The organism is Thermaurantimonas aggregans (assembly GCF_003851885.1).
GTDB classification, from domain to species: Bacteria; Bacteroidota; Bacteroidia; order Flavobacteriales; family Schleiferiaceae; genus Thermaurantimonas; species Thermaurantimonas aggregans.
In genome coordinates this window covers 1-57,671 of sequence record NZ_BHZE01000013.1, presented here as the reverse complement: position 1 = coordinate 57,671, position 57,671 = coordinate 1, and the positions used below count along the sequence as shown (strand labels likewise).

General features: G+C 43.3%; 53 protein-coding genes, 3 tRNA genes and 1 riboswitch (1 of these 57 running past the window's edge). Of the genes, 32 read left to right on the top strand and 24 right to left on the bottom strand.

Going from position 1 to position 57,671, the window contains the following annotated elements; all coding sequences use genetic code 11:
• The 5 genes from EIP89_RS07370 to yidD all read left to right on the top strand — a co-directional run.
• A protein-coding gene (locus tag EIP89_RS07370; protein ID WP_124398029.1) for a carotenoid biosynthesis protein crosses the window boundary here: on the top strand, nucleotides 1-572 show its 3' portion. The gene continues 82 nt to the left of window position 1, outside the view; the window shows 572 of its 654 coding nt (coding positions 83-654); its start codon lies beyond the left edge, outside the window; the stop codon is at nucleotides 570-572.
• Nucleotides 569-1,045: a sterol desaturase family protein gene (locus EIP89_RS07365; RefSeq protein WP_124398028.1), complete on the top strand. Its 477-nt coding sequence runs from the start codon at nucleotides 569-571 to the stop codon at nucleotides 1,043-1,045. The genes EIP89_RS07370 and EIP89_RS07365 overlap by 4 nt, the downstream gene beginning before the upstream one ends.
• 51 nt (nucleotides 1,046-1,096) lie before the next feature.
• Nucleotides 1,097-1,178 (top strand) — tRNA-Leu (locus EIP89_RS07360).
• A 320-nt stretch (nucleotides 1,179-1,498) separates the two neighbouring features.
• Nucleotides 1,499-2,980, top strand: a complete 1,482-nt coding sequence (gene cysS, locus EIP89_RS07355) for a cysteine--tRNA ligase (RefSeq protein WP_124398027.1) — start codon at nucleotides 1,499-1,501, stop codon at nucleotides 2,978-2,980.
• Nucleotides 2,980-3,279 carry a membrane protein insertion efficiency factor YidD gene (gene yidD, locus EIP89_RS07350; protein WP_124398026.1) on the top strand — a complete coding sequence of 100 codons (300 nt, stop codon included), beginning with the start codon at nucleotides 2,980-2,982 and terminating at the stop codon, nucleotides 3,277-3,279. The genes cysS and yidD overlap by 1 nt, the downstream gene beginning before the upstream one ends.
• Here the strand turns inward: yidD and EIP89_RS07345 are convergent.
• From EIP89_RS07345 to EIP89_RS07330, 4 genes are all read right to left on the bottom strand, one after another.
• The gene (locus tag EIP89_RS07345; protein ID WP_124398025.1) at nucleotides 3,241-4,065 is read right to left on the bottom strand and encodes a nucleoside phosphorylase; all 825 of its coding nucleotides are present in this window, start codon (nucleotides 4,063-4,065) and stop codon (nucleotides 3,241-3,243) included. The genes yidD and EIP89_RS07345 overlap by 39 nt on opposite strands.
• Before the next feature lie 86 nt (nucleotides 4,066-4,151).
• On the bottom strand, nucleotides 4,152-5,135 hold the full coding sequence (locus EIP89_RS07340; protein WP_218019345.1) for an alpha/beta fold hydrolase: 984 nt from the start codon (nucleotides 5,133-5,135) through the stop codon (nucleotides 4,152-4,154).
• 27 nt (nucleotides 5,136-5,162) lie between these two features.
• Nucleotides 5,163-6,728 (bottom strand): hypothetical protein, encoded by a 1,566-nt coding sequence (locus EIP89_RS07335; RefSeq protein ID WP_124398024.1) that lies wholly within the window; start codon nucleotides 6,726-6,728, stop codon nucleotides 5,163-5,165.
• A gap of 79 nt (nucleotides 6,729-6,807) precedes the next feature.
• Nucleotides 6,808-7,317 (bottom strand): hypothetical protein, encoded by a 510-nt coding sequence (locus EIP89_RS07330; protein ID WP_124398023.1) that lies wholly within the window; start codon nucleotides 7,315-7,317, stop codon nucleotides 6,808-6,810.
• A 599-nt stretch (nucleotides 7,318-7,916) separates the two neighbouring features.
• Between EIP89_RS07330 and rplM the strand changes: the two genes are divergently transcribed.
• The 4 genes from rplM to tsf all read left to right on the top strand — a co-directional run bounded on the left by rplM (nucleotide 7,917) and on the right by tsf (nucleotide 10,567).
• Nucleotides 7,917-8,372: a 50S ribosomal protein L13 gene (rplM, locus tag EIP89_RS07325; RefSeq protein WP_124398022.1), complete on the top strand. Its 456-nt coding sequence runs from the start codon at nucleotides 7,917-7,919 to the stop codon at nucleotides 8,370-8,372.
• A 1-nt stretch (nucleotide 8,373) separates the two neighbouring features.
• On the top strand, nucleotides 8,374-8,760 hold the full coding sequence (rpsI, locus tag EIP89_RS07320; RefSeq protein WP_124398021.1) for a 30S ribosomal protein S9: 387 nt from the start codon (nucleotides 8,374-8,376) through the stop codon (nucleotides 8,758-8,760).
• Nucleotides 8,761-8,872: 112 nt separating this feature from the next.
• Complete coding sequence (rpsB, locus tag EIP89_RS07315) at nucleotides 8,873-9,643, top strand: 30S ribosomal protein S2 (protein WP_124398020.1); 771 nt, start codon at nucleotides 8,873-8,875, stop codon at nucleotides 9,641-9,643.
• Between the two features lie 99 nt (nucleotides 9,644-9,742).
• The gene (tsf, locus tag EIP89_RS07310; RefSeq protein ID WP_124398019.1) at nucleotides 9,743-10,567 is read left to right on the top strand and encodes a translation elongation factor Ts; all 825 of its coding nucleotides are present in this window, start codon (nucleotides 9,743-9,745) and stop codon (nucleotides 10,565-10,567) included.
• Nucleotides 10,568-10,804: 237 nt separating this feature from the next.
• Here tsf and EIP89_RS07305 read toward each other — a convergent pair whose 3' ends face one another.
• The 8 genes from EIP89_RS07305 to EIP89_RS07270 all read right to left on the bottom strand — a co-directional run bounded on the left by EIP89_RS07305 (nucleotide 10,805) and on the right by EIP89_RS07270 (nucleotide 15,549).
• Complete coding sequence (locus tag EIP89_RS07305; protein WP_124398018.1) at nucleotides 10,805-11,284, bottom strand: ExbD/TolR family protein; 480 nt, start codon at nucleotides 11,282-11,284, stop codon at nucleotides 10,805-10,807.
• 1 nt (nucleotide 11,285) lies between these two features.
• Nucleotides 11,286-11,819 (bottom strand): ExbD/TolR family protein, encoded by a 534-nt coding sequence (locus EIP89_RS07300; protein WP_124398017.1) that lies wholly within the window; start codon nucleotides 11,817-11,819, stop codon nucleotides 11,286-11,288.
• 1 nt (nucleotide 11,820) lies between these two features.
• Nucleotides 11,821-12,141, bottom strand: coding sequence for a hypothetical protein (locus EIP89_RS07295; protein WP_124398016.1), 321 nt, complete (start codon nucleotides 12,139-12,141; stop codon nucleotides 11,821-11,823).
• Nucleotides 12,142-12,158: 17 nt separating this feature from the next.
• Entirely contained in the window at nucleotides 12,159-12,980 is an 822-nt protein-coding gene (locus EIP89_RS07290) for a MotA/TolQ/ExbB proton channel family protein (protein WP_124398015.1), read from the bottom strand.
• 39 nt (nucleotides 12,981-13,019) lie between these two features.
• Nucleotides 13,020-13,107, bottom strand: a tRNA-Ser gene (locus tag EIP89_RS07285).
• Nucleotides 13,108-13,176: 69 nt separating this feature from the next.
• On the bottom strand, nucleotides 13,177-14,205 hold the full coding sequence (locus EIP89_RS07280; RefSeq protein ID WP_124398014.1) for an asparaginase: 1,029 nt from the start codon (nucleotides 14,203-14,205) through the stop codon (nucleotides 13,177-13,179).
• Nucleotides 14,202-14,984 carry a TatD family hydrolase gene (locus EIP89_RS07275; protein ID WP_124398013.1) on the bottom strand — a complete coding sequence of 261 codons (783 nt, stop codon included), beginning with the start codon at nucleotides 14,982-14,984 and terminating at the stop codon, nucleotides 14,202-14,204. The genes EIP89_RS07280 and EIP89_RS07275 overlap by 4 nt, the downstream gene beginning before the upstream one ends.
• Before the next feature lie 31 nt (nucleotides 14,985-15,015).
• Nucleotides 15,016-15,549, bottom strand: coding sequence for a hypothetical protein (locus EIP89_RS07270; RefSeq protein ID WP_124398012.1), 534 nt, complete (start codon nucleotides 15,547-15,549; stop codon nucleotides 15,016-15,018).
• On the opposite strand from EIP89_RS07270, the gene EIP89_RS07265 reads away from it, so the two are divergent.
• From EIP89_RS07265 to EIP89_RS07230, 8 genes are all read left to right on the top strand, one after another.
• Nucleotides 15,549-16,544 (top strand): LuxE/PaaK family acyltransferase, encoded by a 996-nt coding sequence (locus tag EIP89_RS07265; RefSeq protein WP_245966121.1) that lies wholly within the window; start codon nucleotides 15,549-15,551, stop codon nucleotides 16,542-16,544. The genes EIP89_RS07270 and EIP89_RS07265 overlap by 1 nt on opposite strands.
• A gap of 57 nt (nucleotides 16,545-16,601) precedes the next feature.
• Nucleotides 16,602-16,706: riboswitch (TPP riboswitch) on the top strand.
• A gap of 57 nt (nucleotides 16,707-16,763) precedes the next feature.
• The gene (locus EIP89_RS07260; RefSeq protein WP_124398011.1) at nucleotides 16,764-19,178 is read left to right on the top strand and encodes a TonB-dependent receptor; all 2,415 of its coding nucleotides are present in this window, start codon (nucleotides 16,764-16,766) and stop codon (nucleotides 19,176-19,178) included.
• A 161-nt stretch (nucleotides 19,179-19,339) separates the two neighbouring features.
• Nucleotides 19,340-19,753: a 6-pyruvoyl trahydropterin synthase family protein gene (locus EIP89_RS07255; protein ID WP_124398010.1), complete on the top strand. Its 414-nt coding sequence runs from the start codon at nucleotides 19,340-19,342 to the stop codon at nucleotides 19,751-19,753.
• A gap of 34 nt (nucleotides 19,754-19,787) precedes the next feature.
• On the top strand, nucleotides 19,788-20,666 hold the full coding sequence (fabD, locus tag EIP89_RS07250; protein WP_124398009.1) for an ACP S-malonyltransferase: 879 nt from the start codon (nucleotides 19,788-19,790) through the stop codon (nucleotides 20,664-20,666).
• Nucleotides 20,667-20,686: 20 nt separating this feature from the next.
• Entirely contained in the window at nucleotides 20,687-21,466 is a 780-nt protein-coding gene (locus EIP89_RS07245) for an enoyl-CoA hydratase-related protein (RefSeq protein ID WP_124398008.1), read from the top strand.
• Between the two features lie 7 nt (nucleotides 21,467-21,473).
• Nucleotides 21,474-22,481, top strand: coding sequence for an isochorismate synthase (locus tag EIP89_RS07240; protein WP_124398007.1), 1,008 nt, complete (start codon nucleotides 21,474-21,476; stop codon nucleotides 22,479-22,481).
• Nucleotides 22,478-24,034: a 2-succinyl-5-enolpyruvyl-6-hydroxy-3-cyclohexene-1-carboxylic-acid synthase gene (gene menD / locus EIP89_RS07235; RefSeq protein WP_160160556.1), complete on the top strand. Its 1,557-nt coding sequence runs from the start codon at nucleotides 22,478-22,480 to the stop codon at nucleotides 24,032-24,034. Before EIP89_RS07240 ends, menD begins: the two co-directional genes overlap by 4 nt.
• 10 nt (nucleotides 24,035-24,044) lie before the next feature.
• On the top strand, nucleotides 24,045-25,037 hold the full coding sequence (locus EIP89_RS07230; RefSeq protein WP_148086794.1) for a hypothetical protein: 993 nt from the start codon (nucleotides 24,045-24,047) through the stop codon (nucleotides 25,035-25,037).
• On the opposite strand, the gene EIP89_RS07225 is transcribed toward EIP89_RS07230, so the two are convergent.
• From EIP89_RS07225 to uvrC, 5 genes are all read right to left on the bottom strand, one after another.
• A complete protein-coding gene (locus tag EIP89_RS07225) occupies nucleotides 25,034-26,116 on the bottom strand; it encodes an ABC transporter permease (protein ID WP_124398004.1) in 1,083 nt (360 codons plus the stop codon). The two genes, EIP89_RS07230 and EIP89_RS07225, sit on opposite strands and share 4 nt — an antisense overlap.
• Before the next feature lie 4 nt (nucleotides 26,117-26,120).
• Nucleotides 26,121-27,269, bottom strand: a complete 1,149-nt coding sequence (locus EIP89_RS07220) for a BT_3928 family protein (protein WP_124398003.1) — start codon at nucleotides 27,267-27,269, stop codon at nucleotides 26,121-26,123.
• Nucleotides 27,266-27,826, bottom strand: coding sequence for a DUF1599 domain-containing protein (locus EIP89_RS07215; protein WP_124398002.1), 561 nt, complete (start codon nucleotides 27,824-27,826; stop codon nucleotides 27,266-27,268). The genes EIP89_RS07220 and EIP89_RS07215 overlap by 4 nt, the downstream gene beginning before the upstream one ends.
• 626 nt (nucleotides 27,827-28,452) lie before the next feature.
• The gene (locus tag EIP89_RS07210) at nucleotides 28,453-30,612 is read right to left on the bottom strand and encodes a patatin-like phospholipase family protein (RefSeq protein WP_124398001.1); all 2,160 of its coding nucleotides are present in this window, start codon (nucleotides 30,610-30,612) and stop codon (nucleotides 28,453-28,455) included.
• On the bottom strand, nucleotides 30,609-32,423 hold the full coding sequence (uvrC, locus tag EIP89_RS07205; protein ID WP_124398000.1) for an excinuclease ABC subunit UvrC: 1,815 nt from the start codon (nucleotides 32,421-32,423) through the stop codon (nucleotides 30,609-30,611). The genes EIP89_RS07210 and uvrC overlap by 4 nt, the downstream gene beginning before the upstream one ends.
• A gap of 516 nt (nucleotides 32,424-32,939) precedes the next feature.
• On the opposite strand from uvrC, the gene EIP89_RS07200 reads away from it, so the two are divergent.
• The 14 genes from EIP89_RS07200 to trxB all read left to right on the top strand — a co-directional run bounded on the left by EIP89_RS07200 (nucleotide 32,940) and on the right by trxB (nucleotide 49,543).
• On the top strand, nucleotides 32,940-33,404 hold the full coding sequence (locus EIP89_RS07200; protein ID WP_124397999.1) for a division/cell wall cluster transcriptional repressor MraZ: 465 nt from the start codon (nucleotides 32,940-32,942) through the stop codon (nucleotides 33,402-33,404).
• A gap of 11 nt (nucleotides 33,405-33,415) precedes the next feature.
• Nucleotides 33,416-34,324, top strand: a complete 909-nt coding sequence (rsmH, locus tag EIP89_RS07195; RefSeq protein ID WP_124397998.1) for a 16S rRNA (cytosine(1402)-N(4))-methyltransferase RsmH — start codon at nucleotides 33,416-33,418, stop codon at nucleotides 34,322-34,324.
• Nucleotides 34,325-34,329: 5 nt separating this feature from the next.
• Nucleotides 34,330-34,680 (top strand): FtsL-like putative cell division protein, encoded by a 351-nt coding sequence (locus tag EIP89_RS07190; RefSeq protein ID WP_124397997.1) that lies wholly within the window; start codon nucleotides 34,330-34,332, stop codon nucleotides 34,678-34,680.
• Nucleotides 34,677-36,698, top strand: a complete 2,022-nt coding sequence (locus tag EIP89_RS07185) for a penicillin-binding transpeptidase domain-containing protein (protein ID WP_245966120.1) — start codon at nucleotides 34,677-34,679, stop codon at nucleotides 36,696-36,698. Before EIP89_RS07190 ends, EIP89_RS07185 begins: the two co-directional genes overlap by 4 nt.
• Nucleotides 36,695-38,158: a UDP-N-acetylmuramoyl-L-alanyl-D-glutamate--2,6-diaminopimelate ligase gene (locus tag EIP89_RS07180; RefSeq protein ID WP_124397996.1), complete on the top strand. Its 1,464-nt coding sequence runs from the start codon at nucleotides 36,695-36,697 to the stop codon at nucleotides 38,156-38,158. Before EIP89_RS07185 ends, EIP89_RS07180 begins: the two co-directional genes overlap by 4 nt.
• 4 nt (nucleotides 38,159-38,162) lie before the next feature.
• The gene (mraY, locus tag EIP89_RS07175; protein ID WP_124397995.1) at nucleotides 38,163-39,401 is read left to right on the top strand and encodes a phospho-N-acetylmuramoyl-pentapeptide-transferase; all 1,239 of its coding nucleotides are present in this window, start codon (nucleotides 38,163-38,165) and stop codon (nucleotides 39,399-39,401) included.
• Nucleotides 39,401-40,753, top strand: a complete 1,353-nt coding sequence (murD, locus tag EIP89_RS07170; protein WP_124397994.1) for a UDP-N-acetylmuramoyl-L-alanine--D-glutamate ligase — start codon at nucleotides 39,401-39,403, stop codon at nucleotides 40,751-40,753. Before mraY ends, murD begins: the two co-directional genes overlap by 1 nt.
• Nucleotides 40,754-40,757: 4 nt before the next feature.
• The gene (locus tag EIP89_RS07165) at nucleotides 40,758-41,990 is read left to right on the top strand and encodes an FtsW/RodA/SpoVE family cell cycle protein (RefSeq protein WP_124397993.1); all 1,233 of its coding nucleotides are present in this window, start codon (nucleotides 40,758-40,760) and stop codon (nucleotides 41,988-41,990) included.
• The gene (gene murG, locus EIP89_RS07160) at nucleotides 41,959-43,059 is read left to right on the top strand and encodes an undecaprenyldiphospho-muramoylpentapeptide beta-N-acetylglucosaminyltransferase (protein WP_124397992.1); all 1,101 of its coding nucleotides are present in this window, start codon (nucleotides 41,959-41,961) and stop codon (nucleotides 43,057-43,059) included. Before EIP89_RS07165 ends, murG begins: the two co-directional genes overlap by 32 nt.
• Entirely contained in the window at nucleotides 43,056-44,429 is a 1,374-nt protein-coding gene (murC, locus tag EIP89_RS07155) for a UDP-N-acetylmuramate--L-alanine ligase (RefSeq protein WP_124397991.1), read from the top strand. Before murG ends, murC begins: the two co-directional genes overlap by 4 nt.
• Complete coding sequence (locus tag EIP89_RS07150) at nucleotides 44,413-45,150, top strand: cell division protein FtsQ/DivIB (protein WP_124397990.1); 738 nt, start codon at nucleotides 44,413-44,415, stop codon at nucleotides 45,148-45,150. The genes murC and EIP89_RS07150 overlap by 17 nt, the downstream gene beginning before the upstream one ends.
• Nucleotides 45,140-46,525 carry a cell division protein FtsA gene (ftsA, locus tag EIP89_RS07145; protein WP_124397989.1) on the top strand — a complete coding sequence of 462 codons (1,386 nt, stop codon included), beginning with the start codon at nucleotides 45,140-45,142 and terminating at the stop codon, nucleotides 46,523-46,525. The genes EIP89_RS07150 and ftsA overlap by 11 nt, the downstream gene beginning before the upstream one ends.
• Nucleotides 46,526-46,538: 13 nt before the next feature.
• On the top strand, nucleotides 46,539-48,416 hold the full coding sequence (gene ftsZ / locus EIP89_RS07140) for a cell division protein FtsZ (protein ID WP_124397988.1): 1,878 nt from the start codon (nucleotides 46,539-46,541) through the stop codon (nucleotides 48,414-48,416).
• 185 nt (nucleotides 48,417-48,601) lie between these two features.
• Complete coding sequence (trxB, locus tag EIP89_RS07135) at nucleotides 48,602-49,543, top strand: thioredoxin-disulfide reductase (protein WP_124397987.1); 942 nt, start codon at nucleotides 48,602-48,604, stop codon at nucleotides 49,541-49,543.
• A gap of 61 nt (nucleotides 49,544-49,604) precedes the next feature.
• On the opposite strand, the gene EIP89_RS07130 is transcribed toward trxB, so the two are convergent.
• The 7 genes from EIP89_RS07130 to EIP89_RS07100 all read right to left on the bottom strand — a co-directional run bounded on the left by EIP89_RS07130 (nucleotide 49,605) and on the right by EIP89_RS07100 (nucleotide 57,411).
• Complete coding sequence (locus tag EIP89_RS07130; protein ID WP_124397986.1) at nucleotides 49,605-51,788, bottom strand: peptidylprolyl isomerase; 2,184 nt, start codon at nucleotides 51,786-51,788, stop codon at nucleotides 49,605-49,607.
• Nucleotides 51,789-51,871: 83 nt separating this feature from the next.
• Entirely contained in the window at nucleotides 51,872-53,137 is a 1,266-nt protein-coding gene (locus EIP89_RS07125; protein WP_124397985.1) for a hemolysin family protein, read from the bottom strand.
• On the bottom strand, nucleotides 53,134-53,352 hold the full coding sequence (locus EIP89_RS07120; protein WP_124397984.1) for a hypothetical protein: 219 nt from the start codon (nucleotides 53,350-53,352) through the stop codon (nucleotides 53,134-53,136). The genes EIP89_RS07125 and EIP89_RS07120 overlap by 4 nt, the downstream gene beginning before the upstream one ends.
• Entirely contained in the window at nucleotides 53,339-53,902 is a 564-nt protein-coding gene (gene lptC / locus EIP89_RS07115; RefSeq protein ID WP_124397983.1) for an LPS export ABC transporter periplasmic protein LptC, read from the bottom strand. The genes EIP89_RS07120 and lptC overlap by 14 nt, the downstream gene beginning before the upstream one ends.
• Nucleotides 53,902-55,335 (bottom strand): tetratricopeptide repeat protein, encoded by a 1,434-nt coding sequence (locus tag EIP89_RS07110; protein ID WP_148086793.1) that lies wholly within the window; start codon nucleotides 55,333-55,335, stop codon nucleotides 53,902-53,904. Before EIP89_RS07110 ends, lptC begins: the two co-directional genes overlap by 1 nt.
• Nucleotides 55,335-56,654: a BamG family beta-barrel-assembly machinery protein gene (bamG, locus tag EIP89_RS07105; protein WP_124397981.1), complete on the bottom strand. Its 1,320-nt coding sequence runs from the start codon at nucleotides 56,652-56,654 to the stop codon at nucleotides 55,335-55,337. The genes EIP89_RS07110 and bamG overlap by 1 nt, the downstream gene beginning before the upstream one ends.
• Entirely contained in the window at nucleotides 56,647-57,411 is a 765-nt protein-coding gene (locus EIP89_RS07100; RefSeq protein ID WP_124397980.1) for a type III pantothenate kinase, read from the bottom strand. The genes bamG and EIP89_RS07100 overlap by 8 nt, the downstream gene beginning before the upstream one ends.
• 57 nt (nucleotides 57,412-57,468) lie before the next feature.
• Here EIP89_RS07100 and EIP89_RS07095 point away from each other — a divergent pair.
• Nucleotides 57,469-57,541: transfer RNA gene (locus EIP89_RS07095), tRNA-Phe, on the top strand.
• Nucleotides 57,542-57,671 lie beyond the last annotated feature (130 nt).

Below are 57,671 nucleotides of genomic sequence, written 5' to 3'. Positions count from 1 at the left end.
TAGCCTTTAACCAACCTACCCTCCGGAGTATATTCCTTCCTCTAACGCCATTGAATCTGCTCCTAAGCGGTTTTGTGGTTTTTAAAAGTTATCGAGGACATACTCTGTCTGTCTTCGCACTTGCATTTGCCATCTATTTATTGGGATTTTTCATCGAAGCTATTGGAGTTAATACAGGTTTTCCCTTTGGAGAATATGAGTACGGCAGCGTTCTCGGTCCTAAAGTCTGGGAAACCCCCATCATCATTGGCGTCAATTGGTTTATCATGTTTTCAGGTATCTTAAATGCCGTTGAACTTATTCGACTACCAATTATTATTAAAGCACTTTTAGGTGCCACACTTATGACGGCAGCTGATTATTTGATAGAGCCAGTGGCTATTTCTCTTGAGTTTTGGACTTGGGACAAAGGTTTACCACCTGTTGAAAATTACATGGGCTGGTTTGGCGTATCCCTTGGCATGTATCTTATGTATTACAAGTTTTTTAAATCAGTGGTTGTGACCAAAAATGCCCTTTGGGTTGTTTCTATCTTTGTATTGTTTTTTATGTTTCAAAACTTGTGGATATGATTTGGGCTTACATCCTTGTAGCGTTAGTCACTTTTGTAGCGATGGAATATGTAGCATGGGCCGCACATAAGTATCTGATGCACGGGCCTCTATGGGTATTACATCGCGATCATCATGTTAAAAAACCCGGATTTTTTGAGAAAAACGATGCTTTCTTTCTGATTTTCGCCATACCTTCTTGGCTGTGCATCATGCTTGGCCTGATGTATTCAAACAATTGGTCAGTGAGCGTAGGTGCAGGTATTGCTTTGTACGGCATTGCTTACTTCATCGTTCATGAAGTGTATATCCACCAGCGCTTTAAATGGCTAAAGCCTTCTAAAAACCTGTACTTCGCTGCCATCTTGCGCGCGCACAAGATGCATCATAAACATTTGGTAAAAAATCCGGGGGAGAGCTATGGAATGCTCTTTATTCATCCCAAATACATTCGCGAAGAAATCGAATTTCGCAAGCGCAAAGCATCTGCGTAAATTTTATACTTTATTTATTTTCTCAGATATCTATTTTTGCAGCCCTGAAATGCCGAAGTGGTGGAATTGGTAGACACGCACGTTTCAGGGGCGTGTGGAGTAATCCGTGTGGGTTCGAGTCCCACCTTCGGTACAAAGTGAAAAAGCTGTTCGACGTTGGGCAGCTTTTTTATTTTAAAAATCGCTTTTTCTCGCTGCTTTACATCTATTTTCTCAAGATAAAATATTCGTGGTTTTTGCCCCTCTTCTCAAAAAAGTTCATTTATATGATGTGATAACTTTTTCTGACTGATGGTTTTGGTACATTTTTATTTTGAGCGATTTAATTATTTTTTTAAGTAGCAACATTGTCTTCTTGGTTTGTCAAATATCGAATTTTGAAAAACCTTTTTGATTTTATTGAAAAAATAGTACATTAATTCTGCCGAAATTTGGAGCGTCAACCACTAATAGATGAAACCCGGCGAAACAAAAGAGATTTACATATACAATACTCTTTCAGGTGAAAAAGAAAAATTTGAGCCTTTAAATCCCCCCTTCGTAGGTATGTATGTGTGCGGACCCACTGTATACAATGACGTACACCTGGGCAACTGCCGCACCTTTATATCTTTTGATGTGGTGTTCAGGTATTTGCAACACATCGGCTACAAAGTGCGCTATGTGCGAAACATTACAGATGCCGGCCATTTGGAAAACGATGCCGACGAAGGTGAAGACAAAATTGCCAAAAAAGCACGTCTGGAACAGCTCGAGCCCATGGAAGTGGTGCAGCGCTATACTGTGGGCTTTCATCGCATCATGGAGCGCTTTAACGTACTACCTCCTTCCATCGAGCCTACGGCCACAGGACACATTGTGGAACAGATTCAAATGATCAAAAAAATTCTCGACGAAGGGCTTGCATATGAAGTAAATGGCTCGATTTACTTCGATGTTAAAAAATACATGGAGAAAGAACCTTATGGCGAACTGAGCGGCCGGAATGTGGATGAATTGATCGCAGGTTCACGCGAGCTCGAAGGTCAGAGCGAGAAGCGCAATCCTCTGGACTTTGCTCTTTGGAAGAAAGCCTCACCCACGCACATCATGCGCTGGGAATCGCCCTGGGGCGAGGGCTTTCCGGGTTGGCATCTCGAATGTTCTGTGATGAGCACCAAGTATTTAGGCGAAGTATTCGACATACACGGCGGTGGGATGGATTTGAAATTTCCGCACCACGAGTGCGAAATAGCCCAGTGCACTGCCGCCCACCATAAGAAACCCGTGCGCTATTGGATGCATGCCAATATGCTTACGCTCAACGGCAAGCGAATGAGTAAGAGCACGGGAAACACCCTGCTGCCGCAAGAAATCTTTAGCGGGCAAAATCCTTTCCTCTCAAAGCCCTACAGCCCGGCAGTGGTGCGCTTCTTTATGCTTCAAGCCCATTACCGCAGCACACTCGACATCAGCGACGAAGCATTGGCCGCGGCTGAAAAGGGATTCCGGCGCCTGATGGATGCTGTTGCGCTCTTGCCAGAGCTGAAGGCTGCTGAAAAATCTACCTTCGATGTACGTGCTGCCGTACAAAAGGTGTACGATGCTCTGAACGACGACTTTAATACCCCCATAGCCATAGCTGAGCTTTTTGAAATCGTACGCATTATCAATCTGATGAACACTGGCCAGGAGTCTTTGACTGCCTCTGATTTGCTATACTTATCAGAGCGTGTAAAAGCCCTGGTGCACGATGTACTTGGCCTTGAAGACGACACTCGTGCAACTACTGATACCAGCAAGCTGGATGCAGTCATTCAAATATTAATCGAAATGCGACAGAAGGCGCGTGCCGATCGGAATTTTGCTCTTTCCGATCAAATTCGCGATCAATTGTTGAAGGCTGGAATTCAGCTAAAAGACACCAAAGAAGGCACCACCTACACCCTCTTGTAATGGGACTTTTAAAAGCTTTAAAAAGACTGACGGGCTACCTAATCATCTTGCCCGTCAGAGCATATCAATACATTATATCCCCATTCTTCCCAAAAGTCTGCAGGCACACACCCTCTTGCTCAGAATACATGATTGAAGCGGTTCAAGTGTGGGGGCTTTTTAAGGGCACCTGGTTAGGACTGAAGCGATTGTCGCGCTGTCACCCCTGGGGCACCTATGGTTACGATCCTGTGCCCAGACCTGATTCTGCTGCACAAAAATCACAATCTGCTGAGCACATCCAATCCCCTGAGGATTAGTTCCTCCATTACTGCATCCGGATGGGGAGAAAATTCGCCCGTGATACGATTGGCTAAGATGGCGTTGAGCGAAATAGCCCGATGACCCAGAAGTGCACTCAGCGCGTAGATACCGGCTGTTTCCATTTCGAGGTTTGTAAGGCCCTTTTCAGCTACAAAACCACTTTCTGATCTCAACCAGCTAAGTGCCGAAGGTATCCGTATGCTTCTGCCTTGTGGGCCATAAAATCCGGAAGTAGTAAGTGTAATTCCCTTTGTAAATCCGGCTTTCTGAAACTCGGAAATCAAACCTGCATCGCCCCGAGTGTGATACGCATAAATGCCAGGCTGAATCTCGGTTAAAGGTCCGAAGTCATAGCCGGCATGCAAGCCATCGATGCCCCAGGCTTCTTCACTTACCAGTAATGTTCCTACTTTGATATCAGGCCTTATGGCACCTGATGTACCCATTCGGCAGATGATCAAACTCTTAGGAAAGGGATGTGCCACGCGCTCCGGTAAAAGCACATTGGCTAACATGTCTAATTCGTTGAGCACAATATCGACATTATCCGTTCCAATGCCTGTGGACACTACAGTGATCGGTCGTCCTCGATAAGTACCGGTTATTGTGCGAAACTCTCTGTGTTGACGTGTTAGTTTTACTGATTCAAAGAATCCGGCCACTTTGTCTACCCTGTCAGGATCGCCCACGGTGATGACGATCTCAGTTATCTCTTCTGGTTTTAAGTGAAGATGATAGATAGAACCATCGTCATTTAAAATTATTTCGGCCAGATTTTGCATAATGGCATCATTTACTTTTATTGCACACAAAAGTACAGGCCATAACAACCGATTCAGGCTATCCTGTTGATCAGAGTTTTTTATCGCTATTTCTTTTCTGTTATAAAACCCGAATCAATAAATTTTTTGACTTCGTTGTTAAAAGTTTCGGCACCTTCCCATTGCACAAAATGTCCGCACTTTGGAATCAATATCAGGGATGCTTTGGGTATTTTGTTATATCCGGCCATGGCAACATCGCTGGTGCGTCCAGGATTTAGAAAACGGTTGGGAATCAAATTGTCGTTCTTGCCAAATAAGATCAATGTGGGCTGAGTCAACTTGTCGAGCAGGTTAAAGACTGGCTGATTAACCATGCCTTGTACACTTTTCGGAATGATATAGCAATACCCGTCAAAATCAGCAGCAAATCGCATGGCCAATCGATCGCGTATCATAAAGTCAGCATCTTTGGGAAATTTGTAGAAGTTAAAACCAAAATTGGTCTGTACGGTTTGGGCTGGGGTTAGTGCCGTACTTCGTGCAGTTACCACCTCTCGGAACCACTGTTTCTGACCCTCGTTGAAAGTTTCAAATCCGGCAGGTGCTGCCAGTATTAAAGCTTTTATACGCTGAGGGTACCTCAAGGCTGTGACAATCGAAATTTGCCCGCCCATCGAATGACCTGCTAGAACAAATTGTTTGAGCCCTAATTTATCAGCAAACTGAATGACCACATCGGAAAAGAATTCCATCGAGCCCTCATAATCGCCTTTCGAAGATTTACCGTAGCCCGGTAAATCAATGGCAATGCATCGGTAATACTGGCGAAGTACTTCTACATTTTTTTTCCACGCTGGCAGGTAACTTCCTAATCCGTGGATGAAAATAATGGTTTCGCTGCCTTTGCCTTCATCGGCATAGGCCACAGTTATTTCGTTAGAAAGCTGTATTTTCTTGGTTTCAAATGGATATTGCAGCTCGTCGAAGGTCGAAATACGCGGGTAATCATCCATAGGAGTCATCAGTATTTGTGCTTTTATAATCGACATCCACGAGAAAAGCATCAGAATCAACCCGATTTTTTTCATTGTTTAAAAGCTTTTTAATCGTGATTTTTAAAACAATAGCCATCTGTACACCAGAAATACCGTCCAAGGATTTACAGGACGGGTATTGACGCCTCCATTTACAAGTGAGCTGTTGTAAAAGTCACCAAGCCACAGATAAGCTCCGTGCAGTTCAATGTTCATAAAAACCTGAGGTGTATACTGTATCCTGAAGTTCAATTCATTGCCTATTAGAAATCCGCCCCCTGAAGGTGCAACATTGCTGATGGCCGAGGCTGCACCGATCTTTCCATTAAATTTATGAGGTATAAAATCTCTATGAACATTCAGCACCAAACCTGTAACCCCGAAACCCAAATTCGATGGATCGGTCACCGCGGCAACAAATCGGTTTACTACATTGCCGTGTGGAAAGAGGATATAGGCACCGTGGCTTATGTATAAGCTTACAGGCGAGCCCCAGGTATTTCCCGTAAGGACGCCGGAATATTTACTATCTGCCAGCGAATTAGCATCGCCACTGGTGTAAACGGCATCTAAGTGAATTATGTCTCCAAGGGTTTGTCCATATTTATAAGCAAGGCGAATATTGGAGCCAAAGCCACCGATAGAGGTACGCTTGTGAAAACTTTGAGCAGGAGAAAGCGTATCGACTCGACCAAAATTGTAGTTGAAAAAGCCGTTGAACGTCCAAGGCCCCATAGCGTGATCGGCATTGTAATTCACAATTGTACCCACCCAGCCGATATCTGCTCTATAAGCACTACCCAAAGGAAAGCGATAGGTACCGTTGTATTCGTTTAAAACCGAATTCAAACCTTGACCCAAAATAGACGGCCCCCCTTCGCCATTTCCGCGGTCGCGTACATAGTCAGCACTTAGCCCTACGCGCCACAGTCGGGCCACTTCACGCTCATACATCCACTCAAAACGCTGCACATCGTCATCTTCCTGTGGGTTGTTTTCGTAAAACTGCCAAAAACCCACTTTCATACGTTCGAAGTCGCCATCGTAGCGCACATTGATACCCGAAGCATCCGTCCCCCAGTAAAAAAGCCTGTAACCTGTATTGGTCAATTGGTCGAAAAGGGTGCGGTATGCGTTGCCCGGATGGTCAAACATGCGCTGTAGTCCTAAAAGTACAGACCATCTTTTAAACGGAAGAAGTTCCAATTGAATGTTTTGAGTCTGAATATTGACCTGATCAGCTGAGAGCCCTCCACCGAAATTTCCGCCCACTCCATAGGCCACATCTCCCCAGGTATAATCTATTTCAAACGAAGTACGCAGAATGGCTTTGCCGTTCAATAACTTAGGAGTATAGATCAAAAATGGCAGAAGCCTTTGCTCAAAATATGTGGCGGTCAGCTCATTCGAAGTATTCGTAGTATTTTGACCGAAGAGGCGACCGAAGATTTGTCCTCTCAAAAAGTCGTTTGTGGGAAAGTAATTGCCCGTAACGTATTGGTTGTAAAACAGGGCGAAGACCTGTAACTCACGGTCTGCTTTTTTGGGAATGGCCCTGTCAAGTTCGCGCAAAGTGGGTGCCTGCACTTGCGACATTGCATGTAAAACAGCAAGCAGGCAAGTGGCAAGTAATATCCCTTTTTTCATACATCCAGGTAAATTTTGGGCATAAAAAAAGCTGATAAGCTGCCTTACAGGGCATCTTATCAGCTCCGATGCACTTCAATTAAGGTACTCTAACGTAGGTCTGCACGTTAGCCTGACCAAGTGCCCCACCATTTGTGCTTCCGAATCCACCTTGTGGTGTGGGTGGTACGGCCTGAATATCGGGCTGAGTTTGTACGATTTCGTATTTCATCGTATTGCCCGTGATTTCAAAAATTCCCTCGCTGATTAATGCTGATGGCGCTGTTTGCTCTACGCGTATTGTCCAGATATTGCCCACATTGCTTTTGGTCTGAGTATATGTTCCGGTCAATGTTGGCAATTGTACACCATCGCGGTTCCATTGTCTTACTTCATAAGTGTTATTGGTATTAAATTCTGCATAGATCGAGTCTATTTGAAAGAGTGTTACCAAAAGTGGTGCAACGTTTGACTTCGAAGATTGCCACTTTCCCTGAATGCCAACGAGTTGATTGGTGTTGTCGTCGTTGTTATCGTCTTGTTTTTGACAGCCCACAAGGGCAGAAGCTGTAAACAAAGCTAATAAGACAAAATTTTTGTACTTTTTCATTTTTAGGAGGTTTAAAATTTCACGTAAAGTTAAAAAGATGTTTCTACAGTGTGAAAGACGCACAAAATTCAGAATGCCCCTGACTTATGATTTTCGAAAAATTGAAAATTTGTTTTAAATCTTGATTTTCAACATTTTTTACTTTAAAAACACTTAACGACAATCCATCAGTGAAACACTCAATTTTCTTCCCAAAATCCCTTATCTACCTAAATACTTGTGCTCTCTAGCTGCTAAAAAGTAAGATCTACAAGTTTTAAACACATTGGCCCAACTCTGCATGCAAATGCATTGGAAAAGACTTTTCCGTGTTCTTCTGATTTTGTATGTATTACTCATCATACATTTAGTCAAAATCTCAGAATACTTACATTTTAAATGAACACAAAAGTCAACACACAATTAATCATTCACAGTGCGCATCCAATAGAGTAAAATTAATAAACCAGCTGGATAACTATTTAAAAGTTCTTAAAAGAGTAATCTTTGAATAAAAAATGCTGTTCAGATTGAAGAATTGAAAATTTAATGTACTTTTGCAGCCCAATTTTCGGCCATTGTAAAACAATATTGTTCAAACAATTATAATTACGACAACTGTGGATACAATAAGTTATAAGACCATTTCAGCCACTCCCGCAATGGTGGAGAAGAAGTGGTACGTAGTAGATGCAACAGGCGTGACGCTCGGAAGACTTGCATCTGTAGTGGCTAAGATCGCCCGTGGAAAACACAAGCCCTATTTTAGCCCAAACATCAACTGTGGTGATCACGTGATTGTGATCAATGCGGAAAAAGTAGCTTTGAGTGGTAACAAGCTGACCGATAAGCAATACGTATTTCACACCGGTTATCCCGGTGGTCAATACCACAGGACTCCACGCGAGATCATGGCAAAAAGACCAGAAAGAGTGGTAGAATTAGCTATTAAAGGTATGCTGCCAAAAAACAAATTGGGAAGAGACCTCTTCCGTAATGTGCGCGTATATGCAGGCCCCACTCATGAGCACGAAGCACAAAAGCCAGAAGTGTTGAACATAAATGAATGGATATAATATGTCAATAACACACGCCATAGGCCGCAGAAAGACCGCTGTAGCCCGAGTTTTCTTTAAAGAAGGAAGTGGCAACATCACCATTAATGGCCGCGACTTCAAATCGTACTTCTCTACAGGCATTCTTCAGTCAAAAGTGCTTCAACCACTGAAACTCACTGGAACCGAAGGCGCTTTCGATATCAAAGTAAATGTTCAAGGCGGTGGTATCACTGGTCAAGCAGAGGCTATTCGCCATGCTTTTAGCCGCGCATTGTGTTTAGTGAATGCTGAATATCGCCCGACTCTTAAGGCCGAAGGTCTCCTGACCCGCGACCCACGTATGGTAGAGCGCAAAAAGTACGGTCGTAAAAAAGCTCGCAAGAGATTTCAATTCTCTAAGCGCTAATGGTGTATTTAGCATCCAAACCGATAGGATCGAGTTAACCTCTCGCTACCTGTCGGTTGCTAAGTCAGCAGCTTAGTAAAAGGAAAGTAAAGAACCAACTTAACCTCAATACATGAATCACGAAGAAGTAGTAAAAGAGTTGCTCGAAGCTGGTGTTCACTTCGGCCACCTCACTCGCAAGTGGAATCCTGCAATGGCTCCTTACATTTTTATGGAGCGCAATGGCATCCACATCATCGATCTTTACAAAACCGCTCAAAAGCTTGAGCAGGCTGGTGAAGCTCTTAAAAAGTTAGCAGGCAGCGGTAAAAAGATTTTATTTGTAGCTACCAAAAAACAGGCAAAAGACGTAGTTGCCAACTTGGCTCAAGAGCTCAACATGCCTTACATTACAGAGCGTTGGCCTGGAGGTATGCTTACAAACTTTGTGACCATCCGCAAGGCGGTAAAAAAAATGACCAACATCGACCGCATGAAGGCTGATGGTACCTTCGATACGCTCTCAAAGAGAGAAAAACTACAAGTAGAGCGCTTGCGTGCAAAACTAGAGAAAAACTTAGGCTCTATTGCCGATATGAGCCGTCTGCCTGCAGCTCTTTTTGTAGTAGACATCAATCGAGAGCATATCGCCGTTAAAGAAGCTCACAAGCTCAACATTCCAGTGTTTGCCATCGTCGATACCAATACGAATCCTTACGACGTTGATTTCCCCATTCCCGGTAATGACGACTCATCGAAGTCTATTGCTAAAATTCTTGAATACGTAAGAGGATTCCTCCTCGAGGGAATGAACGATCGCCGTAGCGAAAAAGACAAAGGCAACACTGAAAAAGTGGCTAAAAAAGCCGCAAAAATGGCTACAGCTGACGAAGGTGAAGAGTAATGAAGTAACCTTAATATTCACGTAACATACTCAGCAAGGGCAAAAGTGTAATTTTGCCCTTGTTTATTTAAATAATAACCTAAAAATCAATCGATTAATATGGCTAATATCACAGCAGCTGAAGTAAACAACTTAAGAAAAATAACCGGAGCAGGTATGATGGACTGCAAGAAAGCTCTTGCAGAAGCCGATGGTGATGTAGAAAAAGCTATTGACATCCTCAGAAAGAAAGGGCAAAAAATCGCAGCTAATCGCGCAGATCGCGCTACTACCGAAGGTTGCGCACTAGCTCTTACTAACAGTGAAAACACTTATGGCGTAATCGTAGCCCTTGCCTGCGAAACAGATTTTGTGGCTAAAAATGAAGGTTTCATAGCGCTCAATCAAGCTATTCTCGACATTGCCCTTGAGCACAAACCAGCCGATATCGAAGCGCTGAAGGCACTTCCATTCCAAGGAAGCCTCACAGTAGGTGAAAAATTGATCGAACAAACCGGTGTAATTGGCGAGAAAATCGACATTGCTGGGTACACTACCCTCGAAGGTACATTTGTGACCTACTACATTCACTCAAACAAAAAGATCGCTACTCTGGTGGCCCTTTCAGCTGTAGCTCCTGAGGCTGGTAAAGACGTGGCCATGCAGGTAGCCGCTATGAACCCAATTGCACTTGATAAAGACTCGGTATCTCAAGAAATAATTGAAAGAGAACTAGAAATAGGTCGTGAGCTCGCTCGCCAGGAAGGAAAGCCTGAAAACATGATCGACAAAATTGCTCAAGGCCGTTTAGGCAAATTCTTCAAGGAAAATACTCTGGTCGAACAAGAGTTTATTAAGGAGCCTAAACTGAGCGTCGCTCAATATCTTGATTCCGTTCAGAAAGGTCTTAAGGTTACTGGTTTTAGAAGAGTAGCCTTAGGTTAATTACTGGCTTAACATGTAAGAATCCGTTGCTCTACACAGCAACGGATTTTTATTTTATATCGAGTGTAATGGTCTTCGACCATTGCTTTAAAGCTTAACCCTTCAATTTGGTTGTTTAAAAATGAATGCTCTTGTGTTAAGCCTTAATAAGCCTTTTGCGCAAAAAAAAGGTTTTTCAAAAAATAAAAAAAGCTGCCCATTTTTCGGACAGCTTTTTAAAGCATAATCGATGCAATACTAATTATCCCCGAAGGGTTTACCTTTCACTGTTGAATAGTTAATCTTAAGGGCTTGAGCTCTGCGCAATTCAAATTTTAGGTCGGTTATCAATCCCATTTTTACAGTCTTGTCGGCTTTAATAGACACGGTCATAAGCGGTCTTTCAGCCTCATTTCTGCGCTCTCTTTCGTCTGTAATATAGGGACCTATATCGTTGAGTGTGGCAAATTGGTCGTTGAGCTGTATGCGTGGCTCAGTACCAAATTGTGCTTGGAGCGATTTGATCGGAGGACCAACATAAATGTACGAAACCAGCGATCTGCGCTCAAGCTTCACTACCTCTGTGGCAAAGGGCTTTCTGTTCTGCACCAGAAGGGTAACTTCACGCATTACGGTAGTAACCATGAAGAAGAACAGAAGCATGAAAACTATGTCAGGCAGTGATGCTGTTGATATGGCGGGCTGGCTTTTACCTGTTTTGCGTTTAAATTTTGACATATTATTTGAGTTTTACAGGTTCAGCTTCAGAGATTTTCAACGGGTAATAGTCGGCTATTTCTTTAGCGCTGGCTTCGTCGAGAAGGTTGAATTTACGTCCGAAGCGCTTCATCGCTTCTTCGTCTCTGAGCTCATTGTAGGCAGCTGTCAATTCATTTTGCACGGCGATGTACATTTCGTATGATGTACCTCTATCGTTTTGCAAAGAAATCACGTGCTTTTCAGGGCTTTCAGAGAGGTTCTCTTCTTTGCCGAAGTTAGCGATGTGTCTTTTGGCGTATTCCTTTAAGTCCTCCAGTTTCATGTACTGGTCGTCCACAAGAAGTAGGTCTTGGCTATTGACCAGCACACGCAAGATGTTGCGCTCCTTAATGGGTGGCATTTCTGGTGGTTCACGCTCATCGTAAGGAGGAAGCTTGCGAGAAATACCAGAGTCCACGTCCATTGTAGTAGTAACGAGGAAGAAAATCAACAGCAAGAAGGCTATATCTGCCATCGAACCTGCATTGATCTCCGGGGCTGCTCTTCTGGCCATTTTATTTGAAAATTTTTGAAACTTCTACGTACAAAATTGAAAGTACTGAAAGAAGGGCAAGAACGTAAAAAGTAGTAAGCCCTGTACCTACCATTTTTGATTTTGCTTCGGTAATGCCCATGGAAGCTGGATAGTTTACGTAATCGCTGCCATCGGCTATTGAGTAGCCAATCAAAAAGATTACGAGCAATACAGCTATTCCGATAAGTGCATTTTTTACCTTGCTGAAGTGCGTAAACACCTTAGAAACTGCAAAACCTACTATGGCGGCCACACATATACCAATCATGATATATGTGAGTATGATTCCGGTGTCGATCATAAGTCAAATTTTTTTAATTATTTACCATGCTTGTGATTGTACTTCACAAGTAAATCGATCAATGAGATGGAAGCTTCTTCCATTGAGTTGGTGATGCTGTCAATTTTAGCAATGATGTAGTTATAGAATATCTGAAGAATCATTGCTACTATAAGACCAAATACTGTGGTCAAAAGAGCCACCTTGATACCACCTGCTACCAGTGACGGAGAAATGTCACCTGCAGCTTCGATGGCGTCGAATGCCTGAATCATACCGATTACCGTACCCATGAACCCAAGCATTGGGGCAAGAGCGATAAAGAGCGAAATCCAAGATACACCTCTTTCGAGCTGACCCATCATCACTCCACCGTACGATACAATTGATTTCTCTACGATGTCGATACCTTCATGATATCTGTCAAGACCTTGATAGAAGATTGAAGCAACCGGACCACGAGTATTGCGGCAGACTTCTTTTGCCTTATCGATACCTCCGCTGTTCAGAGCTTGCTCTACGTTGGCAATCAGTTTTTCATTGTTTGTATTAGCAAGGTTGAGATATATGATTCTTTCGATGCTGATGGCCAGACCAAGAATCAGTGAAATCAATACAATTCCCATGAACTCTGGACCACCTTCTATAAATTTTTCTTTAATAATTTGGTGGAAAGTCTTAGTGTCTTCAGCTGTAGCTTCTTCAGAGGCTGTTTCGGTTTGAGGTGCGGATGCTGTCGATGTCTGCTCTGTCTGCTCAGTTTGCTCTGTTTTAGCGGTGTCTTCTTGAGCGTAAGAAGCATTGAAAGTAAACATCAGCATACCAGCTGAGAGTGTCAAAATAGAGAGCGCTTTTCTCATACTTGATGTTGGTTTTTAGGTTAATTTACAGTTAATCAGCGGAGAGAAAGGGATTCGAACCCTTGATACCCTTTAGGGGTATACACGCTTTCCAGGCGTGTTCCTTCAGCCACTCGGACACCTCTCCGAACCTCGTTTTTTATTTGAAAAAACGCGCGCAATTTAACAAAATTTCATTCGCATGAAAAAATGAAAATTATTTTATGGTTAATTCACCAGCGAGAGGGCTTTGAAACAACTTTTTGAACTCTGTAATGTCTTTAGCAATGGGCAGGGTGCACATGGCTTTTGTGATGGCAGCTTCGCGCGTCATGTCATATCCACTAATCACATCGTAATCCAAGAGCCAATGACTCACTTCGTATTTACCCATAGCAACGGAACCAGCCTTACACTGTGAAATGTTTATAACAGGAATTTTCCTATCGTTCATCATTTTGAGCAGCGATTTCAGCTCAGGGTTTTTCGGTGCATTCCCTGCACCATAGGTCAATAGGATGAGGGCTTTCAGATGGTGTGCATTTTCTAAAGCACTTCGCATCCACTGAAAATTGATACCAGGAAAGAGACTAATGTTTAGGATGTTTGACTCGTAAGCAGTAGAGAGTTGTACTGGAGAGTCTGAAGAAGGTAGTAGGTTTTGCCGATAAATTTTGATTTCAAGACCTGCTTCGCCGAGTAAAGGATAATTCGGGCTTTTGTAGGCTTTAAAGGATTCCGATGAGTGTTTATACGTTCGATTGCCTCTGTAAAGTTTATATTCGAAATAGATGCATACCTCTCTCACCAGGGGGTCACCTTTTTCATCGCTAAGCATGGCGATCTCAATGCTGGTGAGCAGATTTTCCTTTCCGTCGGTTCGAATAATGTTAATGGGCAATTGAGAGCCGGTGAGAATAACAGGCTTTTTTAAATGGCGAAGCATAAAACTCAAGGCAGAGGCCGTAAAGGCCATGGTATCGCTGCCATGAAGCACCACAAAGCCATCGAAAAAGGCATAGTTCTCAAAAATCTGATGAGCGAGCCTTACCCAGTGATCGGGAGTCATTTCGGTAGAGTCAATGGGTTTTTCCCACGACTGAAAGTGGATTTCAGCGGGTAGTTCCTGCAGCTCCGGAATTAGGGCATAGAGTTTTTCAAATTCAACAGGTACCAGAGCACCATCGCTACCTTGGCGTGCCATTCCGATGGTACCTCCGGTATAAATGACAAGTATTTTTTTCATTTCCAGGCTTTTGGAAATAATTTTTTTGAATTGGCATAAGTGATTTCAGCAGCATCGCTTACAGTAGTCTTCCAGACCTCGGCCAACTTAGCAAGTGTGTGTAACATGTAAGCGGGCTCATTTCGCTTACCTCTGTAGGGAATGGGACTCAAATATGGTGCATCTGTTTCGAGTATTATTCGCTCTTTAGGAAGATGCGGCAAGATTTCAGGTAATTCTGATTTTTTATATGTAAGTACACCTCCTATTCCCAAATAGAAATCAAAATCTACAATCCATTGGGCCTCTTTTAAGGTACCTGTAAAACAGTGAAATACTCCCTTAAGACCTCTGGCTCGATACGGTTCAAGGGCTTTAAAAATGGCTTCAAAAGCATTTCGGCTATGAATCACAATAGGCAAGCCAAACTCCAATGCCCATTGAATGTGTTGATCAAACGATTGAATCTGAAGGTCGAGCGTAGAAACATCCCAATAGAGATCGATGCCCGTTTCGCCGATGGCTACTATTTCTTTTAGATTTTCATTCAAAAGATTCTTCAGCTCAGAGAGTTGCTCTTCGAAACCTTCTTTTACCGATGAGGGATGAAGCCCAATCATGGGAAAAAGCTTTGAAGGATAGCGTTCAACAGCTTTACGGAGAGCCGGCCATGTAGAAAGTTCAATATTTGGCAAGAGCATCCGCTCTACACCAGCATCCATGGCTCTCTGTACCATTTGATCGAAATCCGAATTAAAATCTTCTAAGTAAATATGTGTGTGGGTATCAACAATTTTCATGAAATGCAATAAAACGGGCTCAAAGGAACGCCTACTGCGGTCTTTTTACAACTATGTCGGGAGAAAAAGACCGGGCAGACACGTTTAATGCTCTATCTACCAGCCGTATTCCCACTCTGATGGAATCGCCCTCAGCAAGTCCATCGATGGGAATCTCGTATTGGATTTCGCCTTCCAGGCTTTTAACCTGTCCGGGAGGAGTAATGTTGGGAATTCGTGCATTAAAATTAAAGGTATCGACGATGAAGGAATTTTGAACAGTAAAAAGCTCAATCCACAAATTGTGGTAAAAAGGACTGGAGATATCAAAGGGAGGCAGCGTGTCGCCATCGTTAAGGCCGATGTCGCCATCGCCGTCGCGAAAAGTCATTTCGAGGTGAAGCATATGTAAACCAAGAGGTTGTGAACGCTTGAAATTGTGGCTTTTATACTCTATTACGGGAATCGGATCAAAGGATTTGAACTTTCGGCATGCGCCTATGAGTAAAGCTATTGAGAGTATCCAAAAAAATGGCAGACGTACTTTTGCCATAGTTTCATCATAATCTTTGCTAAGGTACTTCATTGGAAGCGTCATTTTTCACACCGTCAGAAATTATAACAGAGCTTACAGACGAATTATTCATCGAAAAGGCATTGAAAGTTTTTGATTTTCAATATGCCCATTGCGAAGTTTATCGAATGTTTGTGGAAGGGTTGGGCATTAATGCCTCATCCGTCAAAAGTGTAGAGCAAATACCCTTTCTGCCAATCGAAATGTTTAAAAAATTTCGAATTCTTACCGAAAATAATACCTATCAAACCATTTTTAGAAGCAGTACCACTACTGGTTCAGTGCCCTCGAGTCATTATATAGCTGACCTTGATTGGTACGAAAAGAGTTTAACGGCCGGATTTCGGCTTTTTTACGGAGAGCCTGAAGAATTTTGCATCTTAGGCCTTTTGCCTTCCTATCTCGAGCGCCAGGATTCCTCATTGGTGTATATGGTAAATCACTTGATGAAACTGAGTGCACATCCGTTGAACGGGTTTTTCTTAAATGAATATGAGGAACTTGTGCGCCGATTAAAAATTTTACATAGAGAAAACCAGAAAACTCTGTTGGTAGGTGTAACCTTCGCTCTACTCGATTTAGCCGATAGCTACACATTAGAACTTCCGAGTACTATACTTCTCGAAACAGGCGGAATGAAAGGGCGAAGGCGAGAAATGATTCGCGAAGAGGTACATCGTATTTTGACCGATCGGCTTCACCCTCTGCGCATTGACTCAGAATACGGAATGACCGAACTGCTCTCACAAGCTTACAAAATTGGCTCCTTGCCCTTTGCTACCGTTCCCTGGATGCGTGTTTTAGCTCGAAACATCAACGACCCGCTCGGGTCCTTCACGTATAACAACACCGGACTCTTGCATGTAATCGATTTGGCGAATGTATATAGCTGTTCTTTTATTGCCACTCAGGATGTAGGGCGGGTACAACCCGATGGTAAATTCGATGTATTGGGCCGTTACGACCATGCCGAAGCGCGCGGTTGTAACCTGATGGTGAATTTTTAAACAGTTTTCATTTACTGAACTTTGCTTTTATAAAAAGAAAAACGCAATACCTTTGCCATCGATCTCAAGGGGTGCTGGAGTAGGCGCGCGATGCTCCGGCTGAGATTACACCCATTGAACCTGGGCGGGTAATGCCGCCAAGGGATGAGATGGCTCTTTACATTGTTTAATGCACACGGGTAACCGCCCCTGTTACTTGTGATTAACCATCAGTTAATCATGAGAAAAGTACAACGGTACAGTGTGCAGCAGCTATCAGGTATATCTGCTGTGGCCCTTTTCGGTAGGGCGTGGGCCTTTACAATGGCCTTTTTTGGATTCTTCTCCACAGCCTCAGCTCAATCAGGACTGTGTTTGGTGATTCGGGATGCTGCTAATGGTCGTCCATTAGAGGGCGTATCTGTCTTTGTGCCATCTACGGGTGAGCGATTGCCCTCTGATTATGAGGGCAAGGCCTGTCTAAACAAAGTCTTTCGCACGGCACAGGTAATTCTCGAGGCTGACGGGTATAGGGTATTAACAACTCAAATCACGTGGTCAAAATCAAACATTCAGCTACTGATGACACCTTTGATGGAGTACCTAAGCGCGGTAGATGTTTCAGCTTACCGAGCTCTGAGTACGACTCCTGTAGCTCAGACCCGAATAGAAAAAGCTGAACTCACAAAGCTGAACGACGGTCGCGACATACCTGTAGTGCTCGAAAACGTACCCGGTGTTGTTTCGTTTTCTGACGCAGGAGCGGGCATTGGATACACAGGCCTTCGAATACGCGGCAGCGACCCTACTCGTATCAATGTCACTGTAAACGGGGTTACCATCAATGACGCTGAGAGTCAAGGAGTTTTTTGGGTAAACATGCCTGATTTGATCAGTTCTGCACAATCGGCTCAAATTCAGCGAGGGGTTGGAACATCGGTCAATGGTCCGGGAGCCTTTGGTGCAAGTATCAACATCGAAACCGATCAACCTCGCCGTGAGGCGTATGCCGAAGGTATTCTTGGAGCCGGCAGCTTTAACACACGTCGTTTGACTGCCAAATTCGGCACTGGAGTACTAAAGGATCGTTGGGTATTAGACGGCAGAATATCGCGTATTCAGAGCAATGGTTACATCGATCGCGCCACGAGTAACCTGCAAGCGTGGATGTTTAATCTCCATTGGCTAGGCGAAAAAACGTCGGTGCGTCTTGTGTCTTTTGGAGGTCAGGAAATCACCTACCAAGCTTGGTACGGCATTGACAGTGCCTCTATTGGTCTTTATGGACGAAAATTCAACTTCGCCGGAGTTAAATACAACGACCAATGGGAACCGGTAGACTTCTACCGCGATGAGGTGGACAACTACCGCCAGCAACACTATCAGCTGCACGTGCGCCATGCCTTCAACGATACCTGGTCGGCGCACTTTACAGCCAACTACACCAGAGGAGCAGGCTTTTACGAACAGTTTCGGCAAAACGATCGCCTCTCGCGCTACAATCTGCCTCCTATGCTCATGGGTGCAGATACCGTGCACAGAACTGACCTCGTGCGCAGACTTTGGCTTGACAACGACTTGTATGTTGCCTCAGCTACTTTGAGATATGAAAATGCCGGTTGGAATGTAGTAGGCGGTCTGTCATACTACGATTATTTGGGCGACCACTTCGGCGAAATTATTTGGGCACGCTATAGCGGAGTGCTCAATCCCTATCAACGCTTCTATTTCAACGATGCCCGTAAACGCGATTATACTGCCTTTGTAAGAACTGATTATCAATTAAATGACAAATGGTTTCTCTATGGCGACCTACAATATCGCCTGGTGACCTACACCGGACAAGGGATCGACCGCAACCAAAACGTCATCAATGTAAATGATAGACTTCCCTTTTTTAATCCTAAGGCTGGTCTGTACTACAAGATGGCAAAAGGCTTGGATGTGTACGGTTCGGTAGCTGTAGCGCATAGAGAACCCGCGCGTCGCGACTACCTAGAGAATACCGAATTACCAAAACCAGAGCAACTCATTGACTACGAACTCGGTGCTCGCTGGCAGTCAGGTACTTTTTACATGGAGGCTAATGCCTTTTACATGGATTACTACAATCAGCTCGTAGTGACTGGCGAACTTACCGACGTGGGCTTCGCACTGCGCAGAAATGTGGGCCGCAGCTATCGCACAGGTGTTGAATTGGCAACCACTTACAAAAAAGGCAATTGGGAAGCCTTTGCTAACGCAAGCCTTTCACAGCACAAAAACATCGATTGGAAGGAAGCCTTCAACGATACGACCATAATAGCTTTAGGTAATACACCTATTGCCCTTTCAGCGGGCGAGATCGTACAAGCCGGACTAACCTATCACCTCGTTAAAGGCATATCCGCATCTCTTATTCATCGCTTCGTAGGCCGTCAATATCTCGACAACACCGGAAATAGAGCCTTAAGCCTGAATCCCTATCAAGTGACAGATGCCCGCATCACAGCACAAATTCCCGCCAAATGGTGTAAAGAGCTGTCAATAAACCTCTTTGTAAACAATCTCTTCTCTTCCCTCTACGCATCTAATGGTTATGTTTACGAAGGTGTGGCTTTTATCTTCCCTCAAGCCACTCGAAATTGGTTGTTAAACATCACTATCGGGTTTTAAAAATCGTTTTGCAGATACTCAGAATGACTTCTCCCGGTTAAACCTGTAAAGGTGACCGGGATTTTTTATTCTTAGGGTAATAAATTGGATAGATGGTTTTCAAAAACTTTTAGATACCCAAAACGTACCTTTGCCGCTATAAATGAGGTAAGAAAAGATAAATGATTTACATACAGCGTAAAGAGCGCTTTAGCGCAGCCCATCAGTTGTACAATCCCAACTGGAGCGAGGAGAAGAACGATGAAGTATTTGGCAAATGTGCTAATCGAAATTTTCACGGACATAATTTTACACTCACTGTAACAGTAAAGGGCGAAATCCATCCGGATACCGGATTCGTAATGAATCTCACTGACCTAAAGGAACTCATTCGCACACATGTAATTGATCGACTTGACCATAAAAATCTGAACCTGGATGTAGATTTTCTGCGCGGCAAGATGTGTAGCACAGAAATCATCGCTATAGAAATCTGGAAAATTTTACAGCCCCTTATTGCTGAGAGAGGTGCCACGCTGCACTGTGTGCGACTCGATGAAACAGAGAACAACTCTGTAGAATATTACGGCGAATAATTTCCTTAATTTCGCCACCGATAAAATTGCCAACATGAAAAAAGCTTACGTTTTTCCTGGTCAGGGGTCGCAGTTTCCAGGGATGGCAGCAGAATTGTACCGCAGCCATCCGGATGCCATGAACCTCTTCGAACAGGCTAATGAAATTCTTGGGTTTCGGATAACCGACGTAATGTTTTCGGGCACTGAAGAAGAATTAAAACAAACCAAGGTAACACAACCAGCCATCTTTTTACACAGCGTAGTGCTCGCCCTTACTTTAGAAAATTTCGCTCCTGATATGGTTGCAGGCCACTCGCTGGGAGAGTTCTCAGCTCTGGTGGCAGCCAGAGCTCTTCGATTTGAAGATGGCCTAAAGCTGGTATATGCCCGTGCGATGGCCATGCAAGAGGCCTGCGATGCTGTGCCCTCTACTATGGCTGCTGTTCTTGGTCTCGACGATGAAAAAGTGGAAGAAATTTGTAAACAAATAGATGGAATAGTAGTGGCAGCCAACTACAACTGCCCCGGACAGCTCGTAATTTCAGGCGAAAAAGAGGCTGTGCAGAAGGCTTGTGATGCCTTAAAAGCTGCCGGCGCCAAAAGAGCACTGCCTCTGCCTGTAGGCGGAGCCTTTCACTCGCCTCTGATGCAGCCTGCCTCCGAACAGCTGGGAAAAGCCATTGCAGCCACTCATTTTAATACACCTATTTGCCCAATTTACCAAAATGTGACAGCTCGACCCCATACCGATCCGGAAGAGATAAAAGCAAACCTGATGGCACAGCTCACCGGGCCTGTGCGCTGGACGCAAACCGTAAAAAATATGGTGGCTGATGGCGCAACTGTCTTCACAGAAGTTGGACCAGGCAAAGTACTTCAAGGGCTGGTGAGGAAAATAGCGCCTGAAGTAGAGGTTAACGGTATTCAATAATTCGTAAAACCACACTGAACATGTCAGCTTTCATTCAATCCGGATTCAGCGATGGCGTGCTCTCCATCTATTTAAATAGAACTGAAAAGTACAACGCCTTTATACGGGAGATGGCTTTGGCTTTTCAAGAGGAACTCAATCGAGCTGATGCAGATGCCTCCGTACGAGCAGTATACATTAGTGGTCGAGGTAAAGCGTTTTGCTCAGGGCAGGATTTAGCGGAAGCCATTGACCCAAACGGGCCTGAACTGACCCGTATCGTAAGCGAACACTACAACCCTATCATCATAAAAATGCGCCAGTGCATGAAGCCCATCGTGGTAGCAGTAAATGGTGTAGCCGCCGGAGCTGGAGCCAACATTGCTCTGGCCGGTGATGTAGTGGTAGCTGCTCGTTCTGCGACTTTTATACAGGCTTTCAGTAAAATAGGGCTAATACCTGACAGTGGAGGTACCTACACCCTTCCTCGCCTCATCGGCTTTGGCAAAGCATCAGCACTAATGATGTTAGGTGACAAGGTAACAGCCGACGAAGCAGAGCGTATGGGAATGATTTATAAAGTCTTTGACGATGTTGAATTTGCAACAGCCTCCTACAACATTGCCAAAACTCTGGCTCAGATGCCCACTAAAGGCCTCGCACTCACAAAAAAAGCGCTCAACAAATCGGCTTCCAACGACCTCATCACTCAGCTAAAACTCGAAGACGAACTGCAAACTCAAGCCGGAAATACTCACGATTACAAAGAGGGTGTAACAGCATTTTTAGAAAAACGTACTCCAAAATTTATAGGTAAGTAAAAAGGCAGTGCATTCCTTTCTGCTCTATCGCAAACCAGGCTATCAACATTCGGAGATGGTACTCTTAAGTGCCGTGGATGCACAGACTGTTCCTACTCCCGATCAACCACTTTTTGTTTTTGCAGGTTTTGAAGCGGATGTGCGGCTGCACCTTTTCAGGATGACAAATGCTCGGGGTGAAACAGACATCAAAGATGTTGACGCTGTGTTAAAAAAAAACCTCACCTTAGCTCCTGAAATCTCAGCGGATTCAAAAAAACACTATTTAAACGCCGTAGAATCAGCCATTAAAAACTTTGACACAACCGTATTTACCAAAGTAGTTTTATCGAGACGCGCCACATATCCGGCAAAAGGTATATCGTACTTATCAACATTTGCCGAATTAAGCAGGAGATACCCTGACACCATGGTTTTTCTGATGTACAGTCCGGAAACCGGCTGCTGGATGGGAGCTACACCTGAGCGATTGCTCTATGGCGATAACAAAGAGATTCACAGTATGAGTTTGGCCGGTACACGACTTACGATAGATCCTACTCCATGGGCTGATAAGGAATTAGAAGAGCAAAAAATTGTAACCGCATACATCGAAGAAGTATTCAGCTCAACATATCACACCATTTCGATCAAAAAAAACGGTCCATACGAAGTAACTGCCGGTCCGGTGAAACACTTGCGCACCGACATTAGCGGTACTTTGCCTGTAATGCCACACTGGTTACAATTAGCCTTGCAGCTCCACCCTACCCCGGCAGTGCTGGGCAGTCATCACACCAAGGCTAAGGAATTTATAAAAAAATACGAAGGATACGATCGCTCCTACTATACGGGTTTCTTCGGGTTCTGGAACTTCGACAGTGCCGACTTTTACGTAAATCTGAGAAGTATGCAAGTCTTTGACGATCAGGTCATACTCTATGCCGGGGCTGGAATTACAGCTGGATCAGATGCTGAATCTGAATGGCGTGAAACCGAATTAAAAATGCAAACTCTTTTAAGTGTGTTGGTGTGACAACGACGTTCGATCAGTTTGATTACACCAATTGGCTGCTTCATGTCCTCACAAAAGCGGGAATTGAGGATATTATAATTAGTCCCGGCTCGCGCAATGCGCCTCTAATGATCGCGCTAATTAAGCATTTCCCCAATTTTAAACTGCACTCGGTGGTCGATGAGCGCTCGGCTGGTTTTAAGGCCATTGGAATTGCTGATGTAACTCAGAAGCCCGTAGCCCTCATCTGCACATCGGGGACTGCTGCAGCCAACTATCTGCCAGCCGTGTGCGAAGCTTGGTTTCGGTCTGTACCACTAATTGTGATTACTGCCGACCGCCCTATTCATCTCACCACGGCCCGCGATGGCCAAACCATCTTTCAACATCACCTCTACGGCCGACATGTAGATGCCTTTTGGTATCTTTCAGAAAATTTGTCGGCAGCTTCACTTATTGAAAATCTTCGGGACATTTATCTACATATTATACATCAGCGAAGACCCATTCACATCAATGTACATTACGAAGAGCCTCTGTACCGATGGAAAGATCTCGTTGAGCCGCCGTTTTCCTTGACCGAACCGCAACGCCCAAAAAACTGGAACAAACCCATTGATCTATCGGGTTTTCGAAAAATAATGATTGTTGTCGGTCAGTGCCGACCCGGTTATATATCCAAACACACTCAGCAATTCCTTAATGACAAAGGATATCCTTTAGTAAGCGGAGGGTTAAGCAACTTACACCCCGATTTAGCCATCTACCACGTGAATGAATTTGACTACACTACTTTACCTGAACCGGAATTGGTCATTACGGTAGGTGGAGAAATCACTCACAAGAATTTAAAAAAATACTTGCGTTCAATTCCCACACTTACACATTGGCACGTCGAAGACATTCCATATCCGCCAGACACCTTCGGCAAAGGTGTACGACTCATTCCGACTGATGCTTCTGAATTTCTTAAAAGATTAGCTGACTTACCTGTGTATCTTGACAACTCTTTTTCGCAAACCTGGTATACCACAGATCGCTCTTATACAGAAGCATACTTGAAAAATGAAGAAATCAAAAAGTTTTATGCCCCGATTGCCAAAGCAGCCCAGAATAGAAAGGCGAAAGTGGTGTTAGGCAACAGCGCTGTAATTCGCCAATTCTTTAAATTACCCGGCATATGGCAGCAAAATATCTATGGCAACAGAGGAACAGCAGGTATCGACGGCAGTCTATCGACGGCAGTAGGTATGGCTATGGCTTCCGATGCTCCGGTTTGGTGCCTTTTAGGTGATCTTTCTTTTTTTTACGACATAAATGCTCTTTGGCAAAATCCAATGCCTAAAAATCTCACAGTTTTTGTCTTCAACAATAAGCGCGGAAAAATTTTCGAGATGATCGCCGGACCTGGTGATTTCCCAGAAATTTATGCCCTACAAACAACTCCTCACTCTTTCACTTGCAACCACTTGGCAAAACACTTTTCAATGAACTATGTACTTTGGAACGGCGAAGACGACAAACTTTTTGAAACCGATTTAAGCAACACAATTGTTGAAATTTCTTTGACATAAACAGAAAAAAGTGAAGCTGAAAATCGCAGAAAAATATGTAACCTTTGCTCAAAAAGCATATTCTGCTTTTCGAACTCCAGCAATAAACAGTGCTATAAAATATGCTGTAATTATCGTCTGTTTTTTTGTTCTTTTTCAACGTCTTTCTAAATCCTATTTTAAGCCCGAATTTATTTTTAATCAGGCTAATTTTCTTCACAATATACCACTTTTCATTTCACTCTCGTTGGCAAATTTTTTTCTCGATGTACTGTTGTGGTCATTGATTTCTAAAGGCAGTCACAAACTTCGGTTTTGGCACTACGCAAGGCATCACCTCATCTCGATGTCTCTTGGTTTTATTACTCCCAATAACATTGGGGAATACGGGGGAAAAATGCGTCAATTCAAAGCTCCCCTGGCCAAGCTAAAAGGTTTTTTTCTGGCATTTCACTTTCGCACAGTAAAGACTGTTGCAAGAAATCTTCTCGGACTTTTTGCCACATTTCTGTTGTTCTACACGACCGAATCTTTTTTAAAAAAATGGCACTTATATCTCTTCTTTTTCTTAGTACTTACTCACTTTTTGTTTTATTGGTATATTGAAAATTTTTTGCCTTTTATAACAAATATTAGCATACAAGGCAAAAATTACTTTCAGTCTTTTTTACGCATACGTATTTCTGCTATTGACAAGATTAAATGGATTAGTCTATCAGCTGTAAAATTCATCATATACACCTCACAGCTTTCCATATTACTTCTATCGATAGGCTCATCCGATGCTCACTTCTTTATCGTCTGGTTGTATGTGGCTTTTTATTATTCTCTTGCCTCATATATGCCTACCATATTAGTATTTGATCCCATTGTAAAAGGTGCAGTAGGCATCTTGTTGTTAAAGCAATTGCACTTGAGCGATTGGGCCATTTTTACCTCCGTTACATTGGTGTGGACGGCCAACGTGGCTTTGCCTGCTTTGATTGGTAGCTTTCTCTGGGCAGGACGAAAAAGACATCACTAATCACTTGATATCGTGGGATCTAACCAGCGATATAAAAGATCAGTGAGCACATTCACTACAATAAAAACTGCTGAAAATGTCAAAACACAACCCATTAACACAGGTAGATCGAGCGTAGTAGCCGACTCTACGACCAACTTACCTATACCATTCCAACCAAAGATATATTCCACAAACACACTACCTGCCAGCATTGAAGCCATCCACGAAGACGATACAGAGACTACTGGATTTAAAGCATTGGGCAGAATGTGCTTAAGAGCTATGGTCCGATATGTTAGTCCTTTGCTAATAGCTGTCAGCACGTATGGCATGGTCGATTGCTCGAGATACGAACTGCGCATCATTTGAGTAATGACACTGAGAGGCCTTATACCAAGAGTAAGAGCAGGCAGAATAAGATTTTTCCAGCGTATTGTTCGAGCTTCACCCAGGTCGTCCCATTCCCAAAGATTTCCTGTAATGTTTAGACCAGTGTAGGAATGAAGTAAAAAGGCAAAAATCCATGCAGCTAAAATAGCACTCACAAACGATGGCAACCCCATACCGGCAGTGGATATTAACGTTATCGCCTTGTCAATCCATGTATTTTGATATATACCCGCGAATAAACCCATGATAACTCCTAACGAAAAAGCAATTGTAAAGGCCGAAAGGGCCAGAATTAAGGTGTTAAAAAATCGCGTTTTAATTAAAGATGCGACTTCAACTCCCTTATATTGAAAGCTTTGACGGAGATATGGCCACTTAATGCCCACATAAGCATTGTTGCCAAATTCCATGAGCTTTACTGAATGTATTCCGCGTTCTGAAGCTCTCAGAAGTGAAATATTCGACTGATTGTTGTAATAGCTTAATGGTGATAAATCGTTGATAAAGAGCAGGTATTGAACAGGAATGGGCAAATTAAGTCCATATTGTTGCCTTATGGCTTTTAGTTGATTCTCATCCTCGCGCTGGTCAGTAAGCATTCGAGCCGGATCGGCAGGCAATAAGTAAAAGAGATTGAAAATGAGAGTGGCTACGCCCAAAAAAATCAAAAGACTGTACCCAAGCTGCCAAAAAAGCCGACGAACCATCCTCTTAAAAAAGTTGAGCGGCTATAGCCTCGTCGGCTGAAGGCACATCGCGATGGCTAAACATGGCCTTTACAGTACCTTTACCGAGTATTACAACGCCAGGATTCGAGCGAATCATGGTTTTCAGAGTAGTCATATCACATGTAGCCCACGGATAGGCAGCCTGCACCTCATGGCGAATGGGTTCGAAATCAGACTGTGAACTGCCAGTCACGCCATACACTTTAGCTCCTTTGCGCTCTGCTAAATCAGCAAGGGCATTGATTTTCGAAAAATTACGAAGATCTGTTTTGTGAATGTTGTACATGATCACGAGCATCACCTTGTCGGCTGAAAGGACATCTTGCGTTATGTCTTCGCCGTCGAGCACTATTTTAAAGTCGTGAATCGGGGGTTCATACCCTTTGCGCACTTTTACAGTGCGCGTCTTGTCGCTTTGAATTTCCCATTCTTCTCTCTCCCACCACCTCTCGGCGAGGTATTCGTCGCTGTTTACCTCGCGCGTTTCTCCTGTTCTGGTATTTTTTAAAGTGTAAATCGTCATGTATTTAGGCGACTCTAAGCCGAGCTCCTCGGCAGTCTTCATGCCTTCAACAATGCTCTTTCCCACAGCATAGGGCCGGAAGTCAATGAAAGGCAAGTGGTACAAAACATGGCGAGCTAAGATGAGGCAGGCAATCACTGAAACAAATACGATCCCCAATGAAACCCTGTCAGAGAGTATAGGCTTAATAGCATCTCTGTAGATTAAAAGAAAAAGGATTAAAACCAACAACACTACATCTTTGGTGAACGACTGCCAAGGCGTAAGGGGAATAGCATCGCCAAAGCAACCACAATCGGTTACTTTATTGAAATAGGCTGAATAAAAAGTAAGGAAGGTAAAGAATACGATCATGGCCAAGAGCAAATTCAGCGTAAGCCTCGCTCGAAAACCGAGTAAAAGCATAACGCCCAAAACAATCTCGACAGTAACAATAGCTATGGCTAACGGTAAGGCAATTGGGGTTAAAAAGGGAAGGTTCAGAACATCAGCGGCAAAATAGTCTTCCAGCTTAAAGGCAAAGCCCATAGGATCGTTGAGCTTCACCAAACCGGAAAACACAAACAGTCCTCCTACAAGTACTCGAACAATCCAAACAACCCACTTCATGATTTAGTAGTTTTTTCTTCTTTTAAACGTATTAAAGCAAAAATAGCGTAGTTCACTATATCCATGTAGTTGGCATCTATGCCCTCTGACACGAGGGTCGCGCCTTGATTATCTTCTATCTGCTTGATGCGCAGCAGCTTCTGAAGAATCAAATCAGTGTAGCTCGAGATGCGCATGTCGCGCCATGCCTCGCCGTAGTCGTGGTTTTTGCGGTCCATCAGCGCGAGTATTTCACGGGCCTTTTTCTGATATAAATTTTCAGCTTGAGCTATATCAATATCAGGTTTGTCAGAAACTCCGAGATCTAATTGTATCAGTGCCATTATAGCGTAATTGATAATGCCAACGTATTCATTTTCAATGCTGTCTTGTACCATCTGTTGCTTTTTCTCTTCGATGGTACGAATGCGTTGCACTTTGATAAATATTTGGTCAGTTAGCGAGGGTAAGCGCAGAATTCGCCAGGCAGTACCGTAATCTTTGAGTTTTTTGGAAAATAGTTGAAAACAATCTGTTACTACTTCTTCTGCTTGTTGCCGGGTGCGTAAATAATGCATAGTTTAAGTATCATCTCTAAAAGGCCAAAAGTAACCCCATTGATAATTAAACACCAAGCCTTAAAAGAAGAATTATTTACTCCTTTTCTTACTAATTGCTTTAAAGTGATAGGAAGTATTGAAAATTAAGCCAATCAAACCTGTAAACGTAAAAAAAATAGCTATCATGTAAGAGATTACAACGTCTGAAATTATAGATTCAAAAAACATAAATATTCCAAATATTATCATTAATGTAATGATTAAATATAGAAGATAATTGCTCTTTTGATTAGATCGGTAAAAAAGCAGAGATATTGCAATAAAAATGGCGAATATTCCAATGAAAATTGAAAAATGTTTTGATATGTATGTTGAATTAAAATAAAGTAATATTGATATTAAGATATCTGCAGAAGCATGCAGAATGTATGAAACATTTGATTCCTTTTTTAAAATTTTTAATATGAACATAAGAAATGTAATAATTCCCAGAAAAAACCAAATTATTCCAAACAATTTTATTAAGAAATCTGGATTATTAAATCGTATATAGAGAGCATAAATTCCAAAAAAGAACATAATTAAAAATCTTATATAAAAAAAGTAGATATTTTTTACAAAAGAAGTATTCATAAAACTTAATTTTAAAACCAATATCCTACAGAAATATACCCCAAAATTCGCGATGAATTACTATTGCCCATCAAACTTAATTCGATAGGACCCAGTAGCGTATTAACACTGTAGGTAATGGCATAGCCATCGATGATCTCATTGGTAATTAATTCAGGAATTTCCTCGCCAATTTTACCTACGTTGTAAGTAAAAGTAAAGTACTGATTCGGAAAGGTACGGAAGAAAAATTCACCGCGCAAGACAGCATTTTGCCGACCAGATAATTCGAGAAAACGATAACCCGCAAACTTGTGTATGTGCTGAAAATAATTGTTGCCCAGACCACCTAGAAATACTCGGTAAGGAAAAAACTGGTTGTTACCCAGAGATATGGTTGACTGAAAGGACAAATTCATTCCCACCCTTCCATAGCCGAGTGCTTGCATGTAGTATCCACTTATTACCGTAGTGGGTTTAATGAAAACTTGATACCTCTCTGTACGTGATAAAACACGGGCTATTATTTCTACTTTAGCGCCTTTTTGCGGTTTAAAGAGTTGGTCTAAATTGTCAAAATGCAGTTGACCAAAATAGTTTAAATACGCAAGATTATTTCGAATCAGAGGATTGTCGAGTTGAGTAGGAATTAAGTTAAAAAATTCTGTCTGAACCCCGCCTGTAACCGATATAGATTTTGTCAAAATGGATTGAATAAAAATATCGCTACTCAGATCTGTATAATTAATAAAATTTATCGGTCTTTCATTGCTCCAAAGTGCTGAACGAAAAGTGTTAAATCTGCCCCTAATCCCCAACATAGGAATAACACCACGATCGATAAAGTAAGTAAAATTTCCACGCGGGTTATCACCCAAAACAAGATCTATATTTAAAAACGAATTTCTAAAAATCAAATTTTTGTTGTAATATGAAAATAAAAATGCGCTGCCAAAATCAGTATCGAAGTGAAGACCTAAGCGCAAATATTGATTGTATTTAAAAGGTTTAAAATAAAAATTGAGAGCATGGGATGTGTCAGTGATTGGAAACAAATCGTATTTGATGATTTCGTGATTTTTTCGACCATAGATTTGATCCATAAGGTCGTGGATTTTGTCAAAAGAAAGTGCGGTGTTTTTCCTAAAGCCCAGTTTAGCCGTGATGTAATTTTCATCTACATCAGCCGAACCTGATACTCGTATGTTAGAGACTATTACATCGTTCGGAGGAAGTTCTCTTTGATACGGCACCGCGCGCGGATAGATTTTAGCAAGGGCTACAAGCGTATCCCAATACCTCAGGGCAACATTTCTACCTTCTTGAATTACTCTATCCATGAGCTCAAAACTCAGCAGACCCGCCTCTGGCACTTTGGGTTGTAAGAGCATTTGAGCCTCGCAGATGTAATCTTGATAGGCGCGTATACTGGCGAAGGTTGCCGCCTGTTCAAGGATTTTGTTTATAGAGTTAAGTTCTTCTTTGGTGTAAGCAGCATTTTGTACGTCGGAGGCTAAGATGAACTGCACACCCCTTTTTTTGAGCAAGCTGATGGGCAGATTGTCCATTACTCCACCATCTACGTACAGCCTTCCATCGACTTCGTAAGGCGAAAAAATACTTGGAAAGGCTGTTGTAGCCCGAAGAATATCGCTGATGATGCCTTCATCGAATTCTTTGAGAATTCCATTTTCGATGTCGGTGCCAGTACATACAAATGGAATTGGAAACTTTCTAAAATCTTGATATCCAGGATAATGTACAGTAAGCCTTGAAAGCGTTTGCAATATGTAGTATCCATAATTGATGCCGGCGGGTATAGAAATTCCCTTGTCAGTAATTGGCAAGCTCAAGAGGTATTTGTCGGTTTGCTTGCGATCGAAGTATGAAAGCTTTTTGCGCTGGATGCGATTGTCGCTCACAGCTTGCCAATCGACCGAGCGCATGATGGCTTCGATCTGCTTACCGGAGTAACCCATGGCGTAAAAGGCACCTACTACTGCGCCCATGCTTGTACCGGCTATGTAGCTCACCTGTAGGCCTGCTGAGTCTATGATTTGCAAAACGCCTACATGTGCCATAGCGCGTGCCCCGCCACCGCTAAGCACCAGCCCAATTCCCTTGGGCTGGGCAAGACACAGCAGCCCGTTAAAGCAAATCAGCAGCATATGTAGCGCACGGCGAGTATTCAAGATTTGGTCACATTTTCGCGATGAAAATATGAAAAAATCTTTTGAGCTTTGGATTTACCGATCACCTCGGCGAGCTGATCGAGGGTTAAGGTTTTAATTTTTTTCACGCTGCCAAATTTTTTGATGAGAGCTTCAGCAGTGGCTTCTCCAATGCCGTCGATTTTGGTCAATTCGGTTTTCAGGGCCGATGAGGTTCGGCGCTTGCGATGGTGCGTGAGTCCAAATCGGTGCGCCTCATCGCGAATGTGCTGAAGGACTTTGAGGGTTTCAGATTTTTTGTTGAGCATCAAAGGCAGCGGATCGTTTGGGAAGTAAAGTTCTTCCAGTCGCTTGGCTATGCCAAGTATGCGCATTTGCTGGTCAATCCCGAGCTCTCTGAGGCTTTGGAGGGCTGCGTTGAGTTGACCTTTTCCGCCGTCTATTACGATGAGCTGAGGCAGAGGCTGCCCTTCGTCGAGCATGCGTCGGTATCGGCGGTACACTACCTCGCGCATGGTGGCAAAGTCGTCGGGACCTTCTACGGTTTTTACATTAAAGTGTCGGTATTCCTTTTTGCTGGGTTTTCCGTCGCGAAAAACGACGCAAGCGCTTACGGGATTGGTGCCCATGATGTTGGAATTGTCGAAGCACTCAATGTGGCGCGGCTCTTGATCGATGCCGAGGTCGGCCTTCATCTGCTGCATGAGGCGATTGACATGGCGATCGGGGTCTGTAATTTGGAGGTTTTTCAGGCGTTCAAGCCGGTGATAGCCGGCATTTTTGACGCTGAGCTCCACGAGGTCGCGCTTTTCGCCACGAGTAGGAGTGTGGATTTTGACGTTTGGAATTTCGAGCTCTACCGAGTGCGAAGTGTAAATCTCGCGCGCCTCCGACTCGAAGAGCTTGCGAAAGTGCGGAATGGCAAGCTCGAGTATTTCGCTCTCGGTTTCGTCAATTTTCTTTCGGAATTCTTCTGAAAAACTGTTTATTATTCCACCATCTACGATTTTTAGGTAGTTTACATAACAAAATTCAGCATCGCTCACGGCACCGAATACGTCAGCTTCTTTGATGTTAAAATCAACAACGCTCGATTTCGCTTGGTACTTGAGCAGAGCGTCTAGTTTTTCTTTAGTTTTTTGAGCTTCTTCGAAGCGCATTTCAGCAGCGAGTGCCTGCATTTGGTCGATGAGTATTTGCTTTACGATGTTAAGATGGCCTTTGATGATGTGGCGAGCGCCTTCAATCTCACGCTGGTAGTCTTCTTTCGATTGCAGGCCTTCGCATGGCCCACGACAGTTGCCCATGTGATACTCGAGGCACACTTTGTACTTGCCAGCTTGTACTCCGGCTACGGTCATGGGCATTTTACAGGTGCGCACCGGATACAGAGTGCGTATCAGTTCAAGCACGGTGCGCATTACTTTGACAGAGGCATATGGACCGTAGTAGGAGGAGCCGTCATTCACCTTTTTGCGGGTCGGAAAAATTCTGGGGAAGTCTTCGTTTGTAATGCAGATCCAAGGATAGGTTTTGTCGTCTTTTAAGTTAATGTTGTAGCGCGGTTGGTATTTTTTGATAAGGTTGTTTTCAAGTAATAAGGCGTCAAATTCAGTTTCGGTTACGATCACCTGAATATCAGCCACTTTTCGCACAAGCATGGCCAGGCGGCCGCTAGTGTGCTCTTTTTGGAAGTAAGAAGAAACGCGTTTTTTAAGGTTTTTGGCCTTGCCGATGTATAGGATATTTCCCTCTTTGTCGAGGTGTTGATAGACTCCCGGTTTTTCGGGAAGGGTTTTGAGCAGATTGGTTATGTGTTCGCTTATCTCCATGTGTTTACAAATAGTGGACTGCAGAAAGTATGGCTTTTGGTATCGAAAGCAAAGTTCCTTTTTAAAAAGCCAAGAATCACAACATGATACAGGTGTAAAGCTCAACTTGTTTGAACGGATAAATGCACAGTGGGGTTAGAAGCGCAGGTGATGAGGTTTTGTAGCAATTTTTCAAAGGTGTGCTTATGGCATTAAAAAAAGTTCTGAGAACAATTCTTACGTAAGTACAGGATAAAAACTTCTCATCGGTTTGCAAATGAAACGCTTTCAGACGGAAAGTGAAAAAAAGAGGGTAAGGCTTGAAAGTAAAGAAGCTGATAAAACTCGATTTTTGGAAAATCAGGTTCATATGTTTATACCACTTTTTACCACCTAAAAAATTAGCAGAAAATCAAAGCGTTTTTCCTCTCAAAAAGTTTTAAAGAGAAAAACTTTTCAACAATCAAGGAATTAAGTGGAAAAATGTGGGAAAAATGTTTTTACCTTTGAACATCAGAAACATAAAAGCGAAAATCCTTGAATCTGATAGGGGTACACGAGTTAAAAGCTGACGAAAAGGCGCGGATACTATTGCCATCAGCGCTTAAAAAGCAGCTACTGCCCCTACTGGAAGAAGGATTTGTGCTGAAGCGAAGTGTCTTTCAGAAGTGCCTTGAGCTGTACCCCATGCGCGAGTGGAATCAAATCATGAACAAACTGAATAAGCTAAACCGGTTTGTAAAGAAGAACAACGACTTCATTCGCATGTACACCGCTGGTGTGCGCATGGTAGAGATCGATGGCAATGGAAGACTGCTCATCCCGAGAGACCTGGTGAACTTCGCTGGAATACAGGGCGATATCGTGCTCAATGCTATGGGCAGCTGGATCGAAATCTGGAACAAAGAGGCTTATGAGGCAGTGGTGAACAATCCGGATGTCGATTTTGCTGCGCTGGCTGAAGAAGTGATGGGCCATTTGGATGACACTGATAGTAATTAAGCTCAATACAAATGACTGTGCCTGCTTACCACATACCGGTGCTTCTGCAAGACACCCTGGAACTGCTCGCTGTAAAGCAGAACGGGGTGTATGTGGACTGCACCTTCGGAGGAGGTGGGCACAGCCGGGCGATACTGGAACAGCTGGGCGATGAGGGCAAGTTATTTGCCTTCGACCAGGATCCTGACGCTGCAGCTAATGCCCCTGACGACCCGCGCTTTAAGCTGATTGAGGAAAATTTTAGATACATTAAGCGCTTCTTGCGCTTAGAAGGCATACGCGCTGTCGATGGCATTTTAGCTGATTTGGGTGTGTCGTCGCACCAGTTTGATACAGCTGAACGGGGGTTTTCACTGCGGTTTGACGCCCCACTCGACATGCGGATGAATCCAGAGATTTCACTCACAGCGGCTGACATTGTAAACGATTGGCCTGAAGATGCCATTGCCGATCTACTGCAGCGCTATGGCGAGCTGCCCCACAGCCGCCGAATTGCACGCGCCATCTGTAAGGCTCGCGCCACTGAACCAATACTTACCACCGGTAGGCTCAACGAAGTGTGCCAGCCCTACTGCCGCAAGGATCGCGAACATCAAACCCTGGCGCGTATCTATCAAGCCCTGCGCATAGAGGTAAACCAGGAGCTGGAAGCCCTTAAAGAAATGCTAATGCAAGCTACAGACTTGGTAAAACCAGGTGGAAGGCTGGTGGTTATCTCCTACCATTCGCTCGAAGATCGGCTGGTGAAGGTCTTCATGCGATCTGGAAACTTTGAAGATCGCACCGAAAAGGACTTTTATGGCAACGACCTCTCGCCTTGGAAGCCTCTGACCAAAAAAGCCATAGAACCAAAAGAAGAAGAAATAGCTACTAACACTCGCTCGCGCAGTGCCCGACTGCGAGCTGCTGAACGAAAGTAAAGGATATGAAAGCAAAAGAGGTAAAAATATCGGAAATCATTAAAGGCAGTTTTTTGGCCGATAGCCGGTGGAATCGCCACCGCCTCTTTGTGCTATGGCTAGCTCTGCTGGCCTTGCTGAGCATCTTCAGCGGACATATGGTGGAGCGCAAAGTACTGATACTGTCAGCTCTGCAATCGGAAATGAAAGACCTGAATTCCGAATTTACCGAAACGCGCTCGCGCCTGATGAAGCTGAGTATGCGAAGCAAAATAAAACAAAGGGCTGAAGCTGTAGGGCTAGTAGAGAGCAAAGAACCTCCGCTGATGATAGTAGTGGATAAAAAAGGAAGACTCGTAAAGCAAGACGAAAAGTGAAGGACCCAAAGAAAAATTTATACATCCGACTGTACCTCACAGCACTGCTGCTGATGGTGCCCTTTGGCGCCATTCTCTACAAGCTGATAGTGCTTCAATGGGTGGAAGGTCCTGAACTAAAAGCCTCTATCGAAAAACAAATCATTCGCTACCATACCATTCCGCCGGTGAGGGGAAACATCTACAGTTCCGACCAAAAGCTCTTGGCTACTTCGATGCCACTTTTTGATATCTACTTCGACCCACTATCAGTGAGCAGAGAAATCTGGAGCAATGAAATCGATGCCCTAGCCGAGAAACTATCGAGATTCGGCCGCTCAAAGAGAGAGTGGCTTACCCTACTGAACAGTAGCCGAAATGCAAAGCACCGATACGTAAAACTGCTCGACAATATTGCTTTTTCAGACGTACAGCAAATAAAAAATTTCCCTGTCTTCAGACATGGAAAATTTAAAGGGGGGCTTATAGTCGAGCAGCAGAGCTTTCGCAAAATGCCTATGAGCGGAGTAGCCGAACGCACCATAGGCTACAGCAATGCCCACCGAGGACAAACCGGCTTAGAAGGTGCTTTCGACACTTGGCTAAAGGGCAAAGAAGGCAAGCGATGGATGCAAATGATGGCTAAAGGCCATTGGAAGCCAATCAACAACGGATGGGACGAAGACCCTGAAAACGGCTATGACGTGGTATCGACCATTGATACCCGTATGCAAGACATATTACATCACGAGCTACTTTCTACCCTACAATACTACGAGGCCGATCACGGCACTGCAGTACTCATGGAGGTAAAAACCGGCAAGATCAAAGCCATGGTAAACCTAGGACGCACCGAAAACGGCAACTATGGAGAAATTCTAAACTACGCCATTTGGGAAAGCACTGAGCCTGGTAGCACTTTTAAACTGCTAACTACCCTCATCCTACTCGAAGACAACAAAGCCGATACTTCAACTACCATTGACATAGCTAATGGCTCTTGGACTTTTTACGACCGAGTAGTGACCGAATCAAACTTCAGCGAAAAAGGCGCTTCGGAAAATTTCGGTACAATTACGCTGGCTAGAGCCTTCGAGCAGTCGTCGAACGTAGCCTTTGCAAGGTTGGTTTTTGACAATTACCGCGATAATCCGGCCCAGTTTGTCGATAAACTGTACAAAATTGGCCTACACAAACCTTTAAATTTTGAAATAAAAGGCGAAACTCCCCCAAAAATACCTCATCCCGACGACCGCGAACAGTGGAGTGGCATCACCCTACCGTGGATGGCTTTCGGCTATCAAACCAGCTTTACACCACTTCAACTACTTACCGTTTATAACGCTGTGGCCAACAATGGCGTAATGGTAAAACCCTATATCGTAGAAGAAATCCGCAAAAACAAGAAAACCGTTCGCCGATTTGAGCCAGCCGTATTGAATCCATCCATTTGCAGCCAAAAGACACTCGATAAACTTAAAGTACTATTATCCAATGTAGTAAAACAAGGCACTGCAAAGCACTTGTACAATCCTCAAATAAAGCTCGCCGGTAAAACAGGTACAGCTAAGCTCGACTACTGGAAGGAGAAAGGCAGCCGAAAATACAGAGCCTCGTTTGCAGGCTTTTTCCCTGCCGACAATCCTCAGTACAGCGTCATAGTGGTGGTAGATAAGCCCAATGCCGAAAAGGCGTATTACGGTAGTCGAGTGGCTGCACCTGTAGCTGCACGCACTGCGCTCGCTGTAATGAGCTTAAGTCCTACTAAACCACGAGAGCTTATCTATACCCCTATCACAACTGAAGCAGCTTCGCCTCAAAAAATGCAGCCAAAGTACGAGCACATCCTTCAGGAATTGCGCAAGGGGCGAATGCCTGATTTAACGGGAATGCCTATCTCCCTGGCCCTATCTACGCTCGAAAACGAAGGCTACCGCGTGAGTGCCACAGGCGCAGGTCGCATAGCATGGCAGTACCCCACTCCACAGACAGCTATTTCAAAGACCATGATGGTCGAACTAAAAAGCTACAATCGATGAAGGTATTAAAAGACATTCTCTATAAAGTTAATCTCAAGGGAGTACGCGGCAATCTGAACCAAACGGTTTCAGAAGTGGCGTTTGACTCACGCAAGGTGGTAAATCAATCGCTCTTTGTGGCAGTAGCAGGCACCAACTCAGATGGTCATAACTACATAGAGCAAGCTATAAACTCCGGAGCTATGGCCATAGTGTGCGAGCACGATAACAATCTAAGCGAAAAATATCCCGAAATATCTTTCATATACGTAGAAAACAGCGCTCGAGCATTAGGAGTCATTGCCTCAAATTTCTACGGAAACCCTTCAGAAAAGCTGAAAATCGTAGCAGTAACAGGAACGAATGGGAAAACTACAGTAACTACCCAGCTCTATGAAGTTTTCAAAAAAATCGGCTTTCGCACCGGATTGATTTCGACCGTACGTGTGATAATACACGACGAGGAATTGCCAGCCACTCACACTACACCTGATGCACTTTCGCTTCAGAAGCATCTGGCTGCCATGGCAGATGCAGGTGTTCAATACTGCTTTATGGAGGCCAGCAGCCACGGCATTCATCAAGAGCGCCTGGCAGGTACTGACATCGCCGGCGCTGTTTTTACTAACATTACGCACGATCATTTAGACTACCATAAAACATTTGCCAATTACATAGCTGCCAAGCAAAAGCTCTTTAACGAATTGCCCTCAAAGGCTTTTGCCCTCTACAATGCCGACGATAGAAACGGCCAAGTAATGGTGCAGAACACAAAGGCCAAAAAATACTCCTACGCTCTGAAGCAAATGGCCGATTTTCACTGCAAGATCATTGAAAACAACATTGGTGGCCTTACGCTGCGCATAGGTGGAGCCGATGTGTACACAGCTCTTACTGGCGAATTTAATGCATATAACCTCCTTGCTGTTTATGCTGTAGCAGTGTTGCTTGGGGTTGATGAAAGTCTGGCACTTATGGCCATAAGCTCTCTTAGGCCTGTGGAAGGCAGATTTGAGACCCTTACTGGTCCGACGGGTCAAATAGCCATTGTCGATTACGCACACACCCCCGATGCATTGCTAAACGTTTTGAAAACCCTGCACGAGTCGCGAAAGCACGACCAGCAAATTATCACAGTATTTGGCTGTGGTGGCGATCGTGATAAGGCTAAGCGACCTGAGATGGGTAAGATCGCTGCCGACTGGAGCGACCGTGTCATCATCACTTCTGACAATCCGCGCTCTGAAGATCCCGAGCAGATCATAGCAGAAATAGAAGCTGGCATCGAACTGCACCAACGGCGGAAATGCCACAAAATCACGGATAGGCGCGAAGCCATCCGCATGGCCTTAAGCCTCGCCCGGAAAGGAGATGTGGTACTTGTGGCCGGGAAGGGGCACGAGAAATATCAGGAAATCAAGGGTGTAAAACATCCATTTGATGACAAACAAGTAATCCTAGACTACTACAATCAATTATAATCGAATGCTTTACCACCTCTTTTCATACCTCAACTCAGTGTACGACCTCCCCGGAGCGGGAATGTTTCAATACATAACGTTTAGGGCATCGATGGCGATCATCTTCGCTCTTTTTATAACGCTCGTTTACGGAAAGCGCGTTATCGTCTTTTTGCGCAAAAAACAAGTAGGTGAAACCGTTCGGAATTTGGGTCTCGCAGGTGAAAACCTAAAAGCAGGTACACCTACGATGGGCGGTATCATCATTCTAGGAGGAATTTTGATACCCGTTCTCCTCTTTGCACGTCTCGACAACGTTTACGTGATACTCCTCCTCATCACCACTGTATGGATGGGGTTAATCGGATTTATTGACGATTACATCAAAGTATTTAAAAAAGACAAAAAAGGACTTAGAGGCAAGTTCAAAGTGCTCGGGCAAGTAGGCCTTGGCCTCATCGTAGGTACCACGTTGTATTTTCATCCCGAGGTAACCATTAAAGAAAAAGAAACCGAGTCGCGTATTCACACTCTCACCGCTCAAATTGATCAAGGTAAAAAGCCCGTCTTTGGCGAAGCGAAAAAGAGCATTAAATCAACTATTCCTTTTTTAAAAAACAATGAATTAGACTATTCTGAAGTCGTGCAATGGTTCGGACTCGACGGCCAAAAGTGGGGTTGGCTCGTCTATATCCCCATTGTAATTTTCATTATCACAGCAGTTTCTAATGGAGCTAATCTTACTGACGGCCTCGACGGATTGGCTACAGGAACTTCGGCCATCAGTTCAGTGGCGCTAGGAATCTTTGCCTATGTATCGGGTTCCATCATTTTCGCCGACTATCTAAACATCATGTACATCCCCAACTCTGGGGAAATGGTAGTGTTTGTAGCTGCCCTGATCGGAGCTTGTGTGGGTTTTCTTTGGTACAATACCTACCCAGCACAAGTATTTATGGGCGATACTGGCTCGCTAGCACTGGGCGGTATATTGGCTACGCTGGCCATAGCCGTTCGAAAAGAATTGCTTATTCCTATCGTGTGTGGCATTTTCCTGGTTGAAAATCTTTCTGTAGTTCTTCAAGTCAGCTATTTCAAATACACAAAGAAGAAGTACGGCGAAGGTCGCAGAATCTTTTTGATGTCTCCCCTACACCACCATTACCAGAAAAAAGGATATCACGAAGCCAAAATCGTAACCCGGTTTTGGATCGTAGGCATCATACTGGCCGTAGTAGCCTTTGTAACGCTAAAAATCCGGTAATGAGAGACACAGAATTTAAAAAAATTGCCATTATAGGAGCCGGCGAGAGCGGCACAGGAGCTGCCTTACTCGGCAAGCATTTGGGTTTGGATGTGTATTTGAGCGACGCGGGTAAGGTATCTGAAAAATACGCCTCTAAGCTCAGAAATGCACAAATTGATTTCGAAGAAGGTCGTCATGATCTTGACAGAATACTAGCGGCCGATGTGGTGATTAAAAGCCCCGGAGTGCCTGACAAGGCTCCTGTAGTTAAAAAAGCGCTGGTGGCCGGCAAGAAAGTAATTTCAGAAATTGAATTTGCCTCATTATATACTCACAAGCCTATCGTAGCCATTACCGGCACTAACGGAAAGACTACAACAACCTCACTTACTGGACATATCTTTTTAAAAGGTGGAGTAAAAACAGGAATCGGGGGAAATATCGGAAAAAGCTTTGCCGAACTGGTAATCGATGATCACCTCTACGAAGCCTACGTACTCGAGGTGAGCAGCTTTCAACTCGATGGCTGCTACACGTTTGCGCCTGATGTAGCAATTCTCACCAACATCACCCCCGACCACCTAGATAGGTATGATTACAAGTTTGAAAACTACATAGCATCCAAATTTCGGATAACTCAGGCACAACGCGAAGACCAAGTATTTGTGTACTGTGCTGACGATCCTGTAACGGTGACTTACATGCCCAAATTTCTCATCAGGGCTCGCAAAATACCCTTCAGTGCACAAGTAGAACCCGAAGAGGGCGCTTATCTGGTAAAAGAAATCGAATTCATTGTAAAAATAAAGAATATGGAAACGATGGTAATCAAGGAGTTTAAGCTTAAAGGCACACACAACGCCTACAACAGCATGGCAGCAGCCATTGCTGCACGCATCCACGAAATTCGCCAGGAAAAAATCAAAGAAGCCTTCTCCGATTTCGAAGGCGTCGAGCATCGATTAGAGCATGCAGGTACTATTGGCGGAATCGACTTCATCAACGACTCAAAAGCCACTAATGTGAATTCGGTACTTTACGCTCTGGGAAGCATCAAACGACCCATAGTGTGGATTGCCGGTGGTGTGGACAAGGGCAATGACTACTCCGCCTTGCATCCCTTGGTTAAAGAACGCGTAAAGGCCATTGTTTGTCTGGGTAAAGACAATTCAAAACTGCTGGATGAATTTACCGGAATGGTGAATGTAATTGCCGACACACACAGCATGGAGCAAGCTGTAAAAACTGCCTACAGTCTGGCATCAAAGGGCGATGTGGTTTTGCTTTCACCGGCCTGTGCTAGCTTCGACCTGTTTGAAAACTACGAAGACCGAGGCAATCAATTTAAGTACTGGGTACGCCAACTGTGATCGCATGATTAGCAGCCAACTCAAGCTTAAAGGAGACAAAGTCATCTGGATAGTAGTGTTTCTGCTATCGCTTTTCTCCTTTTTAAGCATTTACAGCGCGGGCAGCAATCTACAGTGGACGTATGGCAAGATAAGCGCCTTCGCACTGCTGCTCAGGCATGCTATGCATGTACTGATGGGTTGGCTCATCATATGGATGCTTCACAACATCCATTACCGCTACTTCGCACCTGTTTCGGTCATTTTGTTGGTACCGGCAGTAATTTTATTGCTCTACACGCTCTCACAAGGCTACACGATTGGCAACGCGAATGCAAGTCGATGGATACAAATCCCAATGCTCGGCATCACCATTCAGAGTAGCGTAATTGCTGGATTGGTGTTGATGGTGTATTTGGCCCGAACGCTGTCGAAAAGAGAAAACCCGGCTGAATGGACCTTTAAGATGGTTTTTTGGCAAATACTTGCACCGATTTTTCTCGTGTGTGGATTGATCTTCCCAGCCAATTTCTCTACAGCCGCCATCATCTTCGCACAGGCTGTGCTGCTCATGATTATCGCGCCTTTTCCTAACAAATACGTTTTCTACACCATAGGCGCAATAGCTGCCGGCTTGGCATTATTCATCGCAGCAGTGGTCACCTTCCCCGATTTAATGCCCAATAGAGTAGATACCTGGAAAGCGAGAATTGAAAATTTTATAAACGGCGATGCCGATAACAATTATCAGGTAGAGCGCTCAAAGATGGCAATAGCCAATGGCGGACTCTTAGGCACAGGGCCGGGTAAGAGCACTCAGAAATACTTCTTACCTCAATCGTCTAGCGATTTCATCTTCAGCATCATCACTGAAGAGTACGGATTTGTAGGAGCAGTGTCGGTGCTGTTCTTGTACTTTTTATTGCTTGTAAGGTTTTTAATGGTAGCCACGCGAGCTAAGTCATTATTTGGCAGTCTCTTAGTAGTGGCGGCAGGCTTTGGAATCATTATCCAGGCACTTATCAATATGGGTGTAGCCGTCAATCTATTGCCCGTCACCGGTCAGACTCTTCCGCTGCTAAGTGCGGGCGGCAGCTCCATTTGGACCATTTGTGCAGCCATCGGCATTGTGCAATCGGTGAGCCGCTACTCTACTGAAAACCTCAATGAAGATGACAAAAGCAGCGACGATAAGGCCGCTGTTTCAAACCAAACAACAGAAACTCATGAGCAGGAAGCCAATGAAATTTATGCTTAGCGGAGGTGGAACAGGAGGCCATATTTTTCCTGCTCTCTCCATAGCCGACGAACTTAAACGAAGGCTACCGGAGGCAAAATTTCTATTTGTGGGAGCTCTGGGACGAATGGAAATGACTCAAATTCCTAATGCTGGCTATGAGATCGTCGGTCTGCCCATCACAGGCCTTCAACGTTCCTTTTCGTTAAAAAACTTTTTAGTACCTTTTAAACTCCTTTACAGCATCGTAAAATCCATAGCTTTACTACGACACTTTAAGCCAAACGCAGTTATTGGTACAGGCGGATTTGCCAGTGGCCCCCTTGTAATGGCGGCAGGTTTACTCAATATCCCCGTTTTTCTTCAAGAGCAAAACTCTTATCCCGGAATAGTGAACAGATGGGCGGGTCGCTTTGCGCGCAAAATTTTTGTAGCTTACGAAGGCATGGACAAATATCTGCCCGCCGAAAAAATTCTAATCACCGGTAATCCGATTCGAGCAGAAATAGTCACTACTAAACAAAAAGACCCTAAAGTAGCAGCGAAATTCCTGATCGACCCTTCGAAACCAACTGTTCTTGTCGTTGGTGGAAGTTTGGGTGCACGTTCTATAAATCAAGCTATTGATTCCCTGGTTAATGAAATTCAGGAGAAAGCGAATCTGGTTTGGATTTGTGGCAAAATCTATTTCGATACATACCGAAAAAAATATCCGATAAACAAAAGCAGATTTTACCTCGACGCCTTTGCAGCTGATTTATACGAAGTATATCCCTGGGCTGAAATAGTTATTTCACGCGCCGGGGCAGGTACGCTTTCAGAGCTTTCTGCAGCTGGCAAGGCTTGCATATTAATTCCCTCGCCTAATGTGGCAGAAAATCATCAGCTTAAAAATGCCAAGGCTTTTGCCGAGAAAAAAGCAGCCATCGTGATCGAGGAAAAAAACCTTTCATCACTAAAAGACACCTTGATGATGCTACTTACCTCAGCAGAAGCGAGAGTACAACTCGAACAGAACATTAAACTCCTGGCCAAACCAGATGCCACTCAAAAAATAGCAGATGAAATACTAAAAGCCGTAATCGCATGAACCGACCCATCGATACATACAAATATTTTTATTTCATTGGTATAGGAGGCATCGGAATGAGTGCCTTGGCCAGGTATTTCAATTTGAAAAAAGCCATAGTTTCTGGCTTTGATAGAGAGCGTACAACGCTTACTACTGAACTTGAAGCCGAAGGCATAGCCATCACTTATTCAGATACAATCGACGCTCTACCGATGCGCAGGATTGGTACACCTGCCGATACCCTAGTAGTGTATACACCCGCTGTGCCCCAGAGCAATCAACAGATGATATGGTTTCGAGAGCGAAATTTTACCCTTATGAAACGAGCCCAGGTGCTGGGTTTGATTACGAAGTCGTCGCGTAGCATAGCCGTGGCAGGCACACATGGCAAAACGACCACCACAGCCTTGGTTGCTCATATTTTAAAGCACAACAACATAGATGTAAGTGCATTTATTGGTGGCATCAGCGCCAATTACAATACAAACTTTCTCTATGGAAATAGCAATACAATGGTAATCGAAGCCGATGAATTTGACAGATCCTTTCTTCGGCTTGAGCCATCACTGGCTGTAATTACATCAACAGACCCCGACCACCTCGACATTTACAAAGACCAAGAGGGCGTGCGAGAGGCTTTCTTAGAATTTGCCCGAATAGCCAAAAAATTTGGAAAACTTCTCACAAAAATCAATCTACCTGTCTCGGGCGATTTTTCGTACGGTTTAAATAAAAATGCGCATTATTACGCTGAAGATATACAGATTCAAAACAGGCAATTTCATTATACCCTTTCTTTTCCAAACGGAGAGAAGATATCCACAAGCTGCCAAGTACCTGGCATACACAACGTTGAGAATGCCGTGGCAGCTGCTGGGCTATGCCATATTTATGGACTTACTCCGACTCAAATCGCCGAAGGCATTAAGACGTTTAAAGGAGTAAAAAGGCGTTTTGAAATCATTCTGCAGTTGCCCAATCTCGCGTTTATCGACGATTATGCCCATCATCCGGCAGAGCTCGAAGCTCTGTTGAAATCAGCCAGGCTTTTATATCCCGACAGAAAGATTACCATCATCTTCCAACCGCACTTGTACAGCCGCACACGCGATTTTCACCAAGAATTTGCAGAAAGTCTAAGTATAGCTGATCGTGTAGTATTGCTCGACATATATCCGGCACGTGAAGAAAAAATTGAAGGTGTAACAGAAGAACTCATCTATAAACACCTTACCTGTGCTGAAAAAGACATCGTCTTTCTGGGCGAATTGATGGATTTTGTAAAAAAAATTCGATTGCAAAATGACGTAATCATCACTGCAGGGGCTGGCAACATAAGTGATGCTGTTGAAGGCATTAAAAACATCCTCTATGAAAAGAAAAAATAATTTATTTCGACTACTTATTTTGATCAGCCTTACGATAGGATATTTAGTCATTTCGGGCTTTGCAAAGCACAAACTCGAAAGCTCAACTATTGATCGTATTTCTATCGACATCGAACGCTATCACGATAAGTATCTCATCAGTAAAGATGAAATATTGAAATTGAGTTCACTGGAAGAACAAAAAAGTAGAGCATTAGGACGAAAAAGTATCAACATAAAATTGTTAGAAGAATTATTAGATAATCAAAAAACCATTGAAAAATCAGAAATATTTTTCACACTAAGCGGTGAATTGCATATCCAAGTGAAACCGAGATATCCCTTGTTGCGCGTACTAAGTTCAAGCAAAAATTATTACATTGATAACCATTGTATTGCATTTCCACTTTCACCCTATTTCTCAGCCCATGTACCCGTGATAGACGGTGCCATCAATGATGAAATACTTGAAAAAATTGTTTCCGTATTACAAAAATCAGAAGGTGACGACTTTTTCAATCATTTCTTCAGCGGATTTTTTGTATCAGAGCGTCATGAGATAACAGCATTTAGTTCGAGATACGACGAAGTTATTTTTATCGGGAAAAGCGAACAACTCGAAGAAAAATTACTTCGATTGAAAGCATTCTACAGGTATATATATCCCACCTTGGAAAACAAAAAAATTAAAACCATCAATTTAACCTTTGGCAAACAAGTAATTTGCGAGTATGAGCAGTGAAAAAATCGCCGTAGGGCTCGATATAGGTACTACAAAAATTGTGGCCGTAATCGGTCGAAAAAATGAACATGGAAAAATAGAAATCCTTGGGATGGGTCGCGCTAAATCCATGGGCGTAAGTCGAGGTGTAGTAACGAATATTACTCAAACCATCGAAGCCATTAGGCAGGCAGTATCGGAGGCTGAGGCGCGCTCAGGGCTTCAAATATCTCATGTAGTAGCAGGCGTGGCAGGCCAACACATCCGCTCGCAGCAGCACAGAGACTACATCGTGCGCGAAAATCCGGAAGAAGTAATCGAGGAAGAGGATATCGAAAAATTGATATCCAACGTGCAGAAGATGAATATGCTGCCCGGCGATGAAATCATTCACATCATACCTCAAGAGTACAAAATCGACGGTAAAATTGAAACTACCGAACCCCGCGGTATGTATGGCTCTCGGCTCGAGGCGAGCTTCCATATCGTGATTGGTGATATGGCATCCATTAAAAACATTGGCCGCTGCATAATCGAATCAGGATTAAAACTCTCACAAATTACCCTCGAACCCATTGCGTCGGCCGAAGCAGTACTCACTGAAGAAGAAAAAGAAGCTGGCGTAGTACTGGTCGATATAGGAGGCGGAACTACAGATGTGGCCATCTTCAAAAACGGCATTATTCGCCACACAGCCGTTATACCGTTTGGCGGAAACATCATCACCGAAGACATCAAAGAAGGCTGCTCAATTATCGAAAAACAAGCTGAATTGCTAAAAATCAAATTCGGATCGGCATGGCCAGGTGAAAACAAGGAAAATGAAATCGTATCCATTCCCGGTTTGCGTGGCAGAGATCCGAAAGAAATATCACTGAAAACCCTCTCTAAAATCATTCATGCTCGCGTATCTGAAATTATCGAACAAGTTCACATCGAAATAAAAAACTACGGATACAACGAACCCCGCAAACGCCTCATAGCAGGCATAGTGCTCACCGGAGGGGGTGCACAGCTAAAACATCTAAAGCAATTAGTGGCCTACATCACAGGCATGGATACCCGCATCGGATATCCCAACGAACACCTTGCCCAATCAGAGTACAGCGAGCTGGCATCGCCTGCTTACGCTACGGCAATCGGCTTAGTAATGAAAGGGCTTGAATCACAAGAACTCGAAGAAAAGAAAAAACAAAAGGCTAAAACTGAAACTTCGGCTGAAACAGAAAGCAATAACAATCCATCAGACAAAATTCAAGCTGAAAACACCTCTCAAGAAATCACTGCCTCAGAAGATTCGAACTCTTCTTTTGACCTGTCCAAAAAACGATCAAGCATCTTTGAGCGCTGGACCAAAAAAATAATAGAATTTTTAAACAACGACGTGAATACTTAAAACCATAGACAACATGGAAACGAGCGAAATTCTCAACTTTGACCTGCCTAAAAACAAGTCATCTATCATAAAAGTAATCGGTGTAGGCGGTGGCGGTGGCAATGCCGTCAATTATATGTACTCCCTCGGCATCAAAGGTGTGGACTATGCCATCTGTAATACTGATCGCCAACATTTAGAAAACAGCCCCGTACCTATTAAACTGCAATTAGGTGCAAACATCACTGAAGGGCTTGGTGCCGGAGCAAATCCCAGCGTAGGTAGAGCCGCAGCCGAAGAAAGCCGTGCTGAAATCGAAAAACTGCTCGCTCAAGACACAAAAATGGTCTTTATTACAGCAGGTATGGGTGGAGGAACAGGTACTGGAGCAGCGCCAGTAATTGCAGAAATTGCAAGAGCACTCGGAATATTAACTGTGGGCATCGTTACTACGCCTTTCGGATTTGAGGGCAGATTACGGCTTCAACAGGCCGAAGCTGGCATAGCTGAAATGAAGAAGCATACCGATTCACTTATAATCATTAACAATAATAAACTCAGAGAAATATTCGGAAACCTCTACTGGAAAGATGGCTTTGCCAAAGCAGACGAAGTAGTGGCCACCGCTGCACGTTCGATTGCTGAAGTTATTACCAGGAACTTTAACATCAACATCGACCTGCGCGATGTAAAGACCGTACTGTCTAACAGCGGTACCGCAATCATGGGCAGTGGCCGCGCCAGCGGTACCGATCGCGCATCAAAGGCTGTTAAGCTCGCTCTCGACTCCCCTCTACTTAACGACAACCACATTCACGGAGCCACTAATGTCTTGTTGCTCATTAATGGATCAAGCGATGTAACCATTGATGAGATCGGCGAAATCAACGATTACATACAAGATCAAGCTGGTGGAAATGCAAACATCATCATGGGCTTGGGTGAAGATGAGTCTTTAGGACAGGAAATTTCCGTAACTGTTATCGCTACAGGATTTAATCGCGACAATACTCGCCTCATAACTGAAGAACCCGAAAAAAAAGTACACTTCCTAACAACTGATGAGGTGCAAAGTCCTGCTCCAAAACCAGCGGAAAAAACACCTCTACCTACCAAAGCACAAGAATCTACTCCAAAAGTAATTCAACCCTCATTGCTTGATATTGAAGAAACTTCTGATAAAAAATTAGAAAACGAAAAACAAGAAATTCCATCAAACACATTAGAACAAGTTAAACCTCAAAATCCAACAGTAAAAGAAATAAAAATATCTGAAAATTCAGATGAAGAAATTCGCTTTACCTTAGAAGACGAAAATGAAGAAATTCAGATTACCTATATAACAGATAACGATGAGTCGGCCCAGGTGGTAGAGTTTGACTTCGAAAAACCCTTGAATGAAATTTTTTCTTCAAACACCCAGGAAGTCGCTACACAAACTCCGGTTGAAGAAAAAATAACAGCAACTTATGACAGTGGAGTAAAGGTATTTGAGCTCATGGATGAAGAGGAAAAACAAGTACAGAAAGTTGCTGCACAGTTTGAAAGTGAGGATGAAACTTTGGAATTTGAAATTAAAGTAAAAAATGAAGTTCCATCACTACCTAAAAAATCTAATAAAAAAGAAGTAACAGAAGAAGAAGATTTCTTCGACAAACCCATCGAATACGCATTAAATAATTTGAGTAAATCTCGTAGAGAAAATTTAAGAAAATATAACCACATTTTCAGAAACAAAAAGCACCAGATCGACGAAATGCATGCAGAACCAGCATATAAGCGTAGAGGGATTAATATTGAAAAAGAATTGTATTCAAAAAAAAACAGTGAAAGCAGATTCACTGTTTCTGGAAAAGGAAATAATACAGAGTTGCGAACAAATAATTCTTTTTTACACGATAATGTAGATTAATCTTTCAAACATATATCTTTTCGCAAGGCGTGTCAATTTTTATTCTGATGCGCCTTTGCATTATAGATTTTTATTATCTAATTTTATTATTAATTTGTTACATCGATAAAACATTACATAAATCACACTGTAATCGGCAATAGGCAGGCTACCTTTGCAGCCTAATTTTAAAATCTCCTAAAAGAATGGAACAACACAAATGTGTAATCATAGGCAGTGGACCTGCGGGATACACAGCCGCCATTTATGCAGCAAGAGCCAATCTAAAACCCATTATGTACACCGGTCTGGAGGTAGGCGGACAGCTCACCACCACCACCGAGGTAGAAAACTTTCCGGGATATCCTGATGGCGTAATGGGCCCTCAAATGATGGAAGATCTCAAGCGACAAGCTGAGAGATTTCATACTGACGTTCGCTTTGGTATGGTAACAAAGGTCGAATTTTCAACTGAAAAAGGCGGCTGGCATACCCTGACTATCGACGACGAAAAACAAATACAAGCCAGAACAGTAATCATCGCCACAGGAGCTTCAGCCAAGTATCTCGGCCTCGAGAGCGAAAAACGGCTTATGGGTCACGGTGTATCAGCCTGTGCGGTTTGCGACGGCTTTTTTTATAAGGGCAAGGAAGTAGTACTAGTGGGCGGTGGTGATGCCGCTTGCGAAGAAGCTATCTATCTATCGAAGCTCTGTCCGAAAGTAACCATGCTCGTCCGCAGTGATAAGATGCGCGCCTCCAAAATCATGCAAGAGCGAGTGTTTAAAACTCCAAACATCGAGGTACTCTTCAACACAGAAACAATAGATCTTATCGGAGATCATGCTGTAGAAGGGGTTAAAGTGCTCTCAAAAAAAGAAAACCGTGAATATGTGATTCCAGCTTATGGGTTCTTTGTAGCCATCGGTCACAAGCCTAATACTGACATTTTCAAAGGACAGATCGACATGGATGAAACCGGATACATTAAAACCATTCCAGGTACCAGTAAAACGAATCTACCAGGCGTATTTGCTGTGGGTGATGTGCAAGACAAAGTATATCGTCAGGCAGTGACAGCCGCCGGTTCAGGTTGTATGGGCGCGCTGGACGCTGAGCGCTATTTAGCTGAAATCGAGGAAGCATAATCCGCTGTTTATCAAATAAAAAAAGCCGGCACGCATGGCCGGCTTTTTTTATTTTAATCAATTAGAAGAATCGATATCTTTGATCTACAATGTTAGCCGATTTCTTCAGCGATTCAAAAATTTGAGAGCGTACAAAAGGCTTAACGGCATTTTCAAGGCCTTTGGTGTAATTGTCGTACTCACCAGTATCACTTACAGGTTCAATGGATTTTACATTCACTACAATGGCGGCTACTTCTCCTTCGTAAGGTTTTAGGTTCAGACCAGCTTGTAAACCGCAGATGTAACCGACTGCCTTCGGGTCGTTACCTATACCGGGTATAATATTAGAAGTAAAATTAACACGAGCGTTGGTTACTCCTACTTTTAATTTATCAGCTATTGTCTTCAGGTCAGAGGCCCCCTTTACAGCGTCTTCAAGTTCTTTTAGGGCCATTTTGGCCTTCTTTTCTTTTAGTACTGCCTCTTTTACTTGGTCTTTTACTGACTCGAGTGAGCGGTATTTGCCGTCTTCAATCTGAGTGAGTTTTACTACCACATACGATTTGCCTTCGGATGTATTGATATCTATGTCGCCTACTTTTCGGTCTTCATTGAAGGCCCAGCGAACAATATCTCTGTTTCTACCAAGACCAACGATGAATTCCTGCATTGGTGTAATGTCGTTTACGGGACGAATTACGGTACCTAAAGCAGCGGCCTCTTGTTCAAACTTAAGGGGATCGCTAGCTACTGAAGCCAGGCGTGAGGCTTTTGCATAAACTTCTTCGAGGGTTTTCTCGCTGGGCTGCAATTCACGAACGATAGTGGCAAGCTGAAGGGCGCGTTCAGAACCTTTTTGATCGAGAATTTCAATGATGTGGAAACCAAACTCAGAGAGTACTAATCCAATTTCACCTTTATTATTCGTAAAACAGAACTCTGAGAAGGGTTTTACCATTTTATCAGGGCCAAACCAGTTCAGATTACCGCCTTCTACGGCAGAACCTTTATCATCGCTGAGCGTACGCGCCAAACTGTCGAACTGATTGCGGTTTTCTTTTAAATAGGCAAGTAGGGAATCGGCCATTTCCTTGGCTTCCATAGGTTGGCGAGTAGATTGGCTGCCCTGAGCCCCAGCAAAAGAAATCAGAATGTGACGGGCATTTACCGAATCAGGCAAAAATTTCACCTTGCTTACCTTAGTAAGCTTGTACTCATTGTCAACTAAATAAGGCCCGTGAATAAATCCGGGATTTTTCCCTTTGAAAATCGTGTCTTGATCCTTGAGCTGCGATTCGCGAATAAATTCTCTTTTAAAAGGCACATCGCTGCGTGTTGCTACATAGGCTGAGTCGTCTTCAGCCTCAAGGAAAGATTCGATCGGCTCTATGGTGCCGTCAGGATTTACTTTTTCAGAAGGGATGGTATAGCTAATCAATTCTTTGCGCACATTTTCTTCGTCTTCAGCTGAAGGAGTCACTGAAAAGCTGGCATACAGAATCGAGCGAATAGGCTCTTCGAGCTTGAATTTTTGCTTGTTTTTGCGATACCAGGCGTTGATATCAGAATCTTTTACTACCACAGCCGAGTCGGGAATGGATTCATAGGTTTTAGCTACGAGCTCCACGTTAAAGTACTGATTGTTGTTGTAGAGCTCCATTTTTCCAAAAGCTTTAGGCACATAAATGGCGAGCTCTACAGCCTTAATGTACTTCTGCTGAGCAGTTTGTTCGCGAATGGCTTTTTCGAAGTTAAGCCACTGGCGCCAGCGTTCGCGACTCTCTTGGTCGTTGTTTTGATTGTCTTGTAGCTGCTGAATGTAGTTTTGAAAAAGCGCATCGGAGAACATTCCGGTCATCTGATCTTTAAAGACTGGCGCTTGCTGAATGTTTGGGTCGCTTTTCAAGCGCTGGTAGAGCTCTTCAGGGGTTACAACGATGCCAAGTTTTTGCATGTAGCTGCCCCAAACTTTTTCGCGGATGAGCTCATCCCAGATTACATCAGCGAAATCTTTGCGCGAAGCATTTTGAAGAGAATAGTCGCCACTCTGTTGTTTGTAGATTTCGATGCGTTCGTCCACAAGGCTGTTAAACGTCATGACATCAATGGCCTCTCTGTTGATTTTTCCTACGTTTACAGCATCGCCTCTCAGCAGTGAATTGCCCGATGACAATAAATCTGTAAGGATAAAGACCACTAAGGCCAAACCTACCATGATGATGAGCAAACCAGAGCGCTTGCGGATTTTTTCTAATGTCGCCATGTATTTCCTTTTGTTGTAGTGATTTAGGTTTTAAAAATCAGGCTGCGAATATACAATAAGCCTTAAGCCAGGCAAAAGCTCTGTTATTTGATTGCCTCAAGTATGCGCACTTTTTGAATGCGGGTTTGTTCTATATGTTCAATTTTTAATTTATATCCTTCAATTTCAACAAGTTCACCTGCATTCGGAATGCGCTCAAGGCGATGAAAAATAAGCCCGGACAATGTGCTGTAATTTTCGTCTTCGGGCAAATGCATTTCATATACTTCGTTCAGACGATTGATTTCTACTCTACCACTGGCCACTATATCTTTTCCATCTTCCACTATTTCCTGATTGTCGTTTTCGGCTGTATCGTGCTCGTCTTCGATATCGCCAAAGAGTTCTTCCACTACATCTTCAATGGTAACAATTCCCGAAAGCGCGCCAAACTCGTCGTACACTGCCAGTATGCTGCGGTTTTCTTTGGTCATAAGGCGCAGCACTTCGCTTGCAGTCATGCTTTCAGGCACAAAGCGTATCGGACGTAAGATGGAAGTGATGTCTTTAGGAGCATTAATAAGGTCGTATACATGTACATATCCGAGCAGATTGTCTATAGTGCCGCGGTAGATGAGAATCTTGCTGAGATTTGATTCTTCGAAAAGTTTTTTTAATTCTTGGATGCCAGCGGTAATGGGTAGTGCAATCAACTCGGTACGCGGGATGATGAATTCGCGTAACCGCCGGGTTTCCATTTGAATAGCGTTTTTGAAAATCTCGATCTCGTTTTCTTCGCGGGCGGCAGTGGTGCTGTTTTCGTACTTCTCTTTGAAGAAATGCGCCAAATCGTGCCTTGTAAAGAGAATATTTTCTTCGTTTTCGATGTGGTGCTTTTTAAAAAGCAATCGAAGGATGCCATTGCTAAATTTTACTAAAACGTACGTAAAAGGCCATAACAAGATGTAAAACAACCAGGCAAAAACCGCAAAGCGCTGCAGCATGGTGTGCGGACGACTCTGAAACACGCTCTTTGGCAAAAATTCAGCTAACACCAAAATGATAAAGGTAGAGACGATACTTTGTAATGCTAAGAGCGTATAACCAGCAGGAATGCCTGCAAAGAGTGGACTTAACAAATCGGGTATAAAAATGCCATAAAGTACTAAGGCAATATTGTTGCCGAGCAAAAGTGCAGCAAGTAGCATCCCTTGCTTTCGGCTGAGAAAGGAAACGATTTTAAAAGCGAAAGAACCTTTTTTTTGCTCAACTTCAACGAAAAAACGGTCAGCACTCAAAAAGGCAATTTCTAAACCTGAGAATAGTGCTGACAGCAGCAGCGATACGATCACAAACGTATATGCACTCATTTCTGATGATGAGCGTTATTATCTCGTCTAAGGTAGCGTTTTCTCTGTGTTCGTCTTAGAAAAAACATAATGGTAGCCCCAATGCCTACCACGATGTATATCGAAATGTTTGTACCTGAATCTGTGGCGATTGCACGTACTATTTCAAAAACGCATATTGTAATGACTACCAGCCATGCAATTTCTACAATTCTTAGTGTGTCACTGATTTTCATCTTCTAGAAGAATTTCTCCTGTGATTTTCTGTATTTTATAGGTATTGAAATACTGATCTGCTTCAAAACCTTCTCCTATTATGATTTCTCTACCTGTAGTGACGGTAACTTTTTTGTCTGAAAAAATTTTTTCAGCAGCTTCATCCCAAATGAGATGGTCAGTTTCCAATTTTTCTCCTTTTTTGCTGACAAATATAACGTTATACATTGCTTCCCAGCGGTTTAAGGCAGGAAAGCGCACTGCGTATCCGGCTGAAAGTTCACTTTCTACCTGGCCATAATAGTCATAAAACCACACATGAATACCTCTTGAAAATTCCAGCTTCGGATTTTGTAGGTCGTTGTAAAAGGCAGCCACTGGCGCTTTCATTTCAAAGCGTTTGTAACCGCTATCGGTATAAACGAGATGTACATTCTCTCGCTGCTCTACAGGTAGAGTATCTACCTGATTGATCTGCCGTACTACTTCTGGATTATTTCTGCACCCGACAAATAAAAAAAGCACTACAACGGATGCTGCAGTGCCTGTTTTCAAAAACTTATGGGACATTATTTGATGTCAAAATCCACTGTTATTGTTTCATTTATCCAACAGCCGATCGTGTATTTATCGCCTTGCTTCCAGTTGAATTGGAAAGAGATACCCTTATCTGGCAATCTACGGCTGTATTCTGCAATGAGCTTTCTGGCTTTGTTTGCCACGTTAGGATCAGTGTTAATGGCTGCGCGAAGTTTGTCGATGGCAGCCCAGTACACGGCTTTCTTTTCAAACACATTGTTTCCACAAACACCTTCGGCAGCGGCATACACCTGTGCCAGCAGAATATATCCTTCTCCAGACTTGGAATTTATCTGAATGCTCTTCAAGGCTGCTGCTTTTGCGGCTTCGAGTTGACCTTTTCTCAGCATAGCCTCACCTGCCCTGCGCCAGTCGTCTGCGCGCTTTACGGGGTCAGCCTCCAGCTCGGCTGCTTTCTTAAAGGATTCGAAGGCGAGGTTGTAATCTTTATTGTACAAGGCGATCTTACCTAATGAACGCGATGATGTAGCGCTAGGCTCGAGCTTATTAAGTTCGTTGGCAATTTTCAAGAAAATGGGAAGGGTGATACAGCTCTCGCGTTCTCCATCTTCGTTTTCACGCTCTTTTTGCAGCAGTTTTGCAGCTCTCCTTAGCCAGTTGATATCGTTTTTATTGGCATTAAAGGTTTCGTCGTTGTACAGTACAGTCAGTCTGTCGCAAGTAGCTATTTTGGCAATTTGGAGCTCGATATTGGTCTCTACCTTTGTGTAATTCTCAAGTTCTTTTTCAAGTCTTTCTTTGGTTTTCAAATCTTTATCAGTGGCTTGATTAAGATCTATCTTTTGTTGTATTTCTTCTATTTGTCGGTTGTAATTGTTATTGTTTTTTTCTAGTGCCTCGCTAATAAGGTTAAACGTTTCAAAAACTTTGTCCAAACCAAATTTTTTACTATCTTTCTGATACATGCGTATCACCATAATAAAGTAGTTGTTAAAAAATGCAGCACTGTGCTCAAAGGTTTCAAGCTCCAAAGCTTTTTGAAAGGTGTTAAATACAGTTTCCATTTCAGATTCAGGCTCATAGGTCATCATATCCATTGCTTTTAGCCCGATCACATAGCCTTCTTTTTCAGGAAAGTATTTGTTTCGGTCGTCGTAGATTCTGTAGAGCAATTGTGTGAGTTCTCTTTTTTTGGCTTGATCTTTTTCCGCATCGATTTTAGCCTTTACAATGGTAGGACCATAAATATAGATGTTTTTGGTCATTTCCTTACAGTTGTCGAAGGTGTATTTCCAACCTTCGAAAGCCTCTACGTAATTACGTGTTTTGTATAATTCGTAAAAAATGGAATAGTTGTTTTTACAATCTTCTGAAGCATTCTGAAATCCCCCCTGTGCAAAAGCCCACTGGTAGAATGCCAAAGCAAAAAACACAATCAGAGAGATGTTTTTTGTTTTCATCATTATCTGTATTTGTATTTAATAAACCATTTGTCGTTTAGTGTGACACCGAAGTGAAACCTGAGAAAATCTTCTTGAATCAGATTACCTGAGGTTGTACCTCGGCGGCCTGCGACTACACCGATGTTTATGTGGTTGTATTTCACTTCGCCTGGTGCCAAGCCTCGGATTCGCAGCGGTAGAGCGAGGCCAAAAGTCATGCCAAGTTGAGAAATGTTTTGATTCTGAATATTGACGATTCCTGTCTCATAAAAGCCTCCAAGTCTGTATTCCAATCGATTAAAATAATTTGTGCTCCTCTCAAGATCGGGGAAGAAAAAGCGCGGCAGCATACTTACACCTGCAGCATAGCGCAGACTGTTCTGCCAGGTGCTACCTTCTACAGGCATGATCAATTCACTGCCATTGATATAACGCACTTCAACTCCAGCTGTGAAAACTGGTATTACGTGGCTCGTTGAATATTGTTGATAGGTAATTGCTCCACCCCATTGCATTGGGTATCTCACAGTGGTTTCTGCACCAGATTGGCTAAAGGTATCTACTGGATTTCCAAAATCACCGCCTGAATGGCTGTACTGCACGTCGGTATATTCGGCAGCTACTTGAATGGTAGGGGAAAATGTGCCTGCAATTACCAGTTCTTTGCGCTCAGCCAGTTTCAGTTGATATGTGAGGCCTGCGTTATACACAAATCCGTCGATTCGCACAATGCTTTTCTGGCGCGTATTCAGCGCATTCGATAAGTCAGGAATTACGTAATTCAATCTTTCTTTATCGCCAAAGAGATATTTGAGCGTTAAACCAATAGATAAACCTTTAACTGGTTTAGAACCCACAGCAAAAAAAGCCTGGTTAAACCCGCCTGATCCGGTAAATCGGTACAACACTTTGGGCAAAGGATCTTGGTTTTCTTCTACCGTGCGTATATCGTATCCTATAAATGAATAGGGAATATATCCAAAGGAAATTGTTTGCCCTTTATACACTGGAATAGCAAACTTTAAATGCGAAAAATTGGTCGAATAATTCCGAAGGCCTGACGGATTCTGCTGGTTTGAAATGTTGTAAACTGCTGTGTTTAGACCGAAGTCGAAAGTTGTAAGGTCTAGCGCACTAAGTGTAGCTGGATTGTCGATGTTAAAGAACAGAGGGTTGTATTGACCAAGGGTCATGCCGCCCAGAGCAAAGCTTCTTCCATTAGTAATCCACTGCAAATCGCCTAAGCCGTACTGCGAATAGGCAGATACTGAATTTTTTTGACCGAAAAGCGATATTGCATTTATAATTAAGAGGCCTACAAGGGCTGCGACTTTATGCATTGAGTTTGTAAAGAATGTTTAAACCTTCCAGACACATATTTGGACGCGCAAAGATGTCCGATTTTATCAATTTTTCCAAAGTAATAGCATCACCACCTGTTAAATAAATATTTAAATTTTCATGCATTTGAGATAAACGATTGATGTATTCATTTATTTCAAAGGCTGCCCCCTGTACACTTCCAGCCAAAAGGCACTCTTCGGTTGTCTTACCCACAAAAAGGGGATTTTCTTCCTTCCAAAGAGCATTGAATTTAAAAACATCTACTTCGGGCAAGGCTTGCGTGAAATGATGCATGGCTTTTGCTCGCATCTTTACTCCGGGCGATATACTACCACCGATGTAGGTAGTGCCTACTAAAACATCGAAAGTAATGCACGTACCGGCACTTATAATCAAACTGGCAGATGACTTCCTTTGAGCGGCTGCAGATACTACACAAATTCTATCAGAGCCTAAAGTGAAAGGCGTACAGTATGCTATGGTAAAGGGCAAACGAAGCTCTGAATGTACCCTCATAATACGACCTGATACGTTAAGCTGCTCAATTTCAGAATGAAAAGCAGGAATTACAGAACTGTAGAAAACGTCTTGTACATCGTATTCTTTAATGATGTGCTGCCATTGGTCGCGCGGAAAATTTCTGTCGTCAGTAAAACTATTAAATGCTATTTGCTGAATTTCAACGCCATAATGAACTTCTACTTTTGTGTAAGTATTGCCTACATCAGCGAGCAAGAAATTTTTTTTTGTCAAGTGAAAATTTTTTTTGCAAAATTAGTTAGTCGAAATACCTTTGCAGCCCGAAAAAATGGTGCGGTAGCTCAGTAGGTAGAGCAGAGGACTGAAAATCCTTGTGTCGGGGGTTCGATTCCCTCCCACACCACGTGAAGAAGCTGTCCTAAAAGAGGGCAGCTTTTTTTTATCAGTTTTTAAATGGTATTTAATGTTACAAAAAATGAATTAGACTTAAAGCAGGTTTTTGGTAGTGATATTTCAAAAAATTGATTTTTGAA

Bases quoted from the DNA above. Each gene is read 5' to 3' on its own strand.
- EIP89_RS07260 (WP_124398011.1), top strand. From the start codon at position 16,764: ATGAGAAAAGTACAACGGTACAGTGTGCAGCAGCTATCAGGTATATCT.
- trxB (WP_124397987.1), top strand. From the start codon at position 48,602: ATGGAACAACACAAATGTGTAATCATAGGCAGTGGACCTGCGGGATAC.
- EIP89_RS07295 (WP_124398016.1), bottom strand. From the start codon at position 12,141: ATGATCGACACCGGAATCATACTCACATATATCATGATTGGTATATGT.
- EIP89_RS07330 (WP_124398023.1), bottom strand. From the start codon at position 7,317: ATGAAAAAGTACAAAAATTTTGTCTTATTAGCTTTGTTTACAGCTTCT.
- EIP89_RS07280 (WP_124398014.1), bottom strand. From the start codon at position 14,205: ATGAAAAAAATACTTGTCATTTATACCGGAGGTACCATCGGAATGGCA.
- rpsB (WP_124398020.1), top strand. From the start codon at position 8,873: ATGAATCACGAAGAAGTAGTAAAAGAGTTGCTCGAAGCTGGTGTTCAC.
- rpsI (WP_124398021.1), top strand. From the start codon at position 8,374: ATGTCAATAACACACGCCATAGGCCGCAGAAAGACCGCTGTAGCCCGA.
- tsf (WP_124398019.1), top strand. From the start codon at position 9,743: ATGGCTAATATCACAGCAGCTGAAGTAAACAACTTAAGAAAAATAACC.
- EIP89_RS07275 (WP_124398013.1), bottom strand. From the start codon at position 14,984: ATGAAAATTGTTGATACCCACACACATATTTACTTAGAAGATTTTAAT.
- cysS (WP_124398027.1), top strand. From the start codon at position 1,499: ATGAAACCCGGCGAAACAAAAGAGATTTACATATACAATACTCTTTCA.
- EIP89_RS07120 (WP_124397984.1), bottom strand. From the start codon at position 53,352: ATGAAAATCAGTGACACACTAAGAATTGTAGAAATTGCATGGCTGGTA.
- EIP89_RS07335 (WP_124398024.1), bottom strand. From the start codon at position 6,728: ATGAAAAAAGGGATATTACTTGCCACTTGCCTGCTTGCTGTTTTACAT.
- yidD (WP_124398026.1), top strand. From the start codon at position 2,980: ATGGGACTTTTAAAAGCTTTAAAAAGACTGACGGGCTACCTAATCATC.
- EIP89_RS07270 (WP_124398012.1), bottom strand. From the start codon at position 15,549: ATGAAGTACCTTAGCAAAGATTATGATGAAACTATGGCAAAAGTACGT.
- EIP89_RS07130 (WP_124397986.1), bottom strand. From the start codon at position 51,788: ATGGCGACATTAGAAAAAATCCGCAAGCGCTCTGGTTTGCTCATCATC.
- murG (WP_124397992.1), top strand. From the start codon at position 41,959: ATGAGCAGGAAGCCAATGAAATTTATGCTTAGCGGAGGTGGAACAGGA.
- EIP89_RS07165 (WP_124397993.1), top strand. From the start codon at position 40,758: ATGATTAGCAGCCAACTCAAGCTTAAAGGAGACAAAGTCATCTGGATA.
- EIP89_RS07190 (WP_124397997.1), top strand. From the start codon at position 34,330: ATGAAAGCAAAAGAGGTAAAAATATCGGAAATCATTAAAGGCAGTTTT.
- murD (WP_124397994.1), top strand. From the start codon at position 39,401: ATGAGAGACACAGAATTTAAAAAAATTGCCATTATAGGAGCCGGCGAG.
- rsmH (WP_124397998.1), top strand. From the start codon at position 33,416: ATGACTGTGCCTGCTTACCACATACCGGTGCTTCTGCAAGACACCCTG.
- EIP89_RS07110 (WP_148086793.1), bottom strand. From the start codon at position 55,335: ATGATGAAAACAAAAAACATCTCTCTGATTGTGTTTTTTGCTTTGGCA.
- EIP89_RS07340 (WP_218019345.1), bottom strand. From the start codon at position 5,135: ATGAAAAAAATCGGGTTGATTCTGATGCTTTTCTCGTGGATGTCGATT.
- mraY (WP_124397995.1), top strand. From the start codon at position 38,163: ATGCTTTACCACCTCTTTTCATACCTCAACTCAGTGTACGACCTCCCC.
- EIP89_RS07180 (WP_124397996.1), top strand. From the start codon at position 36,695: ATGAAGGTATTAAAAGACATTCTCTATAAAGTTAATCTCAAGGGAGTA.
- murC (WP_124397991.1), top strand. From the start codon at position 43,056: ATGAACCGACCCATCGATACATACAAATATTTTTATTTCATTGGTATA.
- EIP89_RS07345 (WP_124398025.1), bottom strand. From the start codon at position 4,065: ATGCAAAATCTGGCCGAAATAATTTTAAATGACGATGGTTCTATCTAT.
- EIP89_RS07220 (WP_124398003.1), bottom strand. From the start codon at position 27,269: ATGAAGTGGGTTGTTTGGATTGTTCGAGTACTTGTAGGAGGACTGTTT.
- EIP89_RS07215 (WP_124398002.1), bottom strand. From the start codon at position 27,826: ATGCATTATTTACGCACCCGGCAACAAGCAGAAGAAGTAGTAACAGAT.
- EIP89_RS07255 (WP_124398010.1), top strand. From the start codon at position 19,340: ATGATTTACATACAGCGTAAAGAGCGCTTTAGCGCAGCCCATCAGTTG.
- EIP89_RS07290 (WP_124398015.1), bottom strand. From the start codon at position 12,980: ATGAGAAAAGCGCTCTCTATTTTGACACTCTCAGCTGGTATGCTGATG.
- lptC (WP_124397983.1), bottom strand. From the start codon at position 53,902: ATGTCCCATAAGTTTTTGAAAACAGGCACTGCAGCATCCGTTGTAGTG.
- EIP89_RS07245 (WP_124398008.1), top strand. From the start codon at position 20,687: ATGTCAGCTTTCATTCAATCCGGATTCAGCGATGGCGTGCTCTCCATC.
- EIP89_RS07125 (WP_124397985.1), bottom strand. From the start codon at position 53,137: ATGAGTGCATATACGTTTGTGATCGTATCGCTGCTGCTGTCAGCACTA.
- EIP89_RS07365 (WP_124398028.1), top strand. From the start codon at position 569: ATGATTTGGGCTTACATCCTTGTAGCGTTAGTCACTTTTGTAGCGATG.
- fabD (WP_124398009.1), top strand. From the start codon at position 19,788: ATGAAAAAAGCTTACGTTTTTCCTGGTCAGGGGTCGCAGTTTCCAGGG.
- EIP89_RS07300 (WP_124398017.1), bottom strand. From the start codon at position 11,819: ATGGCCAGAAGAGCAGCCCCGGAGATCAATGCAGGTTCGATGGCAGAT.
- EIP89_RS07150 (WP_124397990.1), top strand. From the start codon at position 44,413: ATGAAAAGAAAAAATAATTTATTTCGACTACTTATTTTGATCAGCCTT.
- ftsZ (WP_124397988.1), top strand. From the start codon at position 46,539: ATGGAAACGAGCGAAATTCTCAACTTTGACCTGCCTAAAAACAAGTCA.
- bamG (WP_124397981.1), bottom strand. From the start codon at position 56,654: ATGCATAAAGTCGCAGCCCTTGTAGGCCTCTTAATTATAAATGCAATA.
- EIP89_RS07305 (WP_124398018.1), bottom strand. From the start codon at position 11,284: ATGTCAAAATTTAAACGCAAAACAGGTAAAAGCCAGCCCGCCATATCA.
- ftsA (WP_124397989.1), top strand. From the start codon at position 45,140: ATGAGCAGTGAAAAAATCGCCGTAGGGCTCGATATAGGTACTACAAAA.
- EIP89_RS07225 (WP_124398004.1), bottom strand. From the start codon at position 26,116: ATGGTTCGTCGGCTTTTTTGGCAGCTTGGGTACAGTCTTTTGATTTTT.
- uvrC (WP_124398000.1), bottom strand. From the start codon at position 32,423: ATGGAGATAAGCGAACACATAACCAATCTGCTCAAAACCCTTCCCGAA.